This is a genomic window from Comamonas thiooxydans (assembly GCF_000964545.1).
Classification (GTDB): Bacteria; Pseudomonadota; Gammaproteobacteria; order Burkholderiales; family Burkholderiaceae_C; genus Comamonas; species Comamonas thiooxydans.
Genome location: NZ_BBVD01000004.1, coordinates 1 through 56,067, shown reverse-complemented (window position 1 = coordinate 56,067; position 56,067 = coordinate 1). Strand labels below are relative to the sequence as shown.

53 protein-coding genes and 1 pseudogene (1 of these 54 only partly in view) are annotated in these 56,067 nt (G+C 61.9%); 44 read left to right on the top strand and 10 right to left on the bottom strand.

All coding sequences use genetic code 11. The features are described 5' to 3' along the window. The 30 genes from Cth01_RS05495 to Cth01_RS23945 form a co-directional block, all read left to right on the top strand. Positions 1 to 301, top strand: the end of a protein-coding gene (locus Cth01_RS05495; protein WP_045838697.1) for an SDR family NAD(P)-dependent oxidoreductase. Its footprint begins 467 nt before the window's first position; only the last 301 of its 768 coding nucleotides appear in the window; its start codon lies off the left edge, out of view; its stop codon occupies positions 299 to 301. 96 nt (positions 302 to 397) lie between these two features. Then, a complete protein-coding gene (locus Cth01_RS05490; RefSeq protein ID WP_045838696.1) occupies positions 398 to 1,402 on the top strand; it encodes a Bug family tripartite tricarboxylate transporter substrate binding protein in 1,005 nt (334 codons plus the stop codon). A 90-nt stretch (positions 1,403 to 1,492) separates the two neighbouring features. Continuing rightward, a complete protein-coding gene (locus Cth01_RS05485) occupies positions 1,493 to 2,500 on the top strand; it encodes a Bug family tripartite tricarboxylate transporter substrate binding protein (protein WP_045838695.1) in 1,008 nt (335 codons plus the stop codon). Between the two features lie 151 nt (positions 2,501 to 2,651). Next, positions 2,652 to 4,415 (top strand): acyl-CoA dehydrogenase family protein, encoded by a 1,764-nt coding sequence (locus Cth01_RS05480; RefSeq protein WP_045838694.1) that lies wholly within the window; start codon positions 2,652 to 2,654, stop codon positions 4,413 to 4,415. A 96-nt stretch (positions 4,416 to 4,511) separates the two neighbouring features. Then, positions 4,512 to 5,072 carry a MarR family winged helix-turn-helix transcriptional regulator gene (locus tag Cth01_RS05475; RefSeq protein ID WP_045838693.1) on the top strand — a complete coding sequence of 187 codons (561 nt, stop codon included), beginning with the start codon at positions 4,512 to 4,514 and terminating at the stop codon, positions 5,070 to 5,072. 50 nt (positions 5,073 to 5,122) lie between these two features. Further along, positions 5,123 to 6,001, top strand: a complete 879-nt coding sequence (gene dapF / locus Cth01_RS05470; RefSeq protein WP_045838850.1) for a diaminopimelate epimerase — start codon at positions 5,123 to 5,125, stop codon at positions 5,999 to 6,001. Next, positions 5,998 to 6,711, top strand: coding sequence for a DUF484 family protein (locus tag Cth01_RS05465; RefSeq protein ID WP_034354355.1), 714 nt, complete (start codon positions 5,998 to 6,000; stop codon positions 6,709 to 6,711). The genes dapF and Cth01_RS05465 overlap by 4 nt, the downstream gene beginning before the upstream one ends. A gap of 24 nt (positions 6,712 to 6,735) precedes the next feature. Then, the gene (locus Cth01_RS05460) at positions 6,736 to 7,782 is read left to right on the top strand and encodes a tyrosine recombinase XerC (protein ID WP_034404183.1); all 1,047 of its coding nucleotides are present in this window, start codon (positions 6,736 to 6,738) and stop codon (positions 7,780 to 7,782) included. 210 nt (positions 7,783 to 7,992) lie between these two features. Next, the gene (locus Cth01_RS05455; RefSeq protein WP_034362970.1) at positions 7,993 to 9,108 is read left to right on the top strand and encodes a CobW family GTP-binding protein; all 1,116 of its coding nucleotides are present in this window, start codon (positions 7,993 to 7,995) and stop codon (positions 9,106 to 9,108) included. Positions 9,109 to 9,362: 254 nt separating this feature from the next. Beyond that, a complete protein-coding gene (gene dksA, locus Cth01_RS24110; RefSeq protein WP_003069012.1) occupies positions 9,363 to 10,106 on the top strand; it encodes an RNA polymerase-binding protein DksA in 744 nt (247 codons plus the stop codon). A gap of 46 nt (positions 10,107 to 10,152) precedes the next feature. After that, positions 10,153 to 11,880 carry an STAS domain-containing protein gene (locus Cth01_RS05445; protein WP_045838692.1) on the top strand — a complete coding sequence of 576 codons (1,728 nt, stop codon included), beginning with the start codon at positions 10,153 to 10,155 and terminating at the stop codon, positions 11,878 to 11,880. A gap of 147 nt (positions 11,881 to 12,027) precedes the next feature. After that, positions 12,028 to 12,573, top strand: coding sequence for an ATP-dependent protease subunit HslV (gene hslV, locus Cth01_RS05440; RefSeq protein WP_003051248.1), 546 nt, complete (start codon positions 12,028 to 12,030; stop codon positions 12,571 to 12,573). 76 nt (positions 12,574 to 12,649) lie between these two features. Further along, positions 12,650 to 13,969, top strand: a complete 1,320-nt coding sequence (gene hslU, locus Cth01_RS05435) for an ATP-dependent protease ATPase subunit HslU (protein ID WP_003051251.1) — start codon at positions 12,650 to 12,652, stop codon at positions 13,967 to 13,969. A 354-nt stretch (positions 13,970 to 14,323) separates the two neighbouring features. Continuing rightward, positions 14,324 to 14,752, top strand: a complete 429-nt coding sequence (mraZ, locus tag Cth01_RS05430; RefSeq protein ID WP_003051254.1) for a division/cell wall cluster transcriptional repressor MraZ — start codon at positions 14,324 to 14,326, stop codon at positions 14,750 to 14,752. A 9-nt stretch (positions 14,753 to 14,761) separates the two neighbouring features. Continuing rightward, entirely contained in the window at positions 14,762 to 15,691 is a 930-nt protein-coding gene (gene rsmH / locus Cth01_RS05425) for a 16S rRNA (cytosine(1402)-N(4))-methyltransferase RsmH (protein WP_003081144.1), read from the top strand. Between the two features lie 43 nt (positions 15,692 to 15,734). Beyond that, entirely contained in the window at positions 15,735 to 16,016 is a 282-nt protein-coding gene (ftsL, locus tag Cth01_RS05420) for a cell division protein FtsL (RefSeq protein ID WP_003068998.1), read from the top strand. Beyond that, positions 16,013 to 17,761 (top strand): peptidoglycan D,D-transpeptidase FtsI family protein, encoded by a 1,749-nt coding sequence (locus Cth01_RS05415; protein WP_003068995.1) that lies wholly within the window; start codon positions 16,013 to 16,015, stop codon positions 17,759 to 17,761. The genes ftsL and Cth01_RS05415 overlap by 4 nt, the downstream gene beginning before the upstream one ends. Then, the gene (locus tag Cth01_RS05410) at positions 17,758 to 19,263 is read left to right on the top strand and encodes a UDP-N-acetylmuramoyl-L-alanyl-D-glutamate--2,6-diaminopimelate ligase (protein ID WP_034354343.1); all 1,506 of its coding nucleotides are present in this window, start codon (positions 17,758 to 17,760) and stop codon (positions 19,261 to 19,263) included. Before Cth01_RS05415 ends, Cth01_RS05410 begins: the two co-directional genes overlap by 4 nt. After that, the gene (locus Cth01_RS05405) at positions 19,260 to 20,687 is read left to right on the top strand and encodes a UDP-N-acetylmuramoyl-tripeptide--D-alanyl-D-alanine ligase (protein WP_034393404.1); all 1,428 of its coding nucleotides are present in this window, start codon (positions 19,260 to 19,262) and stop codon (positions 20,685 to 20,687) included. The genes Cth01_RS05410 and Cth01_RS05405 overlap by 4 nt, the downstream gene beginning before the upstream one ends. After that, entirely contained in the window at positions 20,678 to 21,856 is a 1,179-nt protein-coding gene (gene mraY, locus Cth01_RS05400; RefSeq protein WP_012839831.1) for a phospho-N-acetylmuramoyl-pentapeptide-transferase, read from the top strand. Before Cth01_RS05405 ends, mraY begins: the two co-directional genes overlap by 10 nt. Before the next feature lie 5 nt (positions 21,857 to 21,861). After that, positions 21,862 to 23,766: a UDP-N-acetylmuramoyl-L-alanine--D-glutamate ligase gene (murD, locus tag Cth01_RS05395; RefSeq protein ID WP_045838691.1), complete on the top strand. Its 1,905-nt coding sequence runs from the start codon at positions 21,862 to 21,864 to the stop codon at positions 23,764 to 23,766. After that, on the top strand, positions 23,763 to 25,034 hold the full coding sequence (gene ftsW / locus Cth01_RS05390; protein ID WP_012839829.1) for a putative lipid II flippase FtsW: 1,272 nt from the start codon (positions 23,763 to 23,765) through the stop codon (positions 25,032 to 25,034). Before murD ends, ftsW begins: the two co-directional genes overlap by 4 nt. Further along, positions 25,031 to 26,116, top strand: coding sequence for an undecaprenyldiphospho-muramoylpentapeptide beta-N-acetylglucosaminyltransferase (gene murG / locus Cth01_RS05385; protein WP_045838690.1), 1,086 nt, complete (start codon positions 25,031 to 25,033; stop codon positions 26,114 to 26,116). The genes ftsW and murG overlap by 4 nt, the downstream gene beginning before the upstream one ends. Beyond that, positions 26,113 to 27,546, top strand: coding sequence for a UDP-N-acetylmuramate--L-alanine ligase (gene murC / locus Cth01_RS05380; protein ID WP_003081129.1), 1,434 nt, complete (start codon positions 26,113 to 26,115; stop codon positions 27,544 to 27,546). The genes murG and murC overlap by 4 nt, the downstream gene beginning before the upstream one ends. Next, positions 27,543 to 28,514, top strand: a complete 972-nt coding sequence (locus Cth01_RS05375; RefSeq protein WP_034377102.1) for a D-alanine--D-alanine ligase — start codon at positions 27,543 to 27,545, stop codon at positions 28,512 to 28,514. Before murC ends, Cth01_RS05375 begins: the two co-directional genes overlap by 4 nt. Continuing rightward, complete coding sequence (locus tag Cth01_RS05370; RefSeq protein WP_034354328.1) at positions 28,511 to 29,320, top strand: cell division protein FtsQ/DivIB; 810 nt, start codon at positions 28,511 to 28,513, stop codon at positions 29,318 to 29,320. Before Cth01_RS05375 ends, Cth01_RS05370 begins: the two co-directional genes overlap by 4 nt. A gap of 72 nt (positions 29,321 to 29,392) precedes the next feature. Beyond that, on the top strand, positions 29,393 to 30,622 hold the full coding sequence (gene ftsA / locus Cth01_RS05365; protein ID WP_003051293.1) for a cell division protein FtsA: 1,230 nt from the start codon (positions 29,393 to 29,395) through the stop codon (positions 30,620 to 30,622). A 146-nt stretch (positions 30,623 to 30,768) separates the two neighbouring features. After that, positions 30,769 to 31,962 (top strand): cell division protein FtsZ, encoded by a 1,194-nt coding sequence (gene ftsZ / locus Cth01_RS05360; RefSeq protein ID WP_003068965.1) that lies wholly within the window; start codon positions 30,769 to 30,771, stop codon positions 31,960 to 31,962. Between the two features lie 247 nt (positions 31,963 to 32,209). Then, the gene (gene lpxC, locus Cth01_RS05355) at positions 32,210 to 33,133 is read left to right on the top strand and encodes a UDP-3-O-acyl-N-acetylglucosamine deacetylase (RefSeq protein ID WP_034354325.1); all 924 of its coding nucleotides are present in this window, start codon (positions 32,210 to 32,212) and stop codon (positions 33,131 to 33,133) included. Positions 33,134 to 33,144: 11 nt separating this feature from the next. Beyond that, positions 33,145 to 33,321 (top strand): hypothetical protein, encoded by a 177-nt coding sequence (locus Cth01_RS23945; RefSeq protein WP_003068960.1) that lies wholly within the window; start codon positions 33,145 to 33,147, stop codon positions 33,319 to 33,321. A 3-nt stretch (positions 33,322 to 33,324) separates the two neighbouring features. Here the strand turns inward: Cth01_RS23945 and Cth01_RS05350 are convergent, their stop codons facing one another. Beyond that, positions 33,325 to 33,525 carry a hypothetical protein gene (locus Cth01_RS05350; protein WP_131324648.1) on the bottom strand — a complete coding sequence of 67 codons (201 nt, stop codon included), beginning with the start codon at positions 33,523 to 33,525 and terminating at the stop codon, positions 33,325 to 33,327. Here Cth01_RS05350 and Cth01_RS05345 point away from each other — a divergent pair. After that, positions 33,524 to 33,952, top strand: a complete 429-nt coding sequence (locus Cth01_RS05345) for an RcnB family protein (RefSeq protein ID WP_034354321.1) — start codon at positions 33,524 to 33,526, stop codon at positions 33,950 to 33,952. The two genes, Cth01_RS05350 and Cth01_RS05345, sit on opposite strands and share 2 nt — an antisense overlap. A gap of 84 nt (positions 33,953 to 34,036) precedes the next feature. Further along, the gene (locus Cth01_RS05340) at positions 34,037 to 34,978 is read left to right on the top strand and encodes an alpha/beta fold hydrolase (RefSeq protein ID WP_233425109.1); all 942 of its coding nucleotides are present in this window, start codon (positions 34,037 to 34,039) and stop codon (positions 34,976 to 34,978) included. Here Cth01_RS05340 and ruvC read toward each other — a convergent pair. The 6 genes from ruvC to Cth01_RS05310 form a co-directional block, all read right to left on the bottom strand. Continuing rightward, on the bottom strand, positions 34,972 to 35,520 hold the full coding sequence (gene ruvC, locus Cth01_RS05335) for a crossover junction endodeoxyribonuclease RuvC (RefSeq protein WP_003068955.1): 549 nt from the start codon (positions 35,518 to 35,520) through the stop codon (positions 34,972 to 34,974). The genes Cth01_RS05340 and ruvC overlap by 7 nt on opposite strands. Positions 35,521 to 35,643: 123 nt before the next feature. Next, positions 35,644 to 36,372, bottom strand: a complete 729-nt coding sequence (gene mtgA, locus Cth01_RS05330; RefSeq protein WP_034377100.1) for a monofunctional biosynthetic peptidoglycan transglycosylase — start codon at positions 36,370 to 36,372, stop codon at positions 35,644 to 35,646. 14 nt (positions 36,373 to 36,386) lie between these two features. Continuing rightward, entirely contained in the window at positions 36,387 to 37,253 is an 867-nt protein-coding gene (gene aroE / locus Cth01_RS05325) for a shikimate dehydrogenase (RefSeq protein ID WP_034354311.1), read from the bottom strand. Positions 37,254 to 37,434: 181 nt separating this feature from the next. Then, the gene (locus Cth01_RS05320; protein WP_034377099.1) at positions 37,435 to 38,295 is read right to left on the bottom strand and encodes an energy transducer TonB; all 861 of its coding nucleotides are present in this window, start codon (positions 38,293 to 38,295) and stop codon (positions 37,435 to 37,437) included. Between the two features lie 29 nt (positions 38,296 to 38,324). Further along, positions 38,325 to 40,394, bottom strand: coding sequence for a ribonuclease catalytic domain-containing protein (locus Cth01_RS05315; RefSeq protein ID WP_034377098.1), 2,070 nt, complete (start codon positions 40,392 to 40,394; stop codon positions 38,325 to 38,327). Positions 40,395 to 40,566: 172 nt separating this feature from the next. After that, complete coding sequence (locus Cth01_RS05310) at positions 40,567 to 41,151, bottom strand: YqiA/YcfP family alpha/beta fold hydrolase (RefSeq protein WP_003068947.1); 585 nt, start codon at positions 41,149 to 41,151, stop codon at positions 40,567 to 40,569. A gap of 179 nt (positions 41,152 to 41,330) precedes the next feature. On the opposite strand from Cth01_RS05310, the gene rodA reads away from it, so the two are divergent. The 3 genes from rodA (at position 41,331) to Cth01_RS05295 (ending at position 46,107) form a co-directional block, all read left to right on the top strand. Continuing rightward, positions 41,331 to 42,512: a rod shape-determining protein RodA gene (rodA, locus tag Cth01_RS05305; RefSeq protein WP_003068946.1), complete on the top strand. Its 1,182-nt coding sequence runs from the start codon at positions 41,331 to 41,333 to the stop codon at positions 42,510 to 42,512. 384 nt (positions 42,513 to 42,896) lie between these two features. Then, the gene (gene tldD, locus Cth01_RS05300; RefSeq protein ID WP_034354302.1) at positions 42,897 to 44,357 is read left to right on the top strand and encodes a metalloprotease TldD; all 1,461 of its coding nucleotides are present in this window, start codon (positions 42,897 to 42,899) and stop codon (positions 44,355 to 44,357) included. A 589-nt stretch (positions 44,358 to 44,946) separates the two neighbouring features. Next, positions 44,947 to 46,107, top strand: a complete 1,161-nt coding sequence (locus Cth01_RS05295) for a 3-deoxy-7-phosphoheptulonate synthase (protein WP_034404151.1) — start codon at positions 44,947 to 44,949, stop codon at positions 46,105 to 46,107. A 94-nt stretch (positions 46,108 to 46,201) separates the two neighbouring features. On the opposite strand, the gene Cth01_RS05290 is transcribed toward Cth01_RS05295, so the two are convergent. Next, on the bottom strand, positions 46,202 to 46,573 hold the full coding sequence (locus tag Cth01_RS05290) for a YqcC family protein (protein WP_012839819.1): 372 nt from the start codon (positions 46,571 to 46,573) through the stop codon (positions 46,202 to 46,204). Between the two features lie 395 nt (positions 46,574 to 46,968). On the opposite strand from Cth01_RS05290, the gene Cth01_RS05285 reads away from it, so the two are divergent. After that, entirely contained in the window at positions 46,969 to 47,286 is a 318-nt protein-coding gene (locus Cth01_RS05285) for a hypothetical protein (RefSeq protein WP_012839818.1), read from the top strand. Positions 47,287 to 47,453: 167 nt separating this feature from the next. Here Cth01_RS05285 and mpl read toward each other — a convergent pair whose 3' ends face one another. Beyond that, entirely contained in the window at positions 47,454 to 48,872 is a 1,419-nt protein-coding gene (gene mpl, locus Cth01_RS05280) for a UDP-N-acetylmuramate:L-alanyl-gamma-D-glutamyl-meso-diaminopimelate ligase (RefSeq protein ID WP_045838849.1), read from the bottom strand. A gap of 43 nt (positions 48,873 to 48,915) precedes the next feature. Between mpl and Cth01_RS05275 the strand changes: the two genes are divergently transcribed. The 8 genes from Cth01_RS05275 to Cth01_RS05240 all read left to right on the top strand — a co-directional run bounded on the left by Cth01_RS05275 (position 48,916) and on the right by Cth01_RS05240 (position 55,771). After that, complete coding sequence (locus Cth01_RS05275) at positions 48,916 to 49,149, top strand: hypothetical protein (RefSeq protein ID WP_131394455.1); 234 nt, start codon at positions 48,916 to 48,918, stop codon at positions 49,147 to 49,149. Then, the gene (locus tag Cth01_RS05270; RefSeq protein ID WP_003068937.1) at positions 49,146 to 49,748 is read left to right on the top strand and encodes a hypothetical protein; all 603 of its coding nucleotides are present in this window, start codon (positions 49,146 to 49,148) and stop codon (positions 49,746 to 49,748) included. The genes Cth01_RS05275 and Cth01_RS05270 overlap by 4 nt, the downstream gene beginning before the upstream one ends. Continuing rightward, entirely contained in the window at positions 49,741 to 50,292 is a 552-nt protein-coding gene (locus Cth01_RS05265) for a TlpA family protein disulfide reductase (protein ID WP_034393383.1), read from the top strand. The genes Cth01_RS05270 and Cth01_RS05265 overlap by 8 nt, the downstream gene beginning before the upstream one ends. A gap of 147 nt (positions 50,293 to 50,439) precedes the next feature. Beyond that, entirely contained in the window at positions 50,440 to 50,901 is a 462-nt protein-coding gene (accB, locus tag Cth01_RS05260; protein WP_003068934.1) for an acetyl-CoA carboxylase biotin carboxyl carrier protein, read from the top strand. 124 nt (positions 50,902 to 51,025) lie between these two features. Beyond that, on the top strand, positions 51,026 to 52,384 hold the full coding sequence (gene accC / locus Cth01_RS05255; protein WP_003068932.1) for an acetyl-CoA carboxylase biotin carboxylase subunit: 1,359 nt from the start codon (positions 51,026 to 51,028) through the stop codon (positions 52,382 to 52,384). Positions 52,385 to 52,527: 143 nt separating this feature from the next. Beyond that, a complete protein-coding gene (gene prmA, locus Cth01_RS05250) occupies positions 52,528 to 53,418 on the top strand; it encodes a 50S ribosomal protein L11 methyltransferase (RefSeq protein WP_034355260.1) in 891 nt (296 codons plus the stop codon). Between the two features lie 61 nt (positions 53,419 to 53,479). Continuing rightward, entirely contained in the window at positions 53,480 to 54,760 is a 1,281-nt protein-coding gene (locus tag Cth01_RS05245; protein ID WP_045838687.1) for a DUF3426 domain-containing protein, read from the top strand. 111 nt (positions 54,761 to 54,871) lie between these two features. After that, positions 54,872 to 55,771 (top strand): carbohydrate kinase family protein, encoded by a 900-nt coding sequence (locus Cth01_RS05240; protein WP_034354288.1) that lies wholly within the window; start codon positions 54,872 to 54,874, stop codon positions 55,769 to 55,771. A gap of 103 nt (positions 55,772 to 55,874) precedes the next feature. Here the strand turns inward: Cth01_RS05240 and Cth01_RS23940 are convergent. Then, positions 55,875 to 56,067 (bottom strand): annotated as a pseudogene (locus Cth01_RS23940) (hypothetical protein); the annotation flags it as partial.

The following is a 56,067-nucleotide window of genomic DNA, read 5'->3' as shown; positions in this document are numbered from 1 at the left end:
GGGACAGCAGGCTTACAGCGCATCCAAGGGAGGCCTGGTCGGCATGACGCTGCCCATGGCGCGTGATCTGGCCCAGCACGGCATTCGTGTCTGCACCGTGGCGCCAGGCTTGTTCGCCACACCGTTGATGAAGGAGCTGCCCGAGCCCGTGCAGCAGTCGCTGGCGGCATCCATTCCCTTTCCTTCGCGCCTGGGCAAGCCTTCGGAGTTTGCCGATCTAGCCGTGCATATCGTGCACAACGATCATCTCAATGGCGAGGTGATTCGTCTGGATGGTGCGCTGCGCATGGCTCCGCGCTGAGGCAGGGCGGGCTGGCGACAGCCCGCTGGTTTGCTATCGAGACGTGTATTGATTCCACAGGACCGAAGAGTCCGTATTTCAAGCAGGAGACAAGTCATGCAAGGTCGTCGCAATTTCGTCAAAGGCCTGGGCGCTGGTGCCGCGCTGGCCGCATTCGGTGGTATCAGCCGCAGCGCCTATGCCCAGGGCGGTGGCCCGCTGGAGCAGGTGCGCATTCTTTATGGCTTTCCCGCAGGCAGCGCCGGTGACTCGGTTGCCCGCCGCGTGGCCGAAAAAATGGGCGGCACCAGCTACTCCAAGAACATGGGCGTGGTGGAAAACAAGCCCGGAGCCGGCGGCCGCATCGCGCTGGAGAATCTGCGTAACTCCGTAGGGGATGGCTCGGTGATTGCACTGTCCCAGGTCTCGGCCTTCTCCATCTACCCGCACATCTACAGCAAGCTGAGCTATCAGGCCAAGGATTTCGAGCCGATTTCGATTGGAGCCATCATGCACCACGGGCTGGCTGTCGGCCCCGCCGTGCCGGCCGAGGTGAAGACGCTCAAGGACTTCCTGGCCTGGTGCAAGAACAATCCCGACAAGGCCAGCTTCGGCAGCCCCGGTGCCGGCAGTCAGCCGCATCTGCTGGGGGCGCTGCTGAGTCTGCGCTCCGGCGTCAGGCTCAGCCATGCGCCATATCGCGGCATGGCACCCGGCGTCTCGGACGTCGTGGGCGGTCAGATCGCGGCCATCATGGGCACGTGCGGAGACTATCTGAGCTATTACAAGGCCGGCAAGCTGCGCGTGCTGGCCACCAGCGGCCCGCAGCGCAACCCCTATCTGCCCAATGTGCCCACCTTTGCCGAGCAGGGCTTTGCCGATCTGACGGCCGAAGAGTGGTTTGGCTTCTATGCCAATGTCAGGACACCGGTCGACGTGCGTGCACGCGCCCATGCGGCCATCACGGCAGCGCTCAAGAGCGACGCGCTCAAGGAAAGCTTGGGTGTGGTCGGCCTGATTGCCACCAGCTCCACGCCCGAGGAAATGGCCCGTTCGCAGCAGGCCGAGTTCGAGCGCTGGGGTCCGCTGGTCAAGCAGATCGGTTTTACGGGCGATTCCTGATGACCCACCGGTATCGAATAGCATTCGGGTCGGGATTTTTCAGACGGGCTCAAGCCTGCACATAGTGATCGAACAATAGAGGAGACAAACATGCAAGATCGTCGCAATTTCGTCAAAGGCCTGGGCGCTGGAGCCGCCCTGGCCGCATTCGGCGGCATCGCCGGCCGCAACGCCTATGCCCAGGGCAGCGGGCCACTGGAGCAGGTGCGCATCCTTTACGGCTTTCCCGCAGGCAGTGCCGGTGACTCGGTGGCGCGCCGTGTGGCGGAAAAGATCGGCGGCACCAGCTACTCCAAGAACATGGGCGTGGTGGAGAACAAGCCCGGTGCCGGTGGCCGCATCGCACTGGAGAATCTGCGCAACTCCGTGGGCGACGGCTCGGTCATCGTGCTGTCGCAGGTCTCGGCCTTCTCCATCTACCCGCATATCTATAGCAAGCTGACCTATCAGGCCAAGGATTTCGAGCCAATTTCGATTGGAGCCATCATGCACCACGGGCTGGCTGTCGGCCCCGCCGTGCCGGCCGAGGTCAAGACCCTCAAGGATTTTCTGGCCTGGTGCAAGAACAATCCCGACAAGGCCAGCTTCGGCAGCCCCGGTGCGGGCACCCAGCCGCATCTGATCGGCTCCCTGCTCAGCCTGCGTTCGGGCATCAAGCTCAGCCATGTGCCTTATCGCGGCACCGCGCCTGCCGTGTCCGATCTGGCCGGTGGCCAGATTGCTGCCGTGATGGGCCCCAGCGGCGACTTCCTGAGCTACTACAAGGCCGGCAAGCTGCGCGTGCTGGCCACCAGCGGCCCGCAGCGCAACCCCTATCTGCCCAATGTGCCCACCTTTGCCGAGCAGGGCTTTGCCGATCTGACGGCCGAGGAATGGTTTGGCTTCTATGCCAATGCCAAGACGCCCGCCGATGTGCGTGCACGCGCCCATGCGGCCATCACGGCAGCGCTCAAGAGCGACGCGCTCAAGGAAAGCGTGGGTGTGGTCGGCCTGATTGCCACCAGTTCCACGCCCGAGGAAATGGCCCGTTCGCAGCAGGCCGAATTTGAGCGCTGGGGACCGCTGGTCAAGCAGATCGGCTTTACTGCGGATACTTGAGACCCCCTGAACGGCTGCGCCGTTTCCCCCTGAGGGGGACGGCGCCATCGCCGCGAGGCGGCTCTTGCTGGGCGCCTCTGACTATAGGGTTGCGCTTCTTGCATAGCCCGCGTTTTGGTTGAGCTTTTGCTGCAAACGCAGCCGGTTTTGTATGTCCTATTTGCCCCTCAGTGCCGATAACGCGTTTCTTCTTTTTGATGTGCTCAAGGCCGATGAGCAGTTGCAGCGCCTGCCGGCGCATGCCGCAACGGATCAGGCGCTGATGCAGCAGGTGCTGGAAGAGGCCGGCAAATGGGTGGGCGAGGTGGTGGCGCCGCTGTCGCGCGAAGGCGATGAGGTCGGCGTGCAGTTTGCAGCGGGCAAGGTCACCACGCCGCCTGGATTTGCCCAGGCATATCAGGACTTCTGGCGGGCCGGCTGGCCTGCACTGGCCTGTGCCGAGGAGGATGGCGGTCAAGGGCTGCCCTGGGTGCTGGAAGGCGTGCTGTACGAATGGCTGAGTGCCGCCAACCATGGCTGGACCATGGCGCCGGGCTTGCTGCATGGTGCTTATGAGTGCCTCAAGCACCATGGCAGCGATGCGCTCAAGGCCGCCTATCTGCCCAAGGTGGCCAGCGGCGAATGGCTGGCAACCATGTGCCTGACGGAGGCCCATGCGGGCAGCGATCTGGGACAGGTTCGCACCCAGGCCGTGCCGGCTGGCGTGTCCGAGTTGGGCGAGTGCTTCGAGATCAGCGGCAGCAAGATTTTCATTTCGGGCGGCGAGCATGATCTGACCGATAACATCGTGCATCTGGTGCTGGCGCGTCTGCCCGGAGCTCCGGCAGGGCCCAAGGGCTTGTCGCTGTTTCTTGTGCCCAAGGTTTTGCCCGATGGTGAACGCAACCACGTGGTCTGCGAACGTATCGAGGAAAAAATGGGCCTGCATGGCAGCCCTACCTGCGTGATGCGCTTTGATGGAGCTGCAGGCTGGTTGATAGGCCAGCCCGGAGCGGGCCTGAACGCCATGTTTGTGATGATGAATGCCGCGCGCCTGCATGTGGCGCTGCAGGGCATAGGGCTGCTGGATGCGGCATGGCAGAAGGCCCATGCCTATGCGCTGGAGCGCCGCCAGATGCGAGCGCCAGGGGTGGTGCCGGCCTCGCGTGGCGCAGGCGATGCAGCAGATTTGATCATCGAGCATCCGGCCATTCGCCGCACGCTCGATTTGCAGCGCGCCTGGGTGGATGGTGGGCGTGTACTGGCCTACCAGACCGGTATCTATCTCGATGTGGCGCGACATGCCGAGGGCGCCCGCGAGCGCGAGCAGGCCCAGCAGTGGTGCAGCCTGATCACGCCCGTGCTCAAGGCCGCCTGGACCCAGCAGGCATTCGAGGGCTCAAGCGCCTGCCTGCAGGTATTTGGCGGTCACGGCTATATCCGCGAGTGGGGCATAGAGCAGATCGTGCGTGATTCGCGCGTGGCCATGATTTACGAAGGCACGAATGAAATTCAGGCCATCGACCTGCTGGTGCGCAAGGTGCTGCCCGACGGTGGTCAGGCCATGGGGCAATGGCTGCTGACTTTGCGCAACAGCCTGGATGCTGGACGGGCGCTGGATGCAGAAGTGCTGCGCTGCCTGGCACAGCTGCGCTACTTCACCACGGTGCTGGCGCAGGCCTGCAAGGAAGATGACACCCTGGCCTGGCGCGTGGCCGACGACTATCTGCGCTGCGTGGCCGTGGTGCTGCTGGGCTGGGCGTGGGCTCGTATTGCGGCCACAGCGGGGGGCGATAGGGAGCGCTGGCAAGGCCCATGCAAGCAGGTGCAGCAGCGCATATTGCCCGAAATGGACTGGCGTCTGAGTCTGATGAAGGCGCAGTGGGCGCAGGCTTCCGTCGTACACGGCAACCAGCTGTTCACCTCTGCGCATTGATCAAAATGGCTGCAAGATGCGAGCAATACCGGCACAATTGCGGTCTTTTCATCGCGCTCCTGGATTGCTCTTTTGCCTTCGAAGTTGACATCGCCAATGCTCGCTCACAAGACTGCTGAACCAGACTCCAAACCTGCACGCTCTTTGCGCGGCACGCGCTCCAGAGAGGCTGGCTTGGATCTCCCGGGCTCGGGGCAGGAGCCCAGGGACAGTGCCGAGGTTTTTGCCGTCGATCAGGTCAATGCCAGCTTTCTGGAATCCCTGCTGGGCTACAACGCCAGGCGCGCCTCGCTGGCTCTGGTGGGGGTTTTTATGCGCTGCATGGAGCGTTTTGACCTCAAGATCGTCGAGTTCTCCGTGCTGTCTCTGGTGGGCAGCAATCCGGGTGTCACCTCGCGTCAGCTCTGTCAGCAACTGGCCGTGCTGCCGCCGAATATGGTGGGCATGATCGACGCGCTGGGCAAACGCGGCTTTCTGGAACGGCGTCCGCACCCGCGAGACGGCCGCGCCACGGGTCTGTACCTGACCGGGGCAGGGCGCGAACTGGTGGATACGGCCGAGCCCGAGCTCAAGAGCAGCGAGACCCGTGCCATCGGGCATCTGAGTGCTGCCGAGCAGGTGCAGCTCATGGAGTTGTTGCAAAAGCTGTATCGCTGATCCCATGGCATGGCGCAGATCCTGCGCCCGGCGCGATAATGTGCGGCATCATGCAGATTCGCTTTACCAAGATGCAAGGTGCGGGCAACGACTTTGTCGTGCTCGACGAAACCCAGGCTCGCCTGGGCTTGAGCACCGCCCAGTACCGCTACCTGGCCAATCGTCACTTTGGCGTGGGCGCCGACCAGATCCTGACGGTGCGCCCGGCACCCGCAGAGGGCGTGGACTTTGAATATGTCATCCACAACGCCGACGGTGGCGAGGTCGAGCAGTGCGGAAACGGCGCACGCTGTTTTGCGCGCTATGTGCATGACAAGGGTCTGACCGACAAGAGCGTGATCCGCGTACAGACCCTCTCGGGCGTCATCGCCCCTGAAATTCATGGCAATGGCCGCGTCACGGTCGATATGGGTGCGCCTCAGCTGGATCCGGCCAAGGTGCCGTTCACGATCGACGGTCTGCAGGCCGAGACTCTGGGCTCGACACAAAAATGGCCTCTGACGCTTGATGCGCCTTTGCAGCCGGCTACAGTCTGGATAGCAGCCGTTTCCATGGGCAATCCGCATGCGGTGCAGTTGGTGGAGGATGTGAATACCGCTTTGGTGGGGTTGCACGGCCCGCTGATAGAGAACCATGCCCGTTTTCCTCAGCGTGTGAACGCCGGCTTCATGCAGATCCTCAACCGCGGTGAAGTCCGCTTGCGTGTCTATGAACGTGGTGCCGGCGAGACCCTGGCCTGCGGTACGGGGGCTTGTGCAGCCGTGGTGGCCGGCATTGGCTGGGGCCTGCTCGACCAGCGCGTCGATGTGCATACCCGCGGCGGTCTGCTGACCATTGAATGGACTGGCGGTGCGCACGATCGCGTGCGCATGACCGGCCCTGCCGAATTTGTTTTTGAAGGCCAGATCGACATACCTGATACCTTATGAACAGCTTGACCGATACCGCCATGACCGAAGAGTCGATTGCCGACTACCTCCAGGAAAACCCCGATTTCTTCGAGCGCCATGCCGAGATGCTGACAGGCGTGCGTCTGATCAGCGGCCATGGCCCACGTGCCGTCAGCCTGCAGGAACGTCAGGCCGAGATGCTGCGCGAAAAGATCAAGGGTCTGGAGCATCGCATCATGGACATGGTGCGCCATGGCAGCGAGAACGCTTCCATCGCCAACAAGATTCATCAGTGGACCCATGCCCTGGTCAGGGTGCAGGACTTGCGCGAGCTGCCCCATGCGCTCACCGCCAGCCTGCAGCACACGTTTGATGTCCCCCAGGTCGCATTGCGTCTGTGGAATGTGGCGGGTGCGCACAGCGGCACCGTCTACACCATGGGAGTGAGCGATGATGCCAAGGCCTTTGCTTCGTCGCTGACCATGCCGTTCTGCGGCCCCAATATGGGCTTCGAGCCCGTGACCTGGCTGCCCAACCCCAATGCGGTGCAGTCGGTCGCGCTGCTGACCCTGCATGACGGTGCCATGGACAGCACTTCCAACGCCTTTGGCATGCTGGTGCTGGGATCGCCCGACCCGCTGCGCTTCGATGCGACCATGGGTCTTGAATTCCTTTCACGCATCTCCGAGCTGGCCAGTGCCTCGCTCTCGCGCATGCGCGCTCCTGCGCTGACGCTGGCGCACGGCTGAGGCTGCAAAAGGGGGTAGATACCGATGCAAGAGCGCGAGCAGCCCTCTTTTGAGGAGCAGTACGCGCAGCTTCCGGAAGTTGTCCACAGCTATCTGGAGCATGTGCGTGTGCAAAAGCGCCTGGCCGAGCGCACGCATACGCTGTATGCGCTGGACCTGATCAAGCTGCAGAGCTTTGCACAGGCGGCAGCTCAGGAGCTTTTGACACTGCAACCCTCGCATATTCGCCGCTTTGCTGCGCAAATGCATGGTGCCGGCCGCAGTGCACGCGGTATCGCACTGATTCTTTCGGGCTGGCGCAGCTTTTTCCGCTGGGCGGCCCAGCGGGAGCTGGTGCCTTTCAACCCCGTGGAGGGCGTGCGCGGCCCCAAAGCTGCCAAGCCTCTTCCCAAGGCACTGGCTGTGGACGATGCCGTGCAACTGGCCAGTTTTCAGAACCCCGAAGCTGATCCATGGATGGAGGCGCGTGACGTCGCCATGACCGAGCTGCTCTACAGCTGTGGCCTGCGTGTGGCCGAACTGGTGGGGCTGGATCTACGGCCCGACCAGCAGAGCCGGCATGAAGGCAGAGGCTGGATCGACCTGGAGGCGGGTGACGCCCATGTTCAGGGCAAGGGCAGCAAGCGCCGCATTGTGCCCGTGGGGCGCATGGCGATCGAGGCCTTGCAGCGCTGGTTGGCGCTGCGCAGCAGCGCGCTGGTCGGGACCGCACAGCTCAAGGCACAGGATGAAGCGGCCTTGTTCGTCGGCCGCCGGGGCGAGCGGCTCAGCGCCCAGTCGGTCTGGTCACGTCTCAAGCAGCGAGGCCAGCAGGCGGGGCTTGCGACTGGCGTGCACCCGCATGTGCTGCGTCACTCCTTTGCCAGTCATATGCTGCAGTCCAGTGGCGATCTGCGTGCCGTGCAGGAGCTGCTCGGGCATTCCAGTATTGCCACCACGCAGATATATACGCGGCTGGATTTCCAGCATCTGGCCCAGGCTTATGAAAAAGCCCACCCGCGTGCGCAGCGCAGCAGCGTCGGAGAGACGCCCGCTCCATTGCGCGTGCCGGACGACGAAGAGCAAAACTGAAGAGTCCTGATTTGATAGCTTGAAGTGATTGTTGAGTATGTGATGGAGGTGATTTTTTGCTGAAATTTCTGCCATCCCTGCTGCCCATGCGCGCTTGAAAGCACCGCTACACTCCCCAGCTGTTATCACCGGAGCGCGCATAGGGATGCGCCGCCCGTGTTTTTTGGACAGCCGCATGTGGCGGCTGGCCGCAGCAAGAGGTTTCAACGCATGGCTCTCATTCCTGTCACCATCCTCACGGGCTTTCTGGGCTCGGGCAAGACCACGCTGCTCAAGCGCGTGCTGCACGAATCCCACGGCATGAAGATTGCCGTGATCGAGAACGAGTTCGGCGAGGAGAACATCGACACCGACATTCTCAAGACCGAATCCAAAGAACAGATCCTGCAGATGAGCAACGGCTGCATCTGCTGCACCATCCGCGAAGACCTGCGTGAGGCTTTGCAGTTGCTGGCCGCCAAGCGCCGCAAGGGGCAGGTGGACTTCGACCGCATCGTGATCGAGACCACCGGTCTGGCCGATCCCGGTCCCGTGGCCCAGACCTTCTTCATGGATGACGAGATCGCCGAGACCTATCTGATCGACTCCATCATCACTCTGGTGGATGCCAAGCATGCCAATCAGCAACTCGACGATCGCCAGGAAGCGCGCCGTCAGGTGGGCTTTGCCGACCAGATGTTCCTGTCCAAGACCGATCTGGTGACGGATGCGGAAAAGGAGGCGCTGATCCATCGCCTCAAGCACATGAACCCGCGCGCGCCCATCCGTGCCGTTCATTTTGGCGATGTGCCCCTGAGCGAAGTGTTCGACCTGCGTGGCTTCAACCTGAACGCCAAGCTGGACATCGACCCTGATTTCCTCAAGGAAGATGATCACGACCACGATCATCACGACCACAGCGCTTGCGACCATGACCATGGCCAATGCGAACACGATCATGAACACCAGCACGACGAGCATTGCGGCCACGACCACCATGACCACGAGCATGGCGAGCACTGCAATCACCCGCATCATCATCATCACGACGATGACGTGAAGAGCTTTGTCTACCGCGCCGATCGCGCGTTCGACCCGGCCAAGCTGGAAGACTTCCTGGGCGCCATCGTCAATATCTACGGCCCCAAGATGCTGCGCTACAAGGGCGTGCTCGACATGAAGGGCACCAGCCGCAAGGTCATCTTCCAGGGCGTGCACCAGCTCATGGGCAGCGATCTGGGCCCCGAGTGGGAAGCCGATGAAAAGCGAGTCAGCAAAATGGTCTTCATCGGCATCGACCTGCCGCAGGACATTCTTCGCCAGGGACTGGATCAATGTTTGGTGTAAACCCTGGGTTTGGGGGCTGTTTCGGCGAAAGCTAACGGTTTGCTGACAATGACTGACGGCCTGCCAAGCAGGCCGTTTTGTTTGTCTGTTATTTCTCGCAAACTGACCGAAACAGGCGCAGGCTTTGTTGCAAATTGTGGGGTATGTGCAACGGAGCCGGGCTGGGGGGACTGGCGTGGCTACAATGCCGGCCCTAAAGAGGGTGTTGGAGCAATCCGGCCCTGCAAGGGCTCTGTACTGTAAGGAGACAGGACGTGACCGCTGTGAAAAGTAATCTGCCCAAGGCTGCAGCCAAAGCTGCGGCAGCGGCTGTGCACCCCCGCAGCGTCGAGACCTCTTTGGTGGACGCCGCGTTGGACAACCCGGTGCTGGTACCTGCAGCAGCGGGAGAATCTTCCAAATCGTCCAGATCCAAGCGTTCTGCATCGCCTCCAGCGCGGCAGCCTGAAACAGATGTTCCGCCCTTGGCAGCTTCGGCAGTCAAGGCTGCGGCAACCATGAGAGATACGAAAGCAATGACCAACACAAAGCAAGCTGTGCCCAAGAAAGATCCCAAGCTGGCCAACGCCTGGAAGACCAAGTCGGTAGAGGAGCTGACCGATGCTGAAGTGCTGGCCATGTCTGATGACGATTACATGAACGACGCCCAGCTGGCCTACTTCCGTCGCAAGCTGGTCGCGCTCAAGAACGATATGCATGTGAATGCGGGCGAGACTGCGGAAAACCTGCGTGAAGACACCGTCGTGGTGCCCGATCCTGCCGATCGTGCCACCATTGAGGAAGAGCACGCTCTCGAGCTGCGCACCCGTGACCGCGAGCGCAAGCTGCTCAAGAAGATCGACCAGTCCATTGCCCGCATCGATGCCGGCGACTACGGCTACTGCGACGAAACCGGCGAGCCCATCGGGGTGGGACGGCTGCTGGCTCGCCCCACGGCTACACTGTCGCTGGAAGCCCAGCAGCGCCGTGAACTCAAGCAGAAGATGTACGGCGATTGATCTGCGTCAGGCGTTGGCGGGGCTGCAGGCAGCAAAGTAGAGGACCATGGCAAAAGAAGAAAACAAGTCGGGAGGGTTGCTGTCCAAGGTGGTGCGTTTCGTGCGCCACCCGACCGTGAATTGGTCCGATTTGGAGAATCTCAACCAGGACAGCGAAGAAAGCCAGTACAGCAAGCAGGCGCTAAAGGAGATGCTGGAGCGCAAGCGCCAGAACGACTTTGTGCGAAAGCGCGAGTTTGACCAGTTGCGCAAGCTGCGTCAGGCTCAGCTGTCCAAGACGGCGGTGACTGCCAGGGCTCCGCTCGAGACGCCGACCCCACTGGCACCTTCCTCTTTTTTGCAGACTGCCCAAAGCTCCGTGCCGGGCGAGCGCGCAGAAACCATCAAGAAGATCGACGAGATCGAAGCGCAGATGGCCCAGCAATGGTGGCGCGGCAAGCTGGCCGCTGATGCCGCCACCATGCCGCTGCAACTGCCCGAGGGCGGAGGCAGCATGCCTTCGGTATTTAAAAGCCAGCCGCTTTCGATCAGCACGTTGCCGCTGCTTCAGGATGTGTTGCCAAGCGATCTGGAGCTGCCGCAATCGGGGCGGCAGGGCAATCCTGTTGCTTTGCCGGGCCTGCGTGGCGAGACAGACTTTTCACCAGCGTTTGCCACGACCGAGGTCTCCGCTCCAACCGATATCAACATGGTTCCGCCGTCCTTTGCGCGCTTCGAGCATGACGCCGCGCTGGAGGATGCTGCGATTGTCTTTGCCAGCGGTGACAGCGTCGCAGCCGAGACCAGCCTCAAGGCCTTGATTGCCGAGCGTGCTCAGGATACGCCGGCGCAGTTGCAGGTCTGGCTGGCACTGCTGGACATGTACCGCGCAGCAGGCATGCAGGCTCAGTTTGAAGACGCTGCCATGGACTTTGTGGCGCGCTTCGGTCGTTCGGCACCGCAATGGTTTGTGATGCCGCAGCAGGCGGGCAGGCTTAGCGAAACCGCGCCGGATGCCGCAGCAGTGCAGACCGGTTTTCGCTGGCAGGCTCCTGTGCATTTGGATGAGCCTGGCTTCAAGGCGCTGCTGGCCAGCAAGGCGCGCAGCGTCGGCAGCTCGGTCATGGACTGGAGCGTTCTGGAGAGCCTCGACCCCGGCGTGAAGAAGCCGCTGCTGGATGCGGCACATCGATGGGCCGACGAAAAGGGATCACTGGTTTTTGCCGGTCATGAAAGATTGCAGGCCGTGCTCAGCAAGCACACCCCTTCCGGTGATCGAGCCGTCGATCAGGACTGGTGGTATTTGCGTCTGGCCATGCAGCGCCTGATGCATCTGCAGGACGAATTTGAGCTGACGGCGCTGGACTATTGCGTGACCTACGAGCTGTCGCCACCCTCGTGGGACGATCCGGTCTGTGCGTATTCGAATGAAGGGCAGGCGCAGAACCTGCGTGCCAAGGATAGCCGGCTCTTGGGGCCGGAGACGATTCAGCCCGGCATGCTCTGGAAGGAGCATCAGCCGCGTTTTGCGCTGCAAGGCGTGATCGACGGCGATGCATTGCCCTGGCTGGCCGAGGTTCAGGAAAAGGCCAAGCTTGGCGAAGCCATCGCCATTGACTGCGCGCGCCTGGTGCGCATGGACTTTGCTGCCGCAGGCTCGGTGCTGAACTGGGCTGCGCAGATGCAGGAGCTGGGTCATGTGTTGCAGTTCAGTCAGTTGCACCAGTTGCTGGCGGTGTTCTTCAATGTTGTTGGCATTCAGGAACATGCACAGGTGATCCCAAGGAGGGACTAGCTCCCTGAGAGGCTATGCCGCCTTCCCCCGAGAGACTGCGTCTCCGGCTGGAGTCGGGCCGTTTGAGGCCTTGTCCACAGCAAGCGCTGCAAATTTAATTTTTCTGGGCCTCTTGAGGTCGATCTTGTCTGTCCCCATCTGCTCCAGATGGAACAGTTTCACGGCACCACCATTTTGAGCGTGCGCCGCCAGACTCCCGAGGGCGTGCAAGTCGCCATCGGCGGTGATGGTCAGGTCACATTGGGCAATATCGTCATCAAGGGCACGGCGCGCAAGGTGCGCAAGCTCTATCACGGCAAGGTGCTGGCGGGCTTTGCGGGGGCAACCGCAGATGCCTTCACGCTGTTCGAGCGCTTCGAGGCCAAGCTGGAAAAACATCAGGGCAACCTGACCCGCGCCGCGATCGAGCTGACCAAGGAGTGGCGTACCGACCGCGTGCTGCGCAAGCTTGAAGCCATGCTGGCCGTGGCCGATGCGACGACCTCGCTCATCATTACCGGCAATGGCGATGTTCTGGAGCCCGAGCAGGGCATTGTGGCCATCGGCTCCGGCGGCGCCTATGCGCATTCCGCAGCCAAGGCCTTGCTCAACAACACCGAGCTGTCGGCCGAAGATGTGGTGCGCAAATCCCTGGCGATTGCCGGCGAGCTGTGCATCTACACCAATATGAATCACACGATCGAGACGCTGTAAGCACTCGTCTATCCGAATTGATAGCTGCTGGCGCTTTATGGATGGGCGCTAGAGGCATATTTGACTGAGAATTCACATGTCTTCTGCCATGACTCCCCAGGAGATCGTCTCCGAGCTTGACAAGCACATCGTCGGCCAGCATGGTGCCAAGCGCGCGGTGTCGATTGCATTGCGCAATCGCTGGCGCCGCCAGCAGGTGCCCGAGGGCCTGCGCCAGGAAATCACACCGAAGAACATTCTGATGATCGGCCCCACGGGCGTGGGCAAGACGGAGATTGCCCGCCGCCTGGCAAAACTCGCCGATGCTCCCTTCATCAAGGTCGAAGCAACCAAGTTCACCGAAGTGGGCTATGTGGGCAAGGATGTGGACGCCATCATCCGCGATCTGGCCGAAGTTGCCGTCAAGCAGACGCGCGAGTCGGACATGAAGAAGATGCGTGCCCGCGCCGAAGATGCTGCCGAGGAGCGCATTCTCGATGTGCTGATCCCGCAGGCCCGCACCGGCGAGGTACCCGCGGACAACACGGCGCGTCAGGTTTTCCGCAAGAAGTTGCGCGAAGGTCAGCTTGACGACAAGGAGATCGAGATCGACATCGCCGAGCAGATGCCTCAGGTGCAGATCATGGGCCCCCAGGGCATGGAAGAGATGGCCGAGCAGCTGCGTGGCATGTTCAGCCATATGGGCCAGGAAAAGCGCAAGACGCGCAAGCTCAAGATCGCCGAGGCCCTGAAGCTGCTGACCGATGAGGAAGCAGCAAAGATGGTCAATGAGGAAGACGTCAAGACCCGCGCCATTGCCAATGCCGAGCAAAACGGCATTGTCTTCATCGACGAAATCGACAAGGTGGCGACGCGCCAGGAAACCAGTGGCTCCGATGTATCGCGTCAGGGTGTGCAGCGCGACCTGCTGCCCTTGGTCGAAGGTACCAGCGTCTCGACCAAGTACGGTGTGGTCAAGACAGACCACATTCTGTTTATCGCCTCGGGTGCTTTCCACCTGTCCAAGCCCAGCGATCTGATTCCCGAGCTGCAGGGGCGCTTTCCCATTCGCGTGGAACTGGAATCTCTGTCGGTACAGGACTTCGAGGCGATTCTGATGCAGACTCACGCCTCCCTGGTCAAGCAATATCAGGCGCTGCTGGCGACCGAAGGCGTGACTCTGGAGTTCAAGCCCGAGGGCATCACGCGTCTGGCAACGATTGCCTTTGACGTCAACGAGAGTACCGAAAACATCGGTGCACGGCGTCTGTCCACAGTGATGGAGCGTCTGCTTGACGAAGTCAGCTTCGATGCGGCCAAGCTTTCGGGTCAGACCGTGGTGATCGATGCAGCCTATGTGGATCAGCGCCTGCAGGTGCTGAGCAAGGATGAGGATCTGTCGCGCTTCATTCTTTGAAGAACCGAGCGCTTGAAGCGAGCTGCCCGCCTGTGCGGGCAGTTTGCGTTTGTAGGAGAAGGTCGAGACTTAAATCAGTTCTTTCCATTGAATTGAATGGTTGCAATTGACGCCTCCTAATGAGAGTCCACTTGCATTGACTTTGCTAAGTGCTTGTAAAGGAAAGGTATTTTCAGAATAAGGCTTTTCTTTTTCTCTCTAAGTGCTTGATTTCATTGCAAATAATTGTTCCTTCGGGTTTGGATTCACCTTAAATTGCTGATACAGTGCAAAAAAGTGCAATTAAGTGGTGAAAGCTGCCCTCGTGCCCATTTTTGGGGAACGAGCGGCTCCAGATGACCGGAGTAACTTGCCGTGTTTCAAGGGGCGTCTTCGCTGAATCTCGATGGAAAGGGGCGGCTCTCAGTGCCGACCCGGCATCGTGACGCCCTTTTGTCCTTGGCGGAGGGGCAGGTCACTTTCACCAAGCATCCCGATGGCTGTCTGTTGCTGTTTCCGCGCCCCGAGTGGCTGCAGTTTCGCGAACGCGTCGCGCAACTGCCGATCACGGCTCAGTGGTGGAAGCGGATTTTTCTGGGCAATGCCATGGATGCTGAGATGGATGCAACCGGTCGGCTGCTGATTTCGCCCGAGTTGCGTGAGGCCACAGGTCTGACCAAAGAGGTCTTGATGCTGGGCATGGGGGCGCATTTCGAGGTCTGGGACAAGGCCACATATGAAATGCGCGAAGCGGAAGCGCGCCAGCAACCGATGCCGGCGGCTTTCCAGGATTTTGTTTTGTAGGAAGTGCTTGTGAATCAGCCGTTGCAACATATCACCGTCTTGCTGGACGAGGCCGTGGACGCCCTGCTGGGTGGTGCCGCCGAGCCGCCCGCTGGCCAGTGGGTCGATGCGACGTTCGGTCGAGGCGGTCATTCCCGGCTCATTTTGCAAAGGCTGGGGCCGGACGGGCGCTTGATCGCGTTCGACAAAGACCCGGACGCAATTGCTGAGGCGGCGCGCATCACCGATGCGCGTTTTTCGATTCGGCATGAAGGATTTCGCCATCTTGGCGAACTGCCCGAAGGCAGTGTGCAGGGTGTGTTGATGGACCTGGGGGTGAGCTCGCCCCAGATCGACAACCCGGACCGGGGCTTCAGCTTCCGCTTTGACGGCCCCCTCGACATGCGCATGGACACCACGCGTGGTCAGAGTGTGGCCGAGTGGCTCGAAGATGCGGAAGTGCAGCAGATTGCGGAGGTGATACGTGACTACGGCGAAGAACGGTTTGCTGGCCCCATTGCAAAGGCGATTGTTGCTCGGCGCGAAAGCCAGGGCCCATTACGCACCACTGCCGAGCTGGCCCAACTCGTGGCTGGCGCGGTCAAGACCCGCGAGGCTGGGCAAAACCCGGCAACACGGACCTTCCAGGCTCTTCGGATTTTCATCAATGCCGAACTTCAGGAGCTTGAGCAAGCGCTAGAAGCCAGTCTGCGCGTGCTGGCTCCCGGCGGCCGTCTGGCCGTGATCAGCTTCCATTCGCTGGAAGATCGCATCGTCAAGCAGTTCATTGCCAAGCATTCCAAGGAGGTCTACGACCGCCGTGCACCGTTTGCGCCTCCCACGCCCATGCGTCTGAAGGCGCTGGAGCGAATCAAGCCCAGTGCTGCCGAGGTGGATGCCAATCCTCGTTCGCGTTCCGCCGTGATGCGCGTCGCCGAGCGCACCGAGGTGCCTGCATGATGCATCGCCATGCCGCTCCGAGCATGGCTGCGGGAGGGCTGCCATGCTGCGCATAAACCTGCTGCTGCTGCTGGCGGTCATGACCAGCGCCATCTTTCTGGTGCATACCCAGTATGAGTCGCGTCGTCTGTTCACCGAGCTGGACCGTGCCGAGGCAGAGGCGCGTCGGCTGGCGACGGATCAACTGCGCCTGCAGGTGGAAAAGCGTGCTCAGGCCGCGCCTCAGCGCATCGAGACCTTGGCGCGCGAAAAGCTGCAGATGAAGCAGGCTTCTCAGGCCATTACGCAGTACGTGCATGAAACGGCTGCAGGAACTGCGCAATGACACGCAGCGTGCTCTATACCACCAGCCCTTTGCTGGCTTCGAAAACACCGCTGTGGCGCAGCAAGTTCATCGTGGCTGCGCTGGCGCTGGGTTTTGTGGGCCTGGGCGCGCGTGCAGCCTATGTGCAGGTCTTCGGCAACGACTTCTTCAAGCGTCAGGGCCTGGTGCGCTTTGCGCGTACTCTGGAGCTGCCGGCCAACCGTGGCCGTTTGCTGGATCGCAATGGCCTGATTCTTGCGTCCAGCGTGCCTGCGGCCAGTATCTGGGCCATTCCCGAGGACGTGGATCTGAAGGACCCTGAGGTCCAGCAAAAGCTCAAGGAAGTGGCGCGCCTCATGGACATGCCGCTGCGCTCCCTGATGGAGAAGCTGGATGTCGAGGACAAGACCTTTGTCTGGGTAAAGCGTCAGCTGGACTGGGATGTGGGCCAGAAGATCGTGGCGCTCAATATCAAGGGCATCTACAACCGCAAGGAATACAAGCGCCAGTATCCCGAAGGGGAGTCTGCGGCGCATATCGTGGGCTTCACCAATGTGGAAGACCATGGTCAGGAAGGCATGGAGCTGGCGTTCGACAAGGAACTAGCCGGCAAGGCTGGCTCGCGTCGTGTGATCAAGGATCGTCTGGGCCGCGTGGTGGAGGGCGTGGGCGATGAAGTGCCGCCGCAGGATGGGCAAGATATTCAGTTGTCCATCGACAGCAAGGTCCAGTACTACGCCTACCAGAAACTCAAGCAGCAGGTCGAGACCTTTAAGGCCAAGGCAGGCAGCGTGGTGGTGATGGATGCGCACACCGGCGAGCTGCTGGCCCTGGCGAACTATCCGAGCTACGACCCGGGGCACCGCAAGAATCTGACGGGCGAGCAGCTGCGCAACCGCGCGCTGACCGATACCTTCGAGCCGGGTTCGACCATGAAACCCATCACAGTGGCCGCAGCCCTGGAGCTCAAGCGTGTCAAGCCGAGCACCATCATCGATACCGCACCCGGCCGCTACACGGTGACGGGCTCCACCATCACCGATACGCACAACTACGGCGCGCTGACGGTGGAGGGCGTGATCCAGAAGTCCAGCAACGTGGGCGCGACCAAGGTGGCGCAAAAGCTCTCACCTCAGGAAATGTGGGAGTACTTCAGTGCGCTGGGCTTCGGCCAGAAGCCGCAGATTCAATTCCCGGGCGCGGTCTCGGGTCGTCTGCGTGCCTGGAAGACCTGGAAGCCTATCGAGCAGGCCACCATGTCCTATGGCTATGGCCTGTCGGCCTCGCTGTTCCAGATGGCACGTTCGTACACCGTGTTCTCCAACGACGGCAATGTCATTCCCTCGACGATTCTGAAAACGAACGAGCCTCCTGTGGGCGTGCGTGTGATCTCCAAGGAAAATGCCGAGGCGGTGCTGCACATGCTGCGTCTTGCTGCAGGCCCAGGCGGTACCGGCCAGAAGGCCCAGGCCGAGGGCTACACCATCGGCGGCAAGTCGGGCACTGCCCGCAAGCAGGTGGGCAAGAGCTATGCCGCTGGCAAGTACCGGGCCTGGTTCACGGGCATTGCTCCCATCGACAAGCCGCGCATCATCGTGGCCGTGATGGTGGACGAGCCGACGGCAGGTTCCTACTACGGTGGCACGGTGGCCGGCCCGGTGTTTGCGGACGTGGTCCAGCAGACATTGCGTTTCATGGGCGTTCAGCCCGACAAGGAAGTCAAGCCTCAGATCGTGGCTGCACCCGCTGAGGAGCCTGTGCTATGAGCACCCCCATTCAAATCCTGAACAATGCAGCCGAGGCCGTTGCCTGGCTGCGCAGCCGCGTGCAGGGTGACCTGCAGACCGATAGCCGCAAGGTCAAGGCCGGCGATGCCTTTGTCGCCTGGCCCGGTGCTGCCACTGATGGCCGAGCCTATGTGGGCAAGGCTCTGGAGCAGGGCGCCGCCGCCGTGCTGGTGGAGGCCGACGGTCTGCAGGCCTTCGATCTGAGCGGCGACAGCATTGCAGCTCTCAAGGGCCTGAAGGCCGCGACGGGACTGATTGCCGACCAATGGTTTGCACATCCCAGTGGCGAGCTCGACGTGCTGGCCGTGACCGGCACCAACGGCAAGACCACCACAGCCTGGTGGCTGGCGCATGCGCTCTCGAAAGTGACGCTGAACACACGCACCGGCTGTGCGCTGGTGGGCACCCTGGGTGTGGGCGTGCCGCCTGCGCTGGAGTCGACAGGCATGACCACGCCGGACCCGGTGTTGCTGCAGCGTGCGTTCCGCAGCTACGCCGACCAGGGTCTTGCCGCCTGTGCCATCGAGGCATCGTCCATCGGCATCGTCGAGCACCGTCTGGACGGCAGCAAGATTCGCGTGGCGTTGTTCACCAATTTCACGCAGGACCACCTGGACTACCACGGCAGCATGGATGCCTACTGGCAGGCCAAGGCCCAGCTGTTCGACTGGCCCGGCCTGCCGGCCGCCGTGGTCAATATCGACGATGCGCATGGCGCCAGGCTCTGGGCCAGGCTGCAAGGCCGCGCCATGGATGTGTGGAGCGTCTCCATCCAGGGACCGGCTCGCCTGCAGGCCAAGGACATCGGTCTGGGCGACGAGGGCCTGAGCTTTACCGTGCTGGAAGCTGGTCACAGCCTGCGCATGAATACGCGTCTGGTCGGTCAGTACAACGTCTCCAATCTGCTCGGGGTGCTGGCCACCCTGCGCTGCCTGGGCCTGACGCTGGAGCAGGCCGTACAGGCCTGCGCCGATCTGGAGCCCGTGCCCGGTCGCATGCAGCAGATCGTCAAGCCCGGTCAGCCTCTGGTGGCCGTGGACTATGCCCATACGCCCGATGCGCTGGAAAAAGCCTTGCGCGCGCTGCAGCCCGCCGCGCGGCAGCGCCAGGGCAAGCTGTGGTGTGTGTTCGGCTGCGGCGGCGACCGGGACAACAGCAAGCGTCCGCTGATGGGGCAGGCCGCCCAGGCGCATGCCGACGGCGTTTTCGTCACCAGCGACAACCCGCGCAGTGAAGTGCCCGAAAGCATCATCGACCAGATCCTGGCCGGCATGCAGGCGGGCCAGGCATTGCATGTTCAGGCCGACCGCGCGGCGGCCATTGCCCAAGCCATTGCCCGTGCCGATGCGCGCGACGTGGTGCTGATTGCCGGCAAGGGACATGAGGACTATCAGGAGACGAAGGGCGTGCGCCATCCGTTCTCCGACATGGCTGAGGCGCAGAAGGCGCTCGCAGCCCGCGAAGGAAAGATTCGGTCATGATGACCCTGGCAAAAGCGCTGGAGCTGATCCAGACGCATATCCCCCAAGCCCGTCTGGTCGGCAACGGCCAGCTGGAGCTGACACGCGTGCACACCGATACGCGCACGTTGCAGAACGGGGACTTGTTCGTGGCCCTGAAGGGCGAGCGTTTTGACGCCCATGATTTTCTGCCTCAGGCGCAGGCCGCCGGTGCTGTGGCGGCCATTGCCAGCCATGGGCTGGAGGCTGCAGGCATGGCCGGCATCGAAGTGCCGGATACGCTGCTGGCACTGGGCGCGTTGGCACGAGCATGGCGTGCGCAGTTCGATCTGCCCTTGATTGCCGTGACCGGCAGCAATGGCAAGACCACGGTCACGCAAATGATCGCGTCCATTCTGCGCGCGCATGTGGGCGGGCAGGGCGAGGCAGCACTGGCCACGCGCGGCAATTTCAACAACTCCATAGGCATGCCGCTGAACCTGCTGCGCATGACGGACGCGCATCGCATTGCGGTGCTGGAGATGGGCATGAACCACCCCGGCGAGATTGCCGAGCTGGCTGCCATCGGTCAGCCCACGGTGGCCCTGGTCAACAACGCCCAGCGTGAACACCAGGAGTTCATGGGCACCGTGGAGGCGGTGGCGCGCGAGAACGGATCGGTGCTGCGCTTTCTGCCCAAGGACGGCGTGGCCATCTTCCCTGCCGGAGATGAATACACGCCGCTGTGGACCGAGCTGAGCGCTGGCCGCCCCAGCCTGATGTTTGGCGAGGCCGCTGATGGGGCTCAGGTTTTTGCCAGCGATGTGGTCTGGGCCAACGGAGCCTGGAGTTTTGCGCTGAACACCCCGCAAGGCGTGGCAGCCGTGCAGCTGCATATTGCCGGCCGCCACAACGTGCGTAACGCACTGGCTGCGGCTGCCTGCGCCCATGCCGCCGGTGTGCCTTTGCCTGCCATTGCACAGGGACTCTCCGGCTTCGAGCCTGTGACGGGCCGCTCGCGCGCGCTGGCCGTGCAGATCAATGGTCAGGGCGTCACGGTGGTCGATGACAGCTATAACGCCAACCCCGACTCGGTGGCCGCCGCCATTGCCGTGCTGGCCGAGCTGCCCGCACCGCAGTTGCTGGTGCTGGGCGACATGGGGGAGGTGGGCGATGACGGCCCGCAGTTCCATGCCGAGGCCGGCGCGCTGGCGCAGCAGGCAGGTATTGCCCATTTCTTTGCTCTGGGTGACCAGAGCGCGTTTGCGGCCTCTGCCTTTGGCAGCGGAGCTAGGCATTTTGATAGCATGTCCGCCCTTCAGCAGGCGGTGTGCGCAGTTTTACCCAAGGTAGGTAGCGTGTTGGTCAAGGGTTCGCGGTTCATGAAGATGGAGCAAGTGGTGCAGAGCATTGAGGCCTGTGCAGACAAGAAGCAGGGCAACTGCGAGGAGGCCGCATGCTGCTGATGCTGGCTCAATGGCTGCAGGGTATCTCGCCGGAGTTCGGCTTTCTGCGCGTCTTCCAGTACCTGACGCTGCGCGCCGTGCTGGCCGCCGTCACCGCCTTGCTGATCGGCCTGTGGATAGGTCCCAAGGCCATCCGCATGCTGACCGCGCTCAAGATCGGCCAGCCCGTGCGGGGCTATGCCATGGAGACCCATCTGGTCAAGAGCGGCACGCCGACCATGGGCGGCGTGCTGATTCTGTTCTCGATTGCCGTATCCACCCTGCTGTGGTTCGACCTGTCCAACCGCTTTGTCTGGATCGTGCTGCTGGTCACGCTGGGCTTTGGCGCGATTGGCTGGGTGGACGACTGGCGCAAGGTCGTCAACAAGGACCCCGAGGGCATGCGCTCGGGCGAGAAGTATTTCTGGCAGTCCGTCATCGGTCTGCTGGCAGCCCTGTATCTGGTGTTCTGCATCTCCGAGAACAGCAATGCCGAGGTCTTCGCGCTGTTCATCTCCTGGGTACAGTCGGGCTTTTCCATGGATCTGCCGCCCAAGGCCGGCCTGATGGTGCCCTTCTTCAAGGAAGTCAGCTACCCGCTGGGCGTGCTGGGCTTCATCGTCATGACCTATCTGGTCATCGTGGGCGCCAGCAATGCCGTGAACCTGACCGACGGCCTTGACGGCCTGGCCATCATGCCCGTCATCATGGTGGGCACGGCGCTGGGCATCTTCGCCTATGTGACCGGCAACGCCACCTATGCTCGCTACCTGCTGTTTCCCAGCATCCCCGGCACGGGCGAGCTGATGGTGTTCTGCGGCGCCATGGCAGGTGCCGGTCTGGCCTTTCTCTGGTTCAACGCACATCCCGCCCAGGTCTTCATGGGCGACGTGGGCGCGCTGGCGCTGGGCGCTGCTCTGGGCACGATTGCCGTGATCGTGCGCCAGGAAATCGTGCTGGCCGTGATGGGCGGCATCTTTGTGGCGGAAGCCATCTCGGTGATGCTGCAGGTGACTTACTTCAAGTACACCAAGAAGCGCTATGGCGAGGGCCGCCGTCTGCTGAAGATGGCACCGCTGCACCACCACTTCGAGAAGAGCGGCTGGAAGGAGACCCAGGTCGTGATCCGCTTCTGGATCATCACCATGCTGCTGTGCCTGCTGGGCCTGTCCACCCTGAAGCTGAGGTAGTCGCCATGCAAGACGAAGACCTCAAGCTCGATGATCAGGTTCTGCAGCCGGATGCGGTTGTGGATGCTATGCAAACGCAAGCGCCTATCGCTGATCTGCAAAGCATTTCAGATGAAAATATGTCTGAAATGATTCAGGAGCAAGCGCCAGAAGCTCCTGAAATAGAAGCGCCTGCCATCATCGCCAAGACGCTGGATGCCGAGCCGGTGCCCGATATCTCCACCTTGACGGCAGCCAGGGACGCGGCCGCCTTCGTGGCACAGATTTTTGCCGACCCCAGCATCTCCGATGCGGCCGATGCCGAAGTGACCAAGGTCGAGTCGCAGCCCGAAGCCGAGCTGGAAGCAGTGGTGGAGCTGCCACCTGTCCCCGTGCACTGGCCGCAAGGCGCGGCCCAGCACCTGCAGGGCCAGCGCGTGCTGATTCTGGGTCTGGGCATCTCGGGCATCGCCATGGCACGCTGGTGCGTGCGTGCCGGTGCCGAGGTCACGGTGGCCGACACGCGCGAAGCCCCGCCCTATCTGCCTGCGCTGCAGGCCGAACTGCCCGGCGTGCGCTTTGTTGCCGGCGCATTCACGGCTGCTCTGGTCGATGGCCAGAGCCTGAGTTCCGTCTATCGTTCGCCGGGCCTGAGCCCGGCCAGCGTTGCCCCGGTCTTCGATGCCGCGCGCAGCATCGGCCTGCCCACGGGCGGCGAACTGGATCTGTTTGCCTTTGCGCTCAAGGGCCTGCGCGAAGCCCATGGCTATGCGCCCAAGGTGCTGGGCATCACCGGCACCAACGGCAAGACCACGGTCACCTCGCTGACCGGTCAGCTGCTGGAGCATGGCGGATTGAGCGTGGGCGTGGCCGGCAATATCGGTCCTTCGCTGCTCGACACCCTGTCCGCTCGCATCGATGCCGAGACTCTGCCTCAGGCCTGGGTGCTGGAGCTGTCCAGCTTTCAGCTCGACGACTGCCGCGGATTCGAGCCCACGGCGGCCACGGTGCTCAATATCACCCAGGACCATCTGGACTGGCATGGTGGCATGCAGGCCTATGCCGATGCCAAGGCCCATGTCTTTGGCGAGCAGGCTCTGATGGTCCTCAACCGCGAAGACCCCGTCGTCATGGCCATGCTGCCGGCGCCCGTGGCGGTGCCCGGCAAGCGCGGCAAGACTTTCCAGCGTGCCCATGTCAGCTTTGGCGGCGACATGCCGCGCCGCCCCGGAGACTTCGGCCTGGAGGTGGTCAACGGCATGACCTGGCTGGTGCGCGCCCATGAGGCCGACGAAACCAGCAAGGGCAAGAACGCCGACGATCTGCACATCGTGCGCCTGATGCCCGCCGATGCGCTGCGCATCCGCGGCCGCCACAACGCCATCAATGCGCTGTCGGCCCTGGCGCTGGCGACCGGTGCAGGATGCACGCTGGCACCGTTGCTCTACGGCCTGCGCGAATACCGGGGCGAGCCGCACCGTGTGCAGCCCGTGGGCCGGGTGGGCGATGTCGAATACTTTGATGACAGCAAGGGCACGAATGTGGGCGCCACCGTGGCAGCCCTTATGGGCCTGGGGCCGGACCACCGCATCGTGGTGATTCTGGGTGGTCTGGGCAAGGGCCAGGACTTCACGCCGCTGGCCGCTCCCGTCTCGCGCTATGTGCGCGCGGCCGTGCTGATCGGCCAGGATGCGCCGCTGATTCGCGAGGCGCTTGGCGACACAGGCGTGACCCTGGTCGATGCCGCAAGCATGCAGGACGCCGTGCAGCAGGCCGCGCGTCTGGCCCATGCCAATGATGCGGTGCTGCTCTCGCCGGCCTGCGCGAGCATGGACATGTTCAAGGACTATGCGGACCGCGCCCACCAGTTTGTGGAAGCGGTGCGCGAGCTGGCGCTTGAAGCCGGCCAGCAACTGGAGGACGGCGCATGACAGCCGCCTTCCTGACCAGCCTCTCCGGCCGCATGCGCTCGTGGTTCCGCAGCGCAGAGGAAAGGCCCATCGACGTGCTGCCTGTGCGCGTAGGCGGGCCGCTGTACGACCGTCCCACCCGTACTCCGGCAAGCGTACTGGGGCTGGATCAGGCTCTGATCTGGGTCGTCATCGCCTTGCTGTCCTGGAGTCTGGTCATGGTGTATTCGGCATCGATTGCGATGCCGGACAACCCGCGCTTTGGCAAGATCGAGCCCTATCACTTTCTGCTGCGCCACACCATGTCGATAGGCATGGCCTTTGTGGCCGCGCTGCTGGCCTTCCAGGTGCCCATGAATGTCTGGGAGAAGGTGGCGCGCAAGCTGTTTCTGATCTCCATTGTGTTGCTGGTGGCGGTGCTGATCCCGCATGTGGGCACGGTGGTCAACGGCGCGCGGCGCTGGCTGTCGCTGGGCATCATGAACTTCCAGCCTTCCGAGCTGGCCAAGTTCTCCATCCTGATCTACGCGGCCGACTACATGGTGCGCAAGATGGAGGTCAAGGAGCGCTTCTTCCGCGCCGTGCTGCCCATGGGTCTGGCCGTGGTCGTGGTGGGCGTGCTGCTGCTGGCCGAGCCCGACATGGGGGCTTTCATGGTGATCGTCGTGATCTCCATGGGCATTCTGTTCCTGGGCGGCGTGAATGCGCGCATGTTCTTCATCATCGCACTGCTGGTGGTGCTGGCCTTCGGCATGATCATCGCCACCTCGGAGTGGCGCCGCGAACGTATTTTTGCCTACCTCGATCCCTGGGATGAGAAGCATGCGCTGGGCAAGGGCTACCAGCTCTCGCATGCGCTGATTGCCATCGGGCGGGGCGAGATCTTTGGCGTGGGCCTGGGCCGCAGCGTGGAAAAGCTGCACTGGCTGCCCGAAGCGCATACCGACTTCCTGCTGGCAGTGATCGGCGAAGAATTTGGTCTGGTCGGCCTGCTGCTGATTGCTGCCGTCTTCTTCTGGTTGACCCGCCGCATCATGCTGATCGGCCGTCAGGCCATCGCGCTGGACCGTGTCTTTGCCGGGCTGGTGGCCGAGGGCGTGGCGATCTGGATGGGCTTCCAGGCCTTTATCAACATGGGTGTGAATCTGGGCGCTCTGCCAACCAAAGGCCTGACTCTGCCGTTAATGAGTTTTGGCGGTTCGGCCATTTTGATGAATTTGATTGCGATAGCTGTGGTGCTCAGAGTCGATTACGAAAACAAGCTGCTGATGAAGGGAGGCCACGCATGAGCCTGCTCATCAAGCCAAGCAAGCCGCGCACGGCACTGGTGATGGCCGGTGGTACCGGCGGTCATATCTTCCCCGGTCTGGCCGTGGCACAGGAGTTGCGTGCGCGCGGCTGGAATGTGCACTGGCTGGGAGCGCCCGGCTCCATGGAGTCGCGCATCGTGCCGCCCCAGGGCTTTGCACTGGAGCTGATCGAATTTGGCGGCGTGCGCGGCAAGGGGCTCAAGACCCTGGTGCAACTGCCGTTCAGGCTGGCGAAGGCCTTCTCGCAGGCGCGTGCCGTGATGAAGCGCGTGCAGCCCGATGTGGTCATCGGCCTGGGCGGGTACCTCACCGTGCCCGGTGGCCTGATGGCTGCGGCTTCGGGCGTGCCCGTGGTGCTGCACGAGCAGAACTCCGTGGCCGGCATGGCCAACAAGGTCGTGGCCAAGGTGGCCAAGCGAGTGTTCACGGCTTTCCCCAAGGTATTTGCCAAGGGCGAATGGGTGGGCAATCCGCTGCGTCAGGCTTTCCTGGAGCAGGCCGAGCCCGCCCTGCGCTTTGCCGGCCGCAGCGGCCCGCTCAAGCTGCTGGTGGTGGGCGGCAGCCTGGGAGCCAGGGCGCTCAATGAGATCGTGCCCCAGGCTCTGGCCCTGATGCCTGCCGATCAGCGCCCCGTGGTGCTGCACCAGAGCGGTACGGCCCAGATCGATGCGTTGCGTGCCAACTATCAGGCTGCAGGCGTACAGGCCGAGCTGACTCCCTTCATCGATGACACGGCCAAGGCTTTTGCGGATGCCGATCTCGTCGTCTGCCGTGCCGGTGCCAGCACCGTGACCGAGATCGCCGCTGTAGGGGCGGCAGCGGTCTATGTGCCCTTCCCTGCTGCGGTGGATGACCACCAGACCAGCAATGCGCGCTTCCTGGTGGATGCCGGTGGCGGTTGGTTACAGCCGCAAAGTACTTTGAGCGCCCAAGGGTTGGCGGAAATGCTACAAAATATGCAGCGTGCGACGCTGTTGGAGCGCGCTGAACTCGCGAAGAAAATGCAAAAGACTGATGCCACCGCGAAGGTGGTCGCCGCTTGTGAGGAGTTGGCAGCATGAAACACGCCATTCATCACATTCACTTTGTCGGTATTGGCGGCGCCGGCATGAGCGGTATTGCAGAGGTTCTGCACAACCTGGGTTACGCCATTTCAGGCTCGGATCTGGCCGACAGCGCCACGCTGCGCCGCCTGGCGGGCCTGGGCATCAAGACCTTTGTCGGTCACGCGGCCGAGAACGTTGTTGGCAGCGATGCCGTGGTGACCTCCACGGCCGTGCAGGGCGACAACCCCGAGGTCCTGGCTGCGCGCGAGAAAAAGATTCCTGTGGTTCCCCGTGCGCTGATGCTCGCCGAGCTGATGCGTTTCAAGCAGGGCATCGCCATTGCCGGGGCGCATGGCAAGACCACCACCACCAGCCTGGTGACCAGTGTGCTGGCCGAAGCCGGCCTGGACCCGACCTTCGTGATCGGCGGCAAGCTCAACAGCGCCGGCGCGAATGCCAAGCTGGGTCAGGGCGACTACATCGTGGTCGAGGCCGACGAGTCCGATGCCTCCTTCCTGAACCTGCTGCCTGTGATGGCCGTCGTTACCAATATCGACGCCGATCACATGGAAACCTACGGCCATGACTTCGGCCGCCTCAAGCAGGCCTTTGTCGATTTCCTGCATCGCATGCCGTTTTACGGGCGCGCCATCCTCTGCGTCGACAGCCCTGCCGTGCGCGAGATCCTGCCCAAGCTGGCGCGTCCGGTCACGACCTACGGCTTTGCCGAAGATGCCCAGGTGCGCGCCGTGAACGTGCGTGCCGAAGCCGGTCGCATGCGCTTTACCGTGCGCCGCCAGAACGGCCAGAGCTACCCCGATCTGGAGGTTGTGCTGAGCTTGCCCGGCGAGCACAACGTGCTCAACGCCCTGTCTGCCGTGGCGGTGGCCATGGAGCTCGAGATTTCCGACGAGGCGCTGCTGCGCGCCTTGGAAGGCTTCAAGGGCGTGGGACGGCGCTTCCAGCGCTATGGCGAACTGCCGGCTGCCAATGGCGGCACGTTCACCGTCATCGACGACTACGGTCATCACCCCGTGGAAATGGCAGCCACGCTGGCTGCGGCACGCGGTGCCTTCCCGGGGCAGCGCCTGGTGCTGGCCTTCCAGCCACACCGCTACAGCCGCACACGCGACTGTTTCGAGGACTTTGTGAAGGTCATCGGCAGCGCCGACTCGGTGCTGCTGGCCGAGGTCTATGCCGCGGGCGAGGCACCCATCGTGGCTGCCGACGGTCGATCCCTGGCTCGCGCCTTGCGTGTGGCCGGCAAGGTCGAGCCTGTATTTGTGGAAAACATTGCCGATATGCCGGCAGCCATCGCTGCCAATGCGCAAGCGGGCGATGTATTGCTGTGCATGGGGGCCGGATCGATTGGCGCCGTGCCTGGGAAATTGGTTGAAATGCTTCAGAAACAAGAGCTGGCCGCGCCCGCAGGGAGCGCGCAATGAGCATGTTTGGTACAAATATCGACGTGAAGGCACTGGGCAAGGTCGCCGTGCTCATGGGCGGTCGCTCGTCCGAGCGCGAGGTCTCGCTGATGTCCGGCGCTGGCGTGCTGGCCGCACTGCAGTCCAAGGGTGTCGATGCCCACAAGTTCGACCCTGCCGAACAGGGGCTGGAACAGCTCAAGGTGCAAGGCTTTGACCGCTGCTTCATCGCGCTGCACGGCCGCTACGGTGAGGACGGCACGGTGCAGGGTGCACTGGAGTTGCTGGACATCCCCTATACGGGTTCGGGGGTGATGGCTTCCAGCATCGCCATGGACAAGATCATGACCAAGCGCATCTGGCGCTTTGAAGGCCTGCCCACGCCGGACTGGCGCATGGTCGCCTCGGCCGCTGAAACCCGCGCCGCACTGGAAGCCCTGGGCGCTCCCATGATCGTCAAGCCCGCACGCGACGGCTCCAGCATCGGCCTGACCAAGGTGATGAATGCCGACGAATGCGCCAAGGCCTACGAGCTGGCGGCCCAGTACGACGCAGAAGTGCTGTGCGAGCAGTTCATTGCCGGTGACGAGACCACCTGCCCCGTGCTGGGCACGGGTGCCCAGGCCGGTGCGCTGCCGGTGATCCGAATCGTTGCGCCCGAAGGCAACTACGACTACCAGAACAAGTACTTCACAGATACCACGCAGTACCACTGCCCTAGCGGCCTGCCGGCTGTCGAGGAGGCCGAGATCCAGCGCATTGTGGAAAAAGCCTTCCGCACGCTGGGCTGCCGTGGCTGGGCGCGTGCCGACATCATGATTCGCGCCAGCGACCGCAAGCCTTTCTTGCTGGAGATCAATACCTCGCCAGGCATGACGGGGCATTCTCTCGTCCCCATGGCTGCGCGCGCTTCCGGCGTGAGCTACGAAAACCTGTGCCTTGGCATCCTGGCCATGAGCACGCTGGATGGAGAAGCGGAGCAGCCATGAACCGCAACCAGCCCACAGCCGTCGTCCCGTTCGACGTCAAGCTCATGAACATCACTGCCACGGTGATGTTCATGGGCTGCTTGACGGCGTGCGTGATGGCCGTGGGGTGGTGGTTGATGCGAACTCCGGCCTTCAATATCGGTCGCATCGTGGTGGAAGGCGAGCTGGTGCATAACAACGCCGTGACGCTGCGCGCCAATGTGGCGCCAGTACTCAAAGGCAACTTCTTCACGGTGGACCTGAAGGCGGCCCAGCATGCATTCGAGCAAGTGCCCTGGGTGCAGGAGGCGCAGGTGCGCCGCGAATATCCGAACGGCTTGCGCGTTGCGCTCAAGGAGCATGTGGCCGAGGCCTTCTGGGGGGCTGAGACCGGTACCGGTCTGGTCAACAAGGCCGGCGAAGTGTTTGAAGCCAATCTGGGCGAACTGGATCGCGAAGGTCTGCCGCGTCTGCAAGGCCCCGAGGGCTCGGCACCGCGTGTTCTGCAGATGTATCGAGCGCTGGAGCCGGCCTTGAAGCCGCTCGATGTGGCGCTGGACAGCCTGACTCTGGATGCGCGTGGCAGTTGGACGCTGGTGCTGGATAACGATGCGCTGCTGGAACTGGGCGGTGGCACGACCGAAGACATATTGCAGCGCGTGCAGCGCTTTGTGCGCACGCTGCCTCAGATCACCTCTCAATACAAGCGCTCGGCTGCGGCACTGGAGTCTGCAGACCTGCGTTACGAAGACGGCTATGCCTTGCGACTCAAGGGCGTGACCACTGGAACCTCCGCGCCGGCAGCTGCTGCCAGGGCCAGACGATGAGCAGGAGCAGGGGAGCAGACATGCAAGGCGCACACAAAGACAAGACAGAACCTACCGGGGGCGGAAGCTGATATGGCAAGAGAATACAAGGATGTGATTGTTGGGCTGGATATCGGCACGGCCAAGGTCATGGCGGTGGTGGCCGAGGTCATGTCCAATGGCGAGCTCAAGCTGGCGGGCCTGGGCGTAGCCCCCAGCAACGGCTTGAAGCGCGGCGTGGTCGTGAATATCGATGCGACCGTGCAAAGCATCCAGCAGGCGCTCAAAGAGGCCGAGCTGATGGCGGATTGCAAGATCCAGCGAGTGTGTACCGGCATTACGGGCAGTCATATCCGCGGTCTGAATTCCAGCGGCATGGTGGCCATCAAGGACAAGGAAGTCTCGTCCACCGATATGGCTCGCGTGATGGAAACCGCCAAGGCCATCAATATCTCGTCCGACCAGCGCCTGCTGCTGGTCGAGGCGCAGGAGTTCGTCATTGACGGCCACGAGGTGCGCGAGCCCATCGGCATGAGCGGCATTCGCCTTGAGGCCAAGATCCATATCGTGACCGGCGCCCAGAGCGCGGCCGAGAACATCATCAAATGCGTGCGCCGCTGCGGCCTGGAAGTCGAGCAGTTGCTGCTCAACCCGCTGGCGTCGGCCCAGGCCGTGCTGACCGATGACGAGCGCGAGCTGGGCGTGGCAGTGGTGGACATCGGTGCGGGAGCGACCGATGTGGCCATCTTCACCGGCGGTGCGATTCGCCACACGGCCGTGATCCCGATTGCCGGTGACCTGATCACCAGCGACATCGCCATGGCCCTGCGTACTCCCACCAAGGATGCCGAGGACATCAAGGTCGAGAGCGGCTATGCCAAGCAGTTGCTGGCCGATCCCGATGCCCAGGTCGAGGTGCCGGGCCTGGGCGACCGCAGCCCGCGCATGATCAGCAAGCAGGCCCTGGCCGGCGTGATCGAGCCCCGCGTGGAGGAGATCTTCTCGCTGGTGCAGCAGGTCATCCGCGAATCGGGCTACGAAGAAGTGCTGTCCTCGGGCATCGTGCTTACGGGCGGCAGCGCCGTCATGCCCGGGATGATCGAGCTTGGCGAAGACATCTTCCTCAAGCCCGTGCGTCGCGGGCTTCCCAAATATTCCGGTGCGCTGGCCGACATGGTCGCCCAGCCCCGTGCCGCCACGGTGATGGGCCTGCTCGATGAAGCACGTCTGGCACGTCTGCGTGGCTACAAGGTGGCCCAGAAGAGCGGTTCCATGAAGACCGCTTTTGGCCGGTTCAAAGACTTCATCGTGGGGAACTTCTGATATGAGCACTTATCGCATGTTCATCACCGGACCACCACAGATGGATTTTTCGCGGTATCGACGACGAAGACCGCGAAGACCTCAAGAGTTCGAAATTTCTTTTCCACAGCAGCGACAAACCACCACTAGAGAACAGGAGCACCACCATGCCTATCGACATGATTGAAACCGAAGAATTCAACCAAGGCACGCAGATCAAGGTGATCGGCGTCGGCGGCGGCGGCGGCAACGCCGTCGACCACATGATTGAACGCAGCGTTCAGGGCGTCGAATTCATTACGGCCAATACCGATGCTCAAGCTCTGTTGCGCAGCCGCGCTCACCGCACCATCCATCTGGGTGGCAGCGGCCTGGGTGCCGGCAGCAAGCCCGACAAGGGCCGCGATGCTGCGGAAGCTGCTGTGGAAGATATTCGCGCTGCCATCGAAGGCGCGCACATGCTCTTCATTACGGCAGGCATGGGTGGTGGTACGGGTACCGGTGCATCGCCTGTGATCGCACGAGTGGCCAAGGAAATGGGCATTCTGACGGTGGGTGTGGTGACCAAGCCTTTCGAGTGGGAAGGCGGTCGCCGCATGCAGAACGCTGACGCCGGCCTGGCCGAGCTGGAGGCGAATGTGGACTCGCTGATCGTTGTGCTCAACGAAAAGCTGCTCGATGTGCTGGGCGACGATATCTCCCAGGACGAGGCTTTTGCCCATGCCAACGACGTTCTGAAGAACGCCGTGGGCGGCATTGCCGAAATCATCAACGAGTACGGCCATGTGAACGTCGACTTCGAAGACGTGCGCACCGTGATGGGCGAGCCCGGCAAGGCCATGATGGGCACGGCCAAGGCCGCCGGTCCCGATCGTGCCCGTATCGCTGCCGAGCAGGCCGTGGCCTGCCCGCTGCTGGAAGGCATCGATCTGTCCGGCGCCAAGGGCGTGCTGGTGCTGGTGACTGCAGCCAAGGGTAGCCTCAAGCTGTCCGAGTCGCGTCTGGCCATGTCCACCATCAATGCCTATGCGTCTCCCGATGCGCATGTGATCTACGGCGCTGCCTACGATGACTCGCTGGGCGACGAAATCCGCGTGACCGTGGTGGCCACCGGCCTGTCGCGTCCCAATGTGCGTCGCCAGAACATCCAGGTGGTGCAGGGCGGTCTGCGTACCGGTACCGACAACGTGGCAGTGGGTCTGCCTCCCCTGGGCGGCATGGACTACGGCACGGCCAACACCAATGTGCCCAGCGTCTGGCGCACCAACCGCACCCAGGCTTCGGAGCGCGTGAGCGCGCTGGCGTCTGGCGGCATGGACGATGTGGAGATCCCGGCGTTTCTGCGCAAGCAGGCTGATTAAGCCCCCCTGAGCGGCTTTGCCGCTTCCCCCTCTCTGGCGCTTTGCGCCGGAGGGGGACGACACCCTCGGTGCGGGGCAGCCCTTCCTCGGTGTCTCTGCCTCCGAGTGCGCCAGCGCTTGAGAGTCAGCCGCAAAGGCCTTTGGTTTGTTAAGGACTGATGTCCTATCAGTTCGCTGTATCGCAGCGATTAAGACAACCCTGGGTCGGCGTAAGCCGGCTCGGGGTTGTCCCATTTAAAATACCAGCATGCTTCAGCAACGTACCATCAAGACCATTTCCCGTGCCGTAGGCGTGGGCCTGCACAGCGGCCAGCGTGTCGAGTTGACGCTGCGCCCTGCCCAGCCTGATACCGGCATCGTGTTCCGTCGCGTGGACTTGCCTGAGCCTGTGGATATCCCCATTTCCGCCGAGGCAGTGACCGATACGCGCATGGCTTCCACCATCGGCAGTGGCGGAGCCAAGGTGCATACGGTAGAGCACCTGATGTCGGCCATCGCCGGTCTGGGAATCGACAACCTCTACGTGGACATCACTGCCGAAGAAGTGCCGATTCTCGATGGCTCTTCGTCCTCGTTCGTTTTTCTGCTGCAAAGCGCCGGAATCGAGTTGCAGAAAGCGCCCAAGCGCTTCATCCGCATCAAGAGCCCGATCGAGGTGCGCGAGGGCGAAGGCCAGAACCTCAAGTGGGCGCGCTTCGATCCCTACCATGGCTTCAAGCTGCGCTTCGAGATCGACTTCGCTCACCCAGCCGTGGACTCCACGGGGCAGTGCGTGGAGTTCGACATGGGTCTGGACAACTACACACGCGACATCGCCCGCGCCCGCACCTTCGGCTTCACCAAGGATGTGGAAATGCTGCGCAACAATGGCCTGGCACTGGGCGGCGGGCTGGACAACGCCATCGTCATGGATGACTACAAGGTCCTGAACAGCGACGGCCTGCGCTATGACGACGAGTTTGCCAAGCACAAGATCCTTGACGCGATCGGCGACCTGTACCTGATCGGCAAGCCCATTCTCGGTGCCTACAGCGCCTTTCGCTCGGGTCACGGCCTCAACAACAAGCTGCTGCGCGCAATGACCGAGCAGCCCGAGACTTGGGAGCTCGTGACCTTCGAGAGCGAGCGCCAGGCTCCTCAGGGCTTTGCCATGCCCGCTCAGGCCTGGTGAGCGAGACCTCCATGTTGATCTTTCGCTGGCTGGCCACCTTGCTGATTCTGGCGTCGGCATTGAGCTTTGCCTTCTATCTGGGAACCGGCAAGGCGCACTACAAGCGCCTGGGCTTTTTGCTGTTCAAGTGGACGGTGATTGCCGGTCTGGCCTTTTTTGCCGTGATGTTTGTCGGACGCATCATCTGAGAACTAATGAATATTGATAGCGGCTTGCCAAATCCGGCTTGGCGTTTCATAGGTTTCTGTTCTGTAAACAGCGCGCAAAAAGTGGTAAATCGGCAGTTGCTCACTTCTTGCGGCGCCGAAATTGGGTAAAGATGGATCTGCTGCGGCTGCCATGACCGGCCGCACACCTTGTTGACCGAAACAATTCGACAAAGGAGTACCCATGTCCCGTTTGACTACCCGCATTCTTTCTGCCTCCATTGCCGCCTGCCTGGGTCTGGGCAGTCTGGCCGTTCAGGCTCAGCCCGGCCCGCCACCCGGCCGCGGCAATGGACATGGAGCGCAGGACATGCGCCATGGCGGTCGCCATGATGATCGTGGTCGGCATGAGCAGCGCCATGACAGGCGCGACGACCGACGTGCCGATCATCACGACAATGGTCGCCGTGGCGGTGGTCCCGACCATAACTGGTACAAGGGCAGTCGCGTACCGCCGCAATACCGCAGCCAGCACTATGTGGTGAATGACTGGCGCGGCCACCATCTGTCGGCGCCGCCGCGTGGCTATCACTGGATTCAGAACGGCGGCGACTATCTGCTGGTTGCCATTGCCACAGGCGTGATCGCCTCCATGGTGCTGAGCAATTACTAAACCGTGAAACCTCTCGAAAAGCCGTGGCCTGCCGCGGCTTTTTTGTATGTAAAGGAGTCCTGTAAAGCAGGCTCAGTTTGGGTCATGCAATTGACCATCCCCAGAATCTGGCCGAACATTCTGCGGACGCACTGCAATGCAGATCGGGAGCGGATCACGGAGGGTTGGCCTTATATGCGAAGAGTCGATGTACCGACCAGGGATGGGCATTCCATCGTGCTGACACGCATCGGCCCCGCGCGGGGGGCGGTGGTGGTCGTGACGCACGGCACGTTTTCCAGCGCATCCTCATGCCAGAGGCTGGGTCGATTCCTCGCTGCGCAGGGTTTTGGCGTCTGGCTTTTCGATTGGCGAGGACATGGGCTGAATCAGTCAGTCAGCCACGATTACGACCTGGAAACTGTGGCCGAGCATGACGTTGACAGCGCTCTTCAAGAGATTCTCCGCCAGGAGCAAGGTCGCTCCATGGTATTCATCGGGCATAGTGGTGGGGGCATTGCAGCGGCCATCTGGGCAGCGCGCCAGCCCGAGCGTGCGCAGGCGCATCTGGCCGGTCTCGTGTTGCTGGCCGCTCAGACGACCCATGCAGCTGCAACCTTTTCAGCGCGGATCGCAATCCACGGGTACAGGGCCTGGATAGACCGTAGGCAATGGTTGATAGCAAGCTCAATGGTGGGCCCCGAGAGGGAAAGCGCTCGCCTGATGCGGCAGTGGTGCCATTGGAACCTGCGCCGCAGCTTTGTCGGGAAGGACGGCATGGATTATCCGAGCAGCCTGGCCCAGGTTCGGATTCCCGTTCTGGCACTGGCAGGATCTGCGGACCGTGTGATCGCTCCCTGGCGGGGCTGCGAAGCCCTTGCCAGGGCCTTCGCAGGGCCTGATGTGGAGTTTCTGCTATGCGGCAAGGCCGCAGGCTTTGCGGAGGACTACAGCCACAGTCGGTTGCTGATGTCCGGCAATGCGCAATCCGATGTGTTTCCCAGGATCGCGCAGTGGATCAGGCTCAGGTCCGCACTGGATCAATAGACCCGTCCGCCCCGGTACATGGCATGTTGCTTGCGGCGCAGATCGGTGGACTTGGCCATCAGCCCCATGGCGGCAGCCGCATGGGCATGGGTGATCGCCAGCCCCAGCGCGTCGGCGGCATCGGTGCCAGGCAGGCCGGGCAGTTGCAGCAGCCGTTTGACCATTTCCTGGATCTGACTCTTGGCTGCGCGACCATGGCCGACCACGGCTTTTTTCATCTGCAGGGCGGTGTATTCGGAAACCGCGAGATTGGCGTTGACCAGGGCCGTCAGCGCCGCACCACGGGCCTGGCCCAGCAGCAGCGTGGACTGGGGGTTGACGTTGACGAAGACGATTTCCACGGCAGCCACCTCGGGCTGATAGCGTGAGGCGACTTCGGAGATGCCGTCGAACAGCACCTTGAGACGGCCCGGCAGGTCGCCGAGTTCCATCTTGTTGGTGCGTATGGTGCCGCTGGCCACATAGGACAGGCGCTGGCCTTCCATGTCGATGACGCCAAAGCCCGTGGTCTGCAGGCCAGGGTCGATTCCTAGAATTCGCATGGCTGTCGATTATCCACGTACAAAACCTTCACGCTCCATGCGGGTGACAGCAAGCAAGAGCCGCCTCGCGGCGATGCTGCCGTCCTCCTCGGGGAAGGCGCGGGGCCGCCCAGGCGAAGCGCCTCAGGGGGGCGTCACCATCGGTATATAGCGCGCAATCGTGCGACTGCGCTGCGCCAGATAGCGCGATTGCGGCATTTTCTCGAAGCGCTTGGGTGCCGGAAGCATGGCGGCAAGTCGTGCTGCCTCAGCCGCATTGAGCTGGGCGGCACTCTTGCGGAAGTAATGTTGGGCGGCGGCCTCGGCGCCGAACACGCCCTGGCCCCATTCCACATTGTTGAGATAGATCTCCAGAATGCGCTGCTTGCTCAGCATCAGCTCCAGCAATTGCGCCAGCACCAGCTCCTGGCCCTTGCGCAGAAAATTGCGTTCGCCCGACAGCAGCAGGTTCTTGGCCAGCTGCTGGGTGATGGTGGAGCCGCCATAGACCTTGGCGGGCTTGCTGTTGCTTCCTGCTTTTTCGGCCTGCATGGCCCTGGCCTCGGCTTTTGCGTTGCGCTGCCAGGCCCTCTGAACGGCATTCCATTCCACGCCGTGATGGTCCATAAAGCCGGCATCTTCGGAGGCAATCACCGCGCGCTTGAGGTTGCTGGAGATCTGGCCGTAGTCCACCCATTGCTGGCGCCAGCGCAGGCCCTCGCTGCTGTGGGCAAGCTGCCAGGCTTCGGAGCGCTGATAGCTGGTGGACTCTGGATCCAGCCATGCCATGACTGCGATGCGTGCTACAAAAAACAATTGCAGCAGCAGGGTGGCGCAAAGCACCAGCAACAGCAGTCGGCCAAGAGCTTTCATGGTGGGGCGAGGTTTTAGTGAGCGGCTTCGGCGTGCAGCAGAGCGCGCAGTTCGGCCAAGACTTGTGCAGAGGGCGGACGCACGCCGCGCCATAGTGCAAAGGACTCGGCAGCCTGCTCCACCAGCATGCCCAGACCATCACGCGCCAGCGCGCCGTGGCTGCTGGCCCAATTCAGAAAATTCTGGGCGGCGGGGCCGTACATCATGTCGTAGGCCAGACTGCGTGCGTGCAGCACGCTGGCGGGCGCGGGCACCTCAGCCCCAGCCAGGCTGCTGGCTGTGGCATTGATGATGATGTCGAAATTTTGGGTCAGATCAGTCTCAAGCACTTGCCTTTCAAGTGCTACCAGCTCTACGTTATGTAGTGTGGCAATGGCCGCATGCTGCTGGACCAGCGTTTGAGCCCTGGCATGAGTGCGGTTGACCACGACTAGGCGGCGGGGCTTTTGCTCCAGCAAAGAGCCCAGGGCTCCAGCAGCGGCGCCGCCCGCGCCAAGCAGCAGCACATCACGCCCGGCGATGGGCACACCGGCATTGCGGGTGATGTCGGCCACGATGCCCAGGCCATCGGTGTTGTCGGCATGAATGCCGTTGGCACCGAATACCAGCGTATTGGCAGCACCAGCCAGCCGCACGCGCTCGCTGGTGCTGGTGGCCAGCTCGGCCGCCTGCAGCTTGAAGGGAACGGTCACATTGCAGCCCTTGCCGCCGCGCGCGGCAAAGTCGCGCACAAAGTCGGCAAAGCCATCCAGCGGCACCAGGGCGCGGTCATAGCTGACGGGCTGGCCGGTCAGCTCGGCGAAGCGGGCATGAATCCAGGGAGAGCGGCTATGGGCAACGGGGTTGCCCATGACGCAGTAGGCATCAAGCGTATTTGTCATAAAAAGGCTGAAGGAAATCGCTGAGCAGAGTTGGGTGCGCGTTGGGGCAGTGGCCGGAGAGATCGGCGCAGCCTAAGCCAAGGCAGCCGCACAAGGGCCGTCCCGCCGCGCTGGCTGCGTTCCCCGCCTGCAAGCGAAGCGATGCGAGAGCGGGGGAAGACGCCGAAGGCGGCACAGGGGGTCACCTTATGTCTGTTTCCAGTGTCTGCTCGCGTGTGAACCTGAAGCGCGAGACGACGGCGATCTGATCGGCCTTGGTGCGCATGGCAGGGCCGAAGTGGCCGTAAGGGGCTGCGGCGCGGGCAATGGCCTCGGCACGGGTATCGAGCATGCGGTTGCCCGAGCCCTGCACAACCTCGGTGGAAAGCACGCGGCCGTCATGATTCACGGTCAGGATCATGACCAGCTCGCCATACAGCTTCTTGCCCTTGTTCTCGGGGAAGTTTTCCGTGCCCTTGTCTTCCACCTTGCGGCGCAGCGCATCGTAGTAGACGGCGTACACGGCCTCCTTGGTGGCGGGGCTGATATAGCGCTTCTTGGGGCGGGCGTTTTCCGCGTTGATACGCTTTTCAATCTCCGCCAGCAGCTTGATGAGCTGCAAGCGCTTTTCTTCCTGTGCCTCCAGGGCCTTGTTGTCGGCGCTCAGCCGCGGGTCTATGGGGGGCAGCGCGGCCACTTGCTGGCGCAGCTGGGTCAGCAACTGGTTCTGCTGCTCCTGCATGGCATCGAGCTGGCGCTGTTTTTCCTCGAAATCGTCGCCCACTGTCGTCAGGGCCGAGTAGGGCATGGGACTGGTGGAACGGCCCTGGTCGGCATCGCCGCCGCCGGCCAGCGAGGTCTGGGCAATGGCCTGGGCCTTGTCCGGCGTCTCGTTGGCGCGGGCATTGACCAGAATCACTTCCAGAGGCGTGTCCTGAAACACGCGCTCAAAGCGTTCCGGGTCCACGAAACGAATGGTCAGCAACACGGCATGGACGGCGATGGACACGCCCAGCGCCAGCTGCAGCGTACTCAGTCGTCGAAGAGAGGTGGGCAGTTTCACGGCAGCGTCAGGGCGATGAGATGTGGAGATCAGGACTTGGGCTGGTCTGCAGCGGGATCGGCGTCGTTCATGTCCACCGCAATGGAGATGGGGCCGGCCACGGCGTCGTCATCGTCCTCGCCGCTGTCCTCGCCTTCGCTTTCGGCCTCGGCTCCTGCATCCAGGCGCTCGATCAGCGTGCCCGAGATGTCCAGCGAGATCTCGTCGATCTCGCCGAGCTTGACGCGCACATGGGCGCCGCGCGGCAGGTTCTGCGCACCCAGCACGGGCAGCACCAGAGGCAGATTGTCGGCGCGCACCAGGAAGGAGCCGTTGGGGCCTTCCTTGAACACGCTGGCCGTCAGTTCGCTGATGCCGTTCTGCTCCAGATACTTGAGCGTCCAGAAACGCTCCATGCCGGCCTGATAGCCGTTGTAGGCGCTGTAGGCGCCGTCAAAGCTGCTGATGATGCCGAACAGCTCGGCGTCCTTGGGCTTGAAGGGCGCTGCCAGGGCAGCCGTCTTGCCATGGCGGGCGCAGGCAATGATCTGCCACTGATTGACAAGGTCCACATAGCGTCGCAGCGGGGAGGTGGCCCAGGAGTAGGCTTTCACACCGATGCCGGCATGGGGCAAGGCCTTGGTGCTCATGCGTACCTTGACGCCGGGTGCCAGGCTGGCCTGGCTGCGGTAGATGCCGGGCACACCGTGCTCGGCCAGCATCAGTCCCCAGGTGCTGTTGGCCACGATGGCGGCCTCGGCCACGATCAGGTCCAGCGGCGCGCCGCGCTTGCGCACGGTGATCTGCACCTGCTCGCTGCCATTGGGCTCGGCGCCGTCGTTGCCGACGAGACGGAAGTTGTAGTCCGGGCGGTTGAAGTTCTCGGGCTTGCCGCGCACCACTTCGCGATTGGCCTTGAGGAACTTGGACCAGCGCTGTAAAAAGGTGAGTTCCTTGCGCTTGCCCAGCAATGAATCAGGCGTGTTTTCAACCTCGATCGAGGAGTCAGTCAGCCATTCCTCGGTGACGATGTGATCGAGCTTGTCGTAGCGGAAGTTGACTTCCACGGGCACGCGCTCGAGACGGGTTTCGCTGGAGATGGTCTCCAGCGTCTCCTCGTTGATCTGCACATACAGCGAGACCGCGGGGTTGGAGCGGCCCTCGTCCAGCGTGTAGATATGCACCACGTCGTCGGGCAGCATGGTGATCTTGTAGCCGGGCATGTAGACGGTGGACAGGCGGGCGCGGCCCAGCTTGTCCAGCTCGCCGCCGGGCGTGATGGCCAGACCGGGGGCGGCAATGTGGATGCCCACGGTGACGGTGCCCGTGCCCAGGCCCGTGACGGACAGCGCATCGTCGATTTCGGTGGTGGCCGAGTCGTCGATGGAAAAAGCCTTTACATCGGCCACGGGCAGATCGGCCGGCGGCTGAGGGGCCTGCACGGCGGGGAAGCCCGTGCCCTTGGGGAAGTTGTCGAACAGGAAGCGCTTCCAGTGGAACTGGTAGGAAGAGTCGATGGCGCCGGCGCGGTGCAGCAGCTCCAGCGGGGCCAGCTTGGTGGTGCGGCTGGCATCGACCACGGCTTTGTATTCGGCAGCGTTCTTGTCGGGCTTGAACAGAATCTTGTAGAGCTGTTCGCGGATTGCCTGCGGGCATTCGCCGCGGCCCAGTTCCTCGGCCCAGGCGTCGATCTGTGCCTGAATCTGCTTTTTCTTCTCGATGGCGGCAAGGGCTTGCTGCAGGATTTCTGCAGGAGCCTTCTTGAAGCGGCCCTTGCCCGCACGACGGAAATAGTGCGGTGCGTCGTACAGGCAGAACAGCGCACCGGCCTGCTGGGCCAGCGTCGCGGATTCGGAAAAATAGTCACGCGCCAGGTCGGCAAAGCCGAACTCTTCCTCGGGCGCAAATTCCCAGGCCAGATCAAGATCGATCTCGGCGGCCTGGGCCTGGCCCTGAGCGACCAACTCGGCAGGTGCCGGCTTCTCGAACTTGAGCAGGATATTGGCGGCCTTGACCTTGACCCGCTTGCCCGAGTCCAGCTCGACTTGGGCAGAGGATTCGGCTTCGGAGAGGATGCGCCCGGCCAGAAATTTGCCGGCTTCTTCAAACAGTGCGTGCATAACCGCGCATTTTCCCACGAGCCGAACATTCGGCGCTCAGAAGTGATTCAGTTCATGCTTGAGGTCGGTCAATATATCAGACGTGGCCCCCGCGCGGTCAGGGCCGTGAACAGGGGGCACGTTGCTGCAATACAGCCGTTTCCTGGGGTGGCGCCTGGAGTCGCCAAGGGCATCAGGCCAAGGCCAGAAATTCGTCGATCCGGTCCAGATACTCGGCAAAGTTGCTCAGGGCGTGGTCGCCGCCTTCTTGCACCAATTGAAGTGCGTGAGGGTAGCGCTCGCTCATCTCGTTCCAGTCCAGCACCTCGTCGCCCTGGGCGATCAACACCATCTCGGGTGCTGCCGGCGTCATGGTGCGGGTGTCGAGCTGGCGCAATTCCTCAATGTATTCGGGGCGAAAGAAGAAGGTTTCCTCGGGGTCATGCCAGCTGGACTGCTCGCCAATGTATTTTTCCAGGTCGCGGGCCGGGTTGACGGCGGGGTTGATCATCACGCTCTTGCAGCGCGCCAGCTGGGCCACCCAGCTGGCGTAATAGCCGCCCAGCGACGAGCCCATGACGGCCATGTTCTGGCGTGGCCAGTTGGCGATGCCCTCGGCGATCACGGCTGCCGCTTCGCGCGGCGAGGGCGGCAGCTGCGGGCACCACCAGCGTACCTTGGAATGCCTGGCACCCACATAGTCCGCCATGATGCGCGCCTTGTTGGACTGGGGGGAGGAGCGAAAGCCATGCAGATACAGCAGGTGGGTGGTCGTCATAGCGGCAATCTCCTCTGGTAAAAAACACTTCTGTCTCTGTCATTGTGGACTGTCTGCCCCAAGACTATCAGGGGAGAAGGCCTATGGCGGGGGGGAATGAGCGTGGGCCGACTTGAGCCGTCAGCAAAGCTCAACCCTGCAAGCTGCACGGCAGTCGGCTCCCACGATAATTGCGGCCCATGTCCGCCATCGAATTCGATAAGCCCTCGCTGCTGCAACGCATTGTTCCGCTGTTTCGCGGCTTTGATTTTCTGCTGCTTCTCTTTATCGCCATGTTGGCGGGCGCGGGGCTGCTGGCCATGTACTCGGCGGGTTTCGATCACGGCACGCGCTTTGTGGACCACGGCCGCAATATGCTGATTGCGGCGGGTCTGCTGTTCGTGCTGGCCCAGATATCCCCCCAGCAATTGATGAAGGTGGCCGTGCCGCTCTACACCCTGGGCGTGGTGTTGCTGGTGGCAGTGGCGCTGTTCGGCATCACCAAGAAGGGGGCCACGCGCTGGGTGAATGTGGGAGTGGTGATTCAGCCCTCCGAGCTTTTGAAGATCGCCACGCCGCTGATGCTGGCCTGGTGGTTCCAGCGCCGCGAGGGCAATCTGCGCGCCTCGGACTTTGTCATCGCCTTTGTGCTGCTGATGGTGCCTGTGGGCCTGATCATGAAGCAGCCCGATCTGGGCACCTCGCTGCTGGTGATGGCTGCCGGCCTGTCCGTGATCTTTTTTGCCGGCCTGCCCTGGAAACTCATCGTGCCGCCCGTGCTGCTGGCCCTGGTCGGCATTTTCCTCATCGTCTGGTTTGAACCCCAGCTCTGCGCCGATGGCGTGAGCTGGTATTTTCTGCATGACTATCAGCGTACACGCGTCTGTACCTTGCTGGACCCCACGCGCGACCCGCTGGGCAAGGGCTTTCACATCATTCAGGGCATGATTGCCATCGGTTCGGGCGGTGTCTGGGGCAAGGGTTTCATGGCTGGCACGCAGACCCACCTGGAATTCATTCCAGAGCGCACCACCGACTTCATCTTTGCCGCCTATTCCGAAGAATTCGGCCTCATAGGCAATCTCTTCATCATCGTCGGCTTTCTGCTGCTGGTCTGGCGCGGGCTGGCCATTTCCATGAATGCCAACTCGCTGTTCGGCCGGCTGATGGCAGCTGCCGTGGCCATGATCTTCTTCACCTATGCGTTCGTGAACATGGGCATGGTCAGCGGCATTTTGCCGGTGGTGGGCGTGCCCCTGCCTTTCATCAGCTATGGCGGCACGGCCATGGTCACGCTGGGCTTGGCGCTGGGCGTGCTGATGTCGGTGTCGCGGGCGCAGCGGCAACTACCCGGCGGTGATGGGCATATTCCCCATGCGTGAAGACCCGTGATCGGGATTGGATGCTCTTGAAAGGAGAGCTCCCATCCTATGTTTTGCAAGCCTTGAGTAATGGTTTTATGTGAAATTGCGTGCTGGGGCGGCGGGCTTAGATCGTTGAAAAATGTCAGTAGTTCCGTCCAAGGTCTTGCTTCGACTGTAAACAGCGTTTACAAACGGTTCTGGGGGGTCAGAAGACCGATCAAGCGGGAGCGGCAAAGACCCAGGTGGGGTTCTGCAATGCAAAGCGGGCAGGGCGGAACCCGGCAAGTGCGAAGCTAAGTGAACGGAGCGGAATGTTGTTCAGCCTGGTGGGGCAACATTCCGCTCTTTTTTATGCGCAGCCCGAGACAAGTCAGGGCTTGCAGCTATCTCTACAATGCTCTCATGATTTCCCGCGAACCCACCATCGAACGCTTGGCCACGGCCCGTCAGTTGCTGCTTGAGCCCTTCGGCCTGGACGAAACCCATCTTGCGCGTGCGCTTGCCGAAATTCGCTCGCACCAGGTGGATGACGCCGATCTCTACTTCCAGTACACCCGCGCGGAAGGCTGGAGTCTGGAGGAAGGCATCGTCAAGACCGGCTCCTTCTCCATCGATCAGGGAGTAGGCGTTCGGGCGGTCAGCGGCGAGAAGACGGCTTTTGCCTATTCCGACGACATTTCCGAAGCCTCGCTGCTGGATGCCGCACGTACCGTGCGCTCCATCTCCAGCGCAACCCAGACGCGCCGCGTCAAGGCGGGTGCGCAGAAGATTGCGCAAAGCCGCTCGCTCTATCCTGAGCTGGACCCCATCAGCACGCTGGACAGCACGACCAAGGTCGAGTTGCTGGGCAAGGTGGAAAAGCTGGCCCGCGCCAAGGACCCGCGCGTGGTGCAGGTCATGGCCGGTCTTGCCAGTGAATACGATGTGGTGCTGGTGGCCCGTGCGGACGGCACGCTGGCCGCTGACGTGCGCCCGCTGGTGCGCCTGTCGGTGACGGTGATCGCCGAGCAAAAGGGCCGCCGCGAGGTGGGCTCCTCCGGTGGTGGCGGTCGCTTCGGTCTGGCCTATTTCAGCGACGAGCAGATCAGCCAGTATGTGGACGAGGCCGTGCATGCAGCCCTGGTCAACCTCGAATCGCGTCCCGCACCGGCCGGTGTGATGACCGTGGTGCTGGGTTCTGGCTGGCCCGGCGTGCTGTTCCACGAGGCCGTGGGCCACGGCCTGGAAGGCGACTTCAACCGCAAGGGCTCCAGCGCCTTCAGCGGCCGCATCGGTCAGCGCGTCGCCGCCAAGGGCGTGACCGTGCTGGACGACGGCACGATTGCCGATCGCCGTGGCTCTCTGAACGTGGACGACGAAGGCCATGTCAGCCAGAGCAATGTGCTGATCGAGGACGGCATTCTCAAGGGCTATATCCAGGACTCCATGAATGCGCGCCTGATGGGCGTCAAGCCCACGGGCAATGGCCGTCGAGAAAGCTATGCCCACATCCCCATGCCGCGCATGACCAACACCTATATGCTGGGTGGCGACAAGGATCCGCAGGAGATCATCGGATCCATCAAGAAGGGTCTGTACGCCACCAACTTCGGCGGCGGTCAGGTGGACATCACCAGCGGCAAGTTCGTGTTCTCTGCCAGCGAAGCCTACTGGGTGGAAAACGGCAAGATCCAGTACCCCGTCAAGGGAGCGACCATCATCGGCAGCGGCCCGGAGTCGCTCAAGCACATCAGCATGATAGGTAACGACATGCGCCTGGACTCGGGTGTGGGCACTTGCGGCAAGGAAGGCCAGAGCGTGCCTGTGGGCGTGGGCCAGCCTACGCTGCGCATTGACGGCCTGACAGTCGGCGGCACGGCCTGATAGAGGTTTCATGGCGGGTCTGCCCGTCGTGAGCACCAACCCCCGCTTTGCATGGCAGAGCGGGGGTTTTTCATTTCAGTGTGCTGCAGACCATTCGCCACAGACCGCTTACGGCAAAAAAGCTTGTGGCAAACCGCTGTAGATCGCCTGGCAGCAGGGTTTTTTCATGGCGTTTCGTGATCTTGCCCTGAATATTGTTGATACGCTGAAAAATTGCACTGATTCTGGGTAAATTGAGATTCAAGTCAATAAAATTCTGAAAAATAAGAAAAAACGCAAAAATATTGCGTAAGAGTAAATTTTGAAAAATGCGTCATTTCAGAGGGAAAACCTGTTTTTGACAGAACGGCGGTGCGAGCTGCTGATGTTGCAATGCAAAAGAGCTGTGCTACATTGAAAGACATGCAAACGCAACGCGCCTATTTCTTTTACTTTTGGTTCTCGCCCCCGGCGGCTGAGAGGTAAACGCGCGCACCCTGCAAACACCTCCCAAAGAACCGCCGAAGCTGCAAAGCCCGGCGGTTTTTTTTCACCCCTACGTTTCAGCACCCCCGGTTTTCAACGATCAAACACCTCACGAAAGATTGCCATGACTGCTCTGAACACTTCCTCCACCGATTCCTGGTATCGCGCCGGCTCTCCCAAGACAGGCCAGACCGACGACGCACGTATCAAGGAAATCACAGTGTTACCCCCTCCAGAGCACCTCATTCGCTTCTTCCCCATTCGCGGCACTGCCGTGGAGACGCTGATCAGCGACACCCGCCGCAGCATCCACAACATCATGCGTGCGCAGGACGACCGTCTGCTGGTCATCGTCGGCCCTTGCTCCATTCACGATCCGGCTGCTGCCCTGGACTACGCCCGCCGTCTGGCCGTGGTGCGCGAGCAGTACAAGGACACGCTGGAAGTGGTGATGCGCGTCTATTTCGAAAAACCCCGCACCACCGTGGGCTGGAAGGGGCTGATCAACGATCCCTACCTGGATCAGAGCTATCGCATCGACGAAGGCCTGCGCATTGCGCGCCAGCTCCTGATCGACATCAACCGCCTGGGTGTGCCAGCGGCCAGCGAGTTCCTGGATGTGATCTCGCCCCAGTACATCGGTGATCTGATCAGTTGGGGCGCCATCGGTGCCCGCACCACGGAAAGCCAGGTGCATCGTGAACTGGCTTCGGGCATTTCGGCGCCGATTGGCTTCAAGAACGGCACGGACGGCAATATCCGTATTGCCACCGACGCGATTCAGTCGGCCAGCCGAGGCCACCATTTCCTGTCGGTGCACAAGAACGGCCAGGTCGCCATCGTGCATACGGGCGGCAATCAGGACTGTCACGTGATTCTGCGCGGTGGCAAGACACCCAACTACGATGCCGAGCATGTGGCGGCCGCCTGCAGGGATCTGGAGACAGCGGGCCTCACGCCTTCGCTGATGGTGGACTGCAGCCACGCCAACAGCAACAAGCAGCATGAGCGCCAGAAGGATGTGGCCCGTGATATCGCGGCTCAGATCGCCGGTGGCTCCAGCAGCGTGTTCGGCGTGATGATCGAAGGTCATCTGGTCGGCGGTGCGCAGAAGTTCACGCCCGGCAAGGACGAAGTCTGCGATCTGACCTACGGCCAGAGCATTACCGACGCCTGCCTGGGCTGGGATGATTCTCTGGCAACGCTGCAAGAGCTGTCGCAGGCCGTGAGCCAGCGCCGCGCTGCTGCGCTCGCCAGCAAGCAGGAAGCCGAAGTGCTCGCCTGATCGATAAAGCGGGCGTGAACGAAACAGGCCACAGGGAGTATTTCCTGTGGCCTGTTTGTTTTTCTATATGGGAATGGGCTGCTTGCCTGCTCGATCAGTGTTTGGTGTCCGGCGTTGATGCCGGTGTCATTTCGCATCCATTGAGGGTGGCATCGATGCGGTTGAGCAGGCGCAGCAACTGCTGCTTGTCAAAGTCGGTGCGCTGCTGCCACTCGTGGTCGGCCAGCGGATAGACATGGCTTTGGTGGGGGAGGCTGCCTTTGGCATCGATCACGGCGCGCAGGCGCGGGATGAACACCCATTGCAGCCACTCGTGCAGCTTGAGCGTGTCGTACATGAAAGGCGTGGTGGATTCCAGTGCCTTGGGGTCTGGGGCTACGGCGGACCAGAGCTTCTGGACCTGAAGTTCGGCTTCCAGCTGCAGCAGATGCTCGCGTATTTCTTGGTGGATGTTCTCAGCGGTCATGGTGATGGTTCCTGAAGGCGTTGCAAGGCCTGCAAACTGGTATTCGTCAAAGATTTATGCAGTATGTAAGTCCTCTCATCACATTTTCAAGGCAGGAGCCTGGATGGAGATAACTGGCGGGTTACGAGTCCGTAATGACACTTGAAAAAGACGGTTTTGCCCTTATATTCTTGCCAAGCATGCGAGCAATGCTATGAAATTTAAAGATTTTTCATTGCTTTGCATGCCATGTTCCTGTAACCACTGTGATGCTTGATGCAAGTCTTTCAGGCCATGCATTGGTTGCCGCAGCTGTTTGCAAGCCGTCAGCTTGCAGCGTCTTCAGCACCGCGGTCACTATTAAGCTGTGGCCACGACAACGAATGGTGCAAGAGTCACCAGGTCAGAGGAGATTTATGCGTAGTGAAGTAATCGTGGTTTTGGATGGCGACCGTGAATACCGGGTCGATACCCAGTCGCTGTCCCCTATCAGTTCGGACGAAGGCCGACGCTGGCTGGATCAGCAGTTTGTCTCGCTCGAGTGCGAGCCTTTGCGGGCCACCGGCAAGGTGTTGCTGGCTGACAAGCTGGTGGTGGTGGCGCGTGAGGCGCGCAATCGCCCCGAGCTGTTTGACAATGAAGACTGGCGCAACAGCTATGCCCTGGCAGCGCATGCGGTGTTGTCCAAGCCCTTGATCCGGGTGGATGTGCCGGCGATGTCGATAAGTTATTGACACCCCTGAGCCACTGCGCGGCTTCCCCCTCTCTGCTTCGCGGAGGGGGCGACAGCCTCGCTGCGAGACGGCTCTTGCTTGCTGTCCCCATGTGGAGGCATGCCAGTTTTGAAGATCGCTAATAAAAAATGCCCGCGTTGTGAGCGGGCATTTGCTTTTTTGGAGACCTATTTCAGCGCTTCCAGCAGCTTGGCGTGGATGCCGCCAAAGCCGCCGTTGCTCATGCAGACGATATGGTCACCAGGGCGGACGACGGCGCTGATCTGCGCTATCAGGGTCTCGATATCACCTGCTACCTGAGCGCGCTGGCCGGGGCCTACGCCCATGGATTCCAGTGCTTCGGCGGCATCCCAGTCGAGGCCTGCAGTGTGGCAGAAGACCAGATCGGCGCTTTCCAGCGACCAGGGCAACTGGCTCTTCATGGTGCCCAGCTTCATGGTGTTGCTGCGAGGCTCGAACACTGCCAGGATGCGGGCCTCTGCCCCGAGCTTGCGGCGCAGGCCGTCCAGGGTGGTGCGGATGGCTGTGGGATGGTGGGCGAAGTCGTCATAGACCTCGATGCCGTTGACCGTGCCGCGCAGTTCCATGCGACGCTTGACGTTCTGAAAGCGCGACAGGGCTTCGCAAGCCACCTCGGCACTAACGCCCAGATGGTCGGCGGCAGCGATGGCGGCCAGTGCATTGAGCTGGTTGTGCACGCCGGTCAGGCTCCAGCGCAGTTGCGCCACCTTTTTGCCGCGGTGCAGCACGGCAAAGTCGCTGGGATCGCCATCGGCGCTGAAATCGCTGACAGCCGAGCCGAAGCTCCGCACTTCGCTCCAGCAGCCCTGGGCCAGCACGCGGGTCAGGCTCTCTTCCAGGCCGTTGCTCACCACACGGCCGGTCGACGGCACGGTGCGTATCAGGTGGTGGAACTGGCGCTCGATGGCTGCCAGATCGTCAAAGATGTCGGCGTGATCGAATTCCAGGTTGTTGAGCACGGCCGTGCGGGGACGGTAGTGTACAAACTTGCTGCGCTTGTCGAAGAAGGCGGTGTCGTACTCATCGGCTTCGATCACAAACACGGGTTCGTCACCGACGGGGCCAGGACCAGCGGCGGGGCGCTGGGCCGCACCGAGGCGGGCGGAGACGCCAAAGTCCAGCGGTACGCCGCCGACCAGGAAACCGGGTTGCAGACCTGCGCACTCAAGCACCCAGGTCAGCATGGATGTGGTGGTGGTCTTGCCGTGGGTGCCGGCCACGGCCAGCACATGGCGACCGCGCAGCACATGCTCGGCCAGCCATTGCGGGCCGCTGGTATAGGCGGCGCCGGTGTCCAGAATCGCTTCCATCAGCGGGAATTTGGACGATCCGTCGGGCAGACGTTTGCGGCTGACGACGTTGCCGACCACATACATATCGGGCTTGAGCGCAATCTGGTCGGCGCCATAGCCCTCGATCAGCTCGATGCCCAACTGGCGCAGCTGATCGCTCATCGGCGGGTAAACACCGGAATCGCAGCCCGTCACCTTGTGACCGGCTTCTCGTGCCAAGGCGGCCAGGCCCCCCATGAAGGTGCCGCAAATGCCCAGAATATGTATGTGCATGGCCGGGGATTCTACGTTTGCCTGCATGACCTGGAGGCAAGCCATGGCCTGCCTGAGCGCTGACGGTAACCTTTCTTACCAAATTGATAGCTGGTTGCGCATGATCTATATGGATTTAAATGTGTTTTTACTTTCGGCTCGATACGAAACGGGTGCTAGCAGCTATCAAAACCTTGGTCTGTACGGTCCAGGTCAAAGTGCGGTCATTCATCTGGGTCACAATGCGAGCATGATCTGCCGCGCCTGCTGCGGCGGGCGTGATGAAATAGCGCTATGAGTTTGGATAACGTGACTGCTGAAATCGCTCAGACAGCGGCCCGCTTGGTGGTGGAGGAAGGCCTCGAATGGGGTCCGGCCAAGCAACGGGCCGTGCGTCAGCTCGGCCTGCCTGGCCGCACGGCGCTGCCCGACAACGACCAGCTTGAAGAAGCGGTGCGTGAATATATAGAGCTGTTCTGCGGCGACACCCAGCCGCAGGAGTTGCAAGCACTGCGCGAGCTGGCCCTGGTCTGGATGGACAGGCTGCAAGAGTTTCGCCCGCATCTGGCCGGAGCAGTCTGGCGCGGCACGGCCACGCGGCTGTCGGATATCTATCTGCAACTGTTCTGCGATGATCCCAAGTCTGCCGAAATAGCGCTCATCAACAACCATGTGCAATACGAGCCGAGCACGGTCACAGGCTTTCAGGGCAAGCCGGTCGAGGCACTTTCCATTCATGCACTGTGCAAGCCGATCAATGAAACCGTGGGCGTGCATCTGCTGGTCTATGACCATGATGATATGCGCGGCGCCATGAAGCCCGACAGCCATGGCCGCAGCCCGCGTGGTGATGCCAAGGCCTTGCGCAAGCTGCTGCAGGAGAGCTGCGATGAGTGAAAACACCTCTGAGAACAAGTCGACCAATGGCTCGCGCCGCATGTGGCTGACCGGCGCAGTGGCCGCAGTGGCGGCCGGGGGCGGCGCCGGCGTGGCCTGGTGGCGCAGTCAGCCTCAGGCCATGGGCCCTGGCGCCGAGGCGCAACTGTGGGGTCAGACCTTTGAAACGCCCGATGGCAAGCCTTTTGCCATGGCGGGCTTCCAGGGGCGCCCCTTGCTGGTCAACTTCTGGGCCACCTGGTGCCCGCCCTGTGTCAAGGAGCTGCCCATGCTCAGCGAATTTGCGGCGCAGCAGGGTGCAAAAGGTATTCAGGTTGTTGGCCTCGCGGTCGACAAATCCGAGGCCGTGCTGCGTTTTTTGCAGCGTCAGCCTGTGCAATTCCCGGTAGCCATCGCCATGCAAGGGGGATTGGGATTGAGCAGAAGTCTGGGTAACTTGCAGGGAGGCCTGCCATTCACGGTTCTGTTTGATGCCAAGGGGCAAGTGCGGCAACGTAAAATAGGCGAGCTTTCCAGCGAAGATCTGACAGATTGGAGCAAATAGAGCGAATGAACATTGCTCTTGTCGTCAGAAAAGTGTAGGTAACTAAATTCCATGGCGACGTTAGTGAAAAATATCTGCCAATGCACGCAGAAGGACGAATTTGAGGTAAATTCGCGCCCTGTTTAGAAATACGTCGCTGGAGCTCCCATGGATTTGCGAAAACTCAAGACCCTTATTGATCTGGTGTCCGAATCGAATGTGTCGGAACTGGAGATCACCGAAGCAGAGGGCAAGGTCCGTATCGTCAAGAGCGAAGGTGTGGTTCACCAATACGTTGCTGCCCCCGTGCAAGCCGCTCCTGTGATGGCTGCCCCCTTGGCGGCAGCTCCCGTTGCCGCTGCTCCCGTGGCGGCCGCAGCCCCTGCTGCTGCTGAAGGCCATGTGGTCAAGTCGCCCATGGTCGGTACCTTCTACCGTGCCTCCAGCCCCGGCGCCAAGCCCTTTGTGGATGTGGGAAGCCAGGTCAAGGAAGGCGAAACCATCTGCATCGTTGAAGCCATGAAGATCCTCAACGAAATCGAAGCCGACAAGACCGGCACCATTGTTCGCGTTCTGGGTGAAAACGGCCAGGCTGTGGAATACGGCCAGCCTCTGTTCGTGATCGAGTGATAGATCATGAGGCGTTGCGTGCAGTTCGCATGGCAGCGCCGAGGTGCGCTAGCCACTGGCTGCGCGACTGAGTCATTGGCAGTAGTCTGTGCTGCGGCACAGGCACCAAGCTGCGAGGAACTTCATGTTTAAGAAAATTTTGGTTGCCAATCGGGGCGAGATCGCCCTGCGCATCCAGCGCGCTTGCCGTGAGCTGGGTATCAAGGCGGTGATGGTGTACTCCGAAGCCGACCGTGATGCCAAGTACGTCAAGCTGGCCGATGAGGCCGTCTGTATCGGCCCGGCTCCTTCTCCGCTGTCCTACCTCAATATGCCGGCCATCATCTCGGCTGCCGAGGTGACCGATGCAGAAGCCATCCATCCCGGTTACGGTTTCCTGTCTGAGAACGCCGACTTTGCCGAGCGAGTGGAAAAGAGCGGCTTCACCTTTATCGGCCCGACTCCCGAGAACATCCGCACCATGGGTGACAAGGTTTCGGCCAAGCAAGCCATGATCAAGGCCGGTGTGCCTTGCGTGCCCGGCTCGGACGGCGAACTGCCCGATGATCCCGCGCTCATCAAGCGCATTGCAAAGACCATCGGCTATCCCGTGATCATCAAGGCCTCGGGCGGCGGCGGCGGTCGCGGCATGCGTGTGGTGCACACCGAAGCTGCGCTGATCAATGCCGTGCAGATGACCAAGGCCGAAGCTGGCGCTGCTTTCGGCAATCCTGCCGTCTACATGGAAAAGTACCTGCAGAATCCGCGTCACGTGGAGATCCAGGTGCTGGCCGATACGCACAAGAACGCCGTGTATCTGGGCGAGCGCGATTGCTCCATGCAGCGTCGCCACCAGAAGGTGATCGAGGAGGCTCCGGCTCCCGGCATTCCCCGTCGTCTGATCGAGAAGATCGGCGAGCGCTGCGCTGCGGCCTGCAAGAAGATCGGCTATCGCGGTGCGGGTACTTTCGAGTTCCTGTACGAGAACGGCGAGTTCTACTTCATCGAGATGAACACCCGCGTGCAGGTGGAGCACCCCATCACCGAGCTGATCACGGGCATCGACATCGTGCGCACCCAGATCATGATCGCTGCCGGCGAGAAGCTGCCTTTCACCCAGCGCCAGGTCGAGTTCAAGGGGCACGCCATCGAGTGCCGTGTGAACGCCGAAGATCCGTACAAGTTCATCCCTTCGCCCGGCCGCATCTCCATGTGGCATGCTCCCGGCGGTCCTGGCGTACGTGTTGACACCCATGTGTACAACAATTACTTCGTGCCGCCCAACTACGACTCCATGATCGGCAAGATCATTGCCTATGGCGATACCCGCGAGCAGGCCATGGCCCGCATGCGCACGGCCTTGCTGGAGACCGTGGTGGAAGGCATCAAAACCAATATTCCGCTGCACCAGGATCTGATGGTCGACTCCAAGTTCATGGAAGGCGGCACCAACATCCACTATCTGGAAGAGTGGCTGACGCATCGCACGCCCAACAAGCGATGAGATCAGGAGCCTTGCTGCTCTGAGTTCCCATGCTGGCCTCTGGCAACGGAGGCCAGCATTTTCGTTTTTCAGGAAAGTACAAGTGCGTTCTCTCCATCAGGGCTGACCTGGCATGGATGACGCAGTTGCTAGAAAGGATGGCCATGTTCGAGCTGAGCCTGCTGTGCCCCGAAGATCGGGTCGAAACCATTAGCGAAGCGCTGGATGCACTCGATGCATTGAGCGTGTCCGTAGAAGATGCCGATGCGCAGACCGAAGCCGAGCAGGCACTGTTCGGCGAGCCTGGCATGCCCGCACCGAAGGAAGGCTGGAACCGCAGCCGCGTGATCGCCCTCTATCCCGACGAAGCTGCGGCCACCGAGGCGCGTGATCTGCTGCTGCCGCAGGACTTTTTTGAGGGCTGCAAGATTCTGGCCCTCAAGCCCGTGCCCGAGCAGGACTGGGTGCGCCTGACGCAGTCGCAGTTCGAGCCCGTGGATATCACGCCCGAGTTCTGGATCGTGCCCACCTGGCATGAACTGCCCGAGCAGGCCAAGGTCAGCATCCGTCTGGACCCTGGTCTGGCTTTCGGTACCGGCACCCACCCCACTACTCGCATGTGTCTGCGCTGGATTGCACGCCAGCCCAAGGGTACCCTGGGACGCACGCTGGACTATGGCTGTGGCTCGGGCATTTTGGCCATTGGTGCAGCCAAGTTCGGCGCGACCGATGTGGATGCGGTGGACATCGATCCCGCGGCCGTGGAATCGACCAACTACAACACCAGTGCCAACCATGTGGAAGTCAGGGCCGGCCTGCCAGATGCGGCTGGCGGCGAGTACCGGACCGTGCTGGCAAATATTCTGGCTACGCCGCTCAAGGTGCTGGCACCGCTGCTGTGCGGTCGTGTGCAAGCTGGCGGCAATCTGGTGTTGGCGGGCATTCTGGAGCGCCAGGCCGACGAGCTGAAGGAGGCCTATGCGCCTTATCTCAAGCTGGAGGTGGCCGACAGCGAAGACGGCTGGATTCTCATGACTGCACAGCGAGCAGCCTGATTGCGATGCAAACCCGCAGCCAGCAGGTGTGCGGGTTGTTGCTGCCTACAATTGAACCCTGATGAGCCAAGTCACCCGTTGCCCCTCCTGTGGAACCCGCTTCAAAGTGGTCGCCGACCAACTGCGCATCTCGCAGGGCTGGGTGCGCTGCGGGATGTGCCAAAGCGTCTTTGATGCCTCGCAGGATTTGCAGTCCGTGCCCGACGAGCTGCTGCAGCCGGAAGCTGCTGATGCGCCGCAGAAGCCTGCCGTGCAGGAGGTGCAGCCGACGGAAGCCGGAGAACAGCGGACGCCGGTTTGGCCGCAGCAGGATGCCGCGGATGCTCCCGCCCCCGATACGCAGAAGGCTGAGGCCTTGCAGGAGTTGGCATCGGATTCGGTGGACGCGGCACCGACTGTTGCCCAGGCCGCAGAAGCCGCCCCGGCAGCAGAGCCTGCCGATGTGGTTTCCGAATCCGAGTCGTCCATGCCCGGGATGGCGGATGCACAGCCCTCGTTTGTCGATCAGGCGCGTCCTCTGACTGAAGAGGATGCAGCAGCTGCTCAGCATGATCCTCATCCGGACGCGAGCGAGCCGGAGGATGGGCTGGAGTCTGGTGATATTCCCGCTCCCGCCGAGCCGGAGCCGGAGCTGCTTGTGCAGCCGCCGTCGAGCGAGGTCCTGATGGCCGAGGCCGCGCAGGACCTCAAGGATGAGGCCCAGGCCGAAGCTGTCTCGAAGGAGGCGCTGCTGCATGCTGATATCGGCGCTATACAACCCGCAAGGGACCGGGCGCAGGCTGTCACGGATGCGGATCAGGATGAGGTTGTTGCCATTGCTGGCGATGAACCTGGCTTTGTGCGTCAGGCCCGCCGGCAGGCGTTCTGGCACTCGGCAGGCATGCGTGTGGCGCTGGTGCTGGGCTCGTTGGTGGCCGTAGCCGGTGCCGTTGGGCAATATGCCTGGTTGCAACGCGATGTGCTGGCTGCGCAATATCCGGCGCTGGCTCCTGTGCTGGCCAAGGCCTGCAGTCTGGCGGGTTGCGAGCTGCAGGCCCGCCGCGCGATTGCCGATGTGGTGATCAGTGGCTCGGGCTTCAAGCAACTTGCCGATGACCATCAGTACCAGTGGAGCCTGACATTGGAGAACCGCTCCGATGTGCCAGTGGCCATGCCCATGGCCGAGTTGACCTTGACCGATGCACAGGACAGGCCTTTGCTGCGCCGTGTGATCGACCTGAGGCTGCTGGGTGCCCCGGAGCAGCTGCATGCCCGTCAGGAGTGGAGCGTGAACGTTCCTGTGCAGGTGCAGGACCTCGGCGCCGCAGTGGCGGGTTACCGGGCGCTGGTTTTTTATCCCTAATACGGCTTGTGCCAATTCGGATCAGGCAGGGTGTTTCGTCAATAGAAATGCCCGTTGTACATCCTTGTTGGCGCAAGCCCCCCTTCATTCATTTCTGAAAGAGAACGCACCATGGCCGCTTTGATCTGCGGGTCGCTGGCATTCGACAACATCATGACCTTTGAAGGTCGCTTCGTAGACCAGATTCTTCCCGACCAGCTGCACATACTGAATGTATCGTTTCTGGTGCCCACGCTGCGCCGCGACTTTGGTGGCTGTGCCGGCAATATTGCCTATAGCCTGAAGCTGCTCGGCGGCGATGCGCACCCCATGGCCATGGTGGGCAGTGACGGTGCGGATTATGTGCAGCGCTTCAAGGAGCTGGGCATTGAGACCCGTCATGTGGGTCAGCTGCAGAGCACGCATACGGCGCAGTGCATGATCATGACCGACCATGACAACAACCAGATCACGGCTTTCCACCCAGGCGCCATGATGCAGGCGCACGAGAATCGCATCACTGCCGACATGGCTGCCGATGTCAAGATCGGCATTGTTGCTCCCGATGGCCGTCAAGCCATGATCGAGCACGCCGCCCAGTTCAAAGCTGCAGGCATTCCCTTTGTGTTCGATCCCGGCCAGGGCCTGCCCATGTTCAATGGCGACGAGCTCAAGGCCTTTATCGAGCAGGCCGACTGGGTGGCAGTGAACGACTATGAAGGCAAGATGCTCAGCGAGCGCACGGGCCTGAGCTTTGACGAGATCTCGCACAAGGTGCGCGGTTTGGTCGTGACCCTGGGCGCCGAAGGTTGCGAAGTCTGGCAGCAGGGCGAAAAGACATTGGTTGCTCCGGTGAAGCCCGCTGCCGTGGTCGATCCCACAGGTTGCGGCGATGCCTGGCGTGGTGCCTTCCTGTTTGGTCTGGAGCGTGGTTGGGATCTGGTGCGTTGCGCCGAACTGGGAAACCGCATGGGTGCGCTCAAGGTTGCGCATCGCGGCCCGCAGAACTATCAGCTGGACTTTCAGCCCTGATTGGGTGTCCGTGCCCTGAGGGCACGGATATCAGGCATGTAAAAAAGCCCGACTCTCGCAAGAGAGGCCGGGCTTTTTTATGGCGTGCAGGTCAGCGAACCGATCAGGGCTTGTTACCTGTGGGGAAGGGCCAGGCGGCTTGAGGTGCCAGGCGGGTCTGTGCCACAGGTGCAGCGGTTTCGGTTACTGCGGCAGGAGCGGGTGCTGCTGCAGCCTTCTTGGGAGCAGCGGCCTTGGCAGCAGTTGCAGCCTTCTTGGGGGCAGCCTTTGCAGGAGCGGCGGCCTTGGCAGCAGTC

What these genes read in the sequence shown, in the direction of transcription:
- Cth01_RS05490 (WP_045838696.1), top strand. Translation starts at nt 398, where the DNA reads ATGCAAGGTCGTCGCAATTTCGTCAAAGGCCTGGGCGCTGGTGCCGCG.
- Cth01_RS05485 (WP_045838695.1), top strand. Translation starts at nt 1,493, where the DNA reads ATGCAAGATCGTCGCAATTTCGTCAAAGGCCTGGGCGCTGGAGCCGCC.
- Cth01_RS05480 (WP_045838694.1), top strand. Translation starts at nt 2,652, where the DNA reads ATGTCCTATTTGCCCCTCAGTGCCGATAACGCGTTTCTTCTTTTTGAT.
- Cth01_RS05475 (WP_045838693.1), top strand. Translation starts at nt 4,512, where the DNA reads ATGCTCGCTCACAAGACTGCTGAACCAGACTCCAAACCTGCACGCTCT.
- dapF (WP_045838850.1), top strand. Translation starts at nt 5,123, where the DNA reads ATGCAGATTCGCTTTACCAAGATGCAAGGTGCGGGCAACGACTTTGTC.
- Cth01_RS05465 (WP_034354355.1), top strand. Translation starts at nt 5,998, where the DNA reads ATGAACAGCTTGACCGATACCGCCATGACCGAAGAGTCGATTGCCGAC.
- Cth01_RS05460 (WP_034404183.1), top strand. Translation starts at nt 6,736, where the DNA reads ATGCAAGAGCGCGAGCAGCCCTCTTTTGAGGAGCAGTACGCGCAGCTT.
- Cth01_RS05455 (WP_034362970.1), top strand. Translation starts at nt 7,993, where the DNA reads ATGGCTCTCATTCCTGTCACCATCCTCACGGGCTTTCTGGGCTCGGGC.
- Cth01_RS05445 (WP_045838692.1), top strand. Translation starts at nt 10,153, where the DNA reads ATGGCAAAAGAAGAAAACAAGTCGGGAGGGTTGCTGTCCAAGGTGGTG.
- hslV (WP_003051248.1), top strand. Translation starts at nt 12,028, where the DNA reads ATGGAACAGTTTCACGGCACCACCATTTTGAGCGTGCGCCGCCAGACT.
- hslU (WP_003051251.1), top strand. Translation starts at nt 12,650, where the DNA reads ATGTCTTCTGCCATGACTCCCCAGGAGATCGTCTCCGAGCTTGACAAG.
- ftsL (WP_003068998.1), top strand. Translation starts at nt 15,735, where the DNA reads ATGCTGCGCATAAACCTGCTGCTGCTGCTGGCGGTCATGACCAGCGCC.
- Cth01_RS05415 (WP_003068995.1), top strand. Translation starts at nt 16,013, where the DNA reads ATGACACGCAGCGTGCTCTATACCACCAGCCCTTTGCTGGCTTCGAAA.
- Cth01_RS05410 (WP_034354343.1), top strand. Translation starts at nt 17,758, where the DNA reads ATGAGCACCCCCATTCAAATCCTGAACAATGCAGCCGAGGCCGTTGCC.
- Cth01_RS05405 (WP_034393404.1), top strand. Translation starts at nt 19,260, where the DNA reads ATGATGACCCTGGCAAAAGCGCTGGAGCTGATCCAGACGCATATCCCC.
- mraY (WP_012839831.1), top strand. Translation starts at nt 20,678, where the DNA reads ATGCTGCTGATGCTGGCTCAATGGCTGCAGGGTATCTCGCCGGAGTTC.
- murD (WP_045838691.1), top strand. Translation starts at nt 21,862, where the DNA reads ATGCAAGACGAAGACCTCAAGCTCGATGATCAGGTTCTGCAGCCGGAT.
- ftsW (WP_012839829.1), top strand. Translation starts at nt 23,763, where the DNA reads ATGACAGCCGCCTTCCTGACCAGCCTCTCCGGCCGCATGCGCTCGTGG.
- murG (WP_045838690.1), top strand. Translation starts at nt 25,031, where the DNA reads ATGAGCCTGCTCATCAAGCCAAGCAAGCCGCGCACGGCACTGGTGATG.
- murC (WP_003081129.1), top strand. Translation starts at nt 26,113, where the DNA reads ATGAAACACGCCATTCATCACATTCACTTTGTCGGTATTGGCGGCGCC.
- Cth01_RS05375 (WP_034377102.1), top strand. Translation starts at nt 27,543, where the DNA reads ATGAGCATGTTTGGTACAAATATCGACGTGAAGGCACTGGGCAAGGTC.
- Cth01_RS05370 (WP_034354328.1), top strand. Translation starts at nt 28,511, where the DNA reads ATGAACCGCAACCAGCCCACAGCCGTCGTCCCGTTCGACGTCAAGCTC.
- ftsA (WP_003051293.1), top strand. Translation starts at nt 29,393, where the DNA reads ATGGCAAGAGAATACAAGGATGTGATTGTTGGGCTGGATATCGGCACG.
- ftsZ (WP_003068965.1), top strand. Translation starts at nt 30,769, where the DNA reads ATGCCTATCGACATGATTGAAACCGAAGAATTCAACCAAGGCACGCAG.
- lpxC (WP_034354325.1), top strand. Translation starts at nt 32,210, where the DNA reads ATGCTTCAGCAACGTACCATCAAGACCATTTCCCGTGCCGTAGGCGTG.
- Cth01_RS23945 (WP_003068960.1), top strand. Translation starts at nt 33,145, where the DNA reads ATGTTGATCTTTCGCTGGCTGGCCACCTTGCTGATTCTGGCGTCGGCA.
- Cth01_RS05345 (WP_034354321.1), top strand. Translation starts at nt 33,524, where the DNA reads ATGTCCCGTTTGACTACCCGCATTCTTTCTGCCTCCATTGCCGCCTGC.
- Cth01_RS05350 (WP_131324648.1), bottom strand. Translation starts at nt 33,525, where the DNA reads ATGGGTACTCCTTTGTCGAATTGTTTCGGTCAACAAGGTGTGCGGCCG.
- Cth01_RS05340 (WP_233425109.1), top strand. Translation starts at nt 34,037, where the DNA reads ATGCAATTGACCATCCCCAGAATCTGGCCGAACATTCTGCGGACGCAC.
- ruvC (WP_003068955.1), bottom strand. Translation starts at nt 35,520, where the DNA reads ATGCGAATTCTAGGAATCGACCCTGGCCTGCAGACCACGGGCTTTGGC.
- mtgA (WP_034377100.1), bottom strand. Translation starts at nt 36,372, where the DNA reads ATGAAAGCTCTTGGCCGACTGCTGTTGCTGGTGCTTTGCGCCACCCTG.
- aroE (WP_034354311.1), bottom strand. Translation starts at nt 37,253, where the DNA reads ATGACAAATACGCTTGATGCCTACTGCGTCATGGGCAACCCCGTTGCC.
- Cth01_RS05315 (WP_034377098.1), bottom strand. Translation starts at nt 40,394, where the DNA reads ATGCACGCACTGTTTGAAGAAGCCGGCAAATTTCTGGCCGGGCGCATC.
- Cth01_RS05310 (WP_003068947.1), bottom strand. Translation starts at nt 41,151, where the DNA reads ATGACGACCACCCACCTGCTGTATCTGCATGGCTTTCGCTCCTCCCCC.
- rodA (WP_003068946.1), top strand. Translation starts at nt 41,331, where the DNA reads ATGTCCGCCATCGAATTCGATAAGCCCTCGCTGCTGCAACGCATTGTT.
- tldD (WP_034354302.1), top strand. Translation starts at nt 42,897, where the DNA reads ATGATTTCCCGCGAACCCACCATCGAACGCTTGGCCACGGCCCGTCAG.
- Cth01_RS05295 (WP_034404151.1), top strand. Translation starts at nt 44,947, where the DNA reads ATGACTGCTCTGAACACTTCCTCCACCGATTCCTGGTATCGCGCCGGC.
- Cth01_RS05290 (WP_012839819.1), bottom strand. Translation starts at nt 46,573, where the DNA reads ATGACCGCTGAGAACATCCACCAAGAAATACGCGAGCATCTGCTGCAG.
- Cth01_RS05285 (WP_012839818.1), top strand. Translation starts at nt 46,969, where the DNA reads ATGCGTAGTGAAGTAATCGTGGTTTTGGATGGCGACCGTGAATACCGG.
- mpl (WP_045838849.1), bottom strand. Translation starts at nt 48,872, where the DNA reads ATGCACATACATATTCTGGGCATTTGCGGCACCTTCATGGGGGGCCTG.
- Cth01_RS05275 (WP_131394455.1), top strand. Translation starts at nt 48,916, where the DNA reads ATGGCCTGCCTGAGCGCTGACGGTAACCTTTCTTACCAAATTGATAGC.
- Cth01_RS05270 (WP_003068937.1), top strand. Translation starts at nt 49,146, where the DNA reads ATGAGTTTGGATAACGTGACTGCTGAAATCGCTCAGACAGCGGCCCGC.
- Cth01_RS05265 (WP_034393383.1), top strand. Translation starts at nt 49,741, where the DNA reads ATGAGTGAAAACACCTCTGAGAACAAGTCGACCAATGGCTCGCGCCGC.
- accB (WP_003068934.1), top strand. Translation starts at nt 50,440, where the DNA reads ATGGATTTGCGAAAACTCAAGACCCTTATTGATCTGGTGTCCGAATCG.
- accC (WP_003068932.1), top strand. Translation starts at nt 51,026, where the DNA reads ATGTTTAAGAAAATTTTGGTTGCCAATCGGGGCGAGATCGCCCTGCGC.
- prmA (WP_034355260.1), top strand. Translation starts at nt 52,528, where the DNA reads ATGTTCGAGCTGAGCCTGCTGTGCCCCGAAGATCGGGTCGAAACCATT.
- Cth01_RS05245 (WP_045838687.1), top strand. Translation starts at nt 53,480, where the DNA reads ATGAGCCAAGTCACCCGTTGCCCCTCCTGTGGAACCCGCTTCAAAGTG.
- Cth01_RS05240 (WP_034354288.1), top strand. Translation starts at nt 54,872, where the DNA reads ATGGCCGCTTTGATCTGCGGGTCGCTGGCATTCGACAACATCATGACC.